This window comes from Levilactobacillus zymae DSM 19395 (genome assembly GCF_001434115.1).
Lineage (GTDB): Bacteria > Bacillota > Bacilli > Lactobacillales > Lactobacillaceae > Levilactobacillus > Levilactobacillus zymae.
In genome coordinates, this window is sequence record NZ_AZDW01000027.1 from 1 (window position 1) to 57671 (window position 57671).

General features: G+C 54.3%; 56 protein-coding genes, 1 other RNA gene and 1 other annotated feature (1 of these 58 running past the window's edge). Of the genes, 9 read left to right on the top strand and 48 right to left on the bottom strand.

Annotated elements, in window-relative coordinates; genetic code table 11:
• Positions 1-116: 116 nt before the first annotated feature.
• From FD38_RS06010 to FD38_RS06025, 4 genes are all read right to left on the bottom strand, one after another.
• Positions 117-1952, bottom strand: a complete 1836-nt coding sequence (locus tag FD38_RS06010) for an APC family permease (protein WP_057732301.1) — start codon at positions 1950-1952, stop codon at positions 117-119.
• A gap of 433 nt (positions 1953-2385) precedes the next feature.
• Positions 2386-4011: a chaperonin GroEL gene (gene groL, locus FD38_RS06015; protein ID WP_057732303.1), complete on the bottom strand. Its 1626-nt coding sequence runs from the start codon at positions 4009-4011 to the stop codon at positions 2386-2388.
• A 65-nt stretch (positions 4012-4076) separates the two neighbouring features.
• Positions 4077-4361: a co-chaperone GroES gene (groES, locus tag FD38_RS06020; RefSeq protein WP_057732305.1), complete on the bottom strand. Its 285-nt coding sequence runs from the start codon at positions 4359-4361 to the stop codon at positions 4077-4079.
• Between the two features lie 533 nt (positions 4362-4894).
• Positions 4895-5533 carry a redox-sensing transcriptional repressor Rex gene (locus FD38_RS06025; RefSeq protein ID WP_057732308.1) on the bottom strand — a complete coding sequence of 213 codons (639 nt, stop codon included), beginning with the start codon at positions 5531-5533 and terminating at the stop codon, positions 4895-4897.
• 368 nt (positions 5534-5901) lie between these two features.
• Between FD38_RS06025 and FD38_RS06030 the strand changes: the two genes are divergently transcribed.
• Positions 5902-7854: an ABC-F family ATP-binding cassette domain-containing protein gene (locus tag FD38_RS06030; protein ID WP_057732309.1), complete on the top strand. Its 1953-nt coding sequence runs from the start codon at positions 5902-5904 to the stop codon at positions 7852-7854.
• Between the two features lie 77 nt (positions 7855-7931).
• Here FD38_RS06030 and tsaD read toward each other — a convergent pair whose 3' ends face one another.
• From tsaD to uidA, 20 genes are all read right to left on the bottom strand, one after another.
• Positions 7932-8975 carry a tRNA (adenosine(37)-N6)-threonylcarbamoyltransferase complex transferase subunit TsaD gene (tsaD, locus tag FD38_RS06035; RefSeq protein WP_057732312.1) on the bottom strand — a complete coding sequence of 348 codons (1044 nt, stop codon included), beginning with the start codon at positions 8973-8975 and terminating at the stop codon, positions 7932-7934.
• 52 nt (positions 8976-9027) lie between these two features.
• The gene (rimI, locus tag FD38_RS06040; protein ID WP_057732314.1) at positions 9028-9648 is read right to left on the bottom strand and encodes a ribosomal protein S18-alanine N-acetyltransferase; all 621 of its coding nucleotides are present in this window, start codon (positions 9646-9648) and stop codon (positions 9028-9030) included.
• On the bottom strand, positions 9632-10354 hold the full coding sequence (tsaB, locus tag FD38_RS06045) for a tRNA (adenosine(37)-N6)-threonylcarbamoyltransferase complex dimerization subunit type 1 TsaB (RefSeq protein WP_057732316.1): 723 nt from the start codon (positions 10352-10354) through the stop codon (positions 9632-9634). Before tsaB ends, rimI begins: the two co-directional genes overlap by 17 nt.
• A 209-nt stretch (positions 10355-10563) precedes the next feature.
• Complete coding sequence (locus FD38_RS06050) at positions 10564-11304, bottom strand: acyl-[acyl-carrier-protein] thioesterase (protein WP_057732318.1); 741 nt, start codon at positions 11302-11304, stop codon at positions 10564-10566.
• Positions 11294-12196 (bottom strand): 16S rRNA (cytidine(1402)-2'-O)-methyltransferase, encoded by a 903-nt coding sequence (gene rsmI / locus FD38_RS06055; RefSeq protein ID WP_057732320.1) that lies wholly within the window; start codon positions 12194-12196, stop codon positions 11294-11296. Before rsmI ends, FD38_RS06050 begins: the two co-directional genes overlap by 11 nt.
• Before the next feature lie 16 nt (positions 12197-12212).
• Positions 12213-12554 (bottom strand): DNA replication initiation control protein YabA, encoded by a 342-nt coding sequence (locus tag FD38_RS06060; RefSeq protein WP_057732321.1) that lies wholly within the window; start codon positions 12552-12554, stop codon positions 12213-12215.
• Positions 12555-12579: 25 nt separating this feature from the next.
• Positions 12580-13599: a DNA polymerase III subunit delta' gene (gene holB / locus FD38_RS06065; protein WP_057732323.1), complete on the bottom strand. Its 1020-nt coding sequence runs from the start codon at positions 13597-13599 to the stop codon at positions 12580-12582.
• Positions 13600-13608: 9 nt separating this feature from the next.
• Positions 13609-13938, bottom strand: a complete 330-nt coding sequence (locus tag FD38_RS06070) for a cyclic-di-AMP receptor (RefSeq protein ID WP_057732325.1) — start codon at positions 13936-13938, stop codon at positions 13609-13611.
• 13 nt (positions 13939-13951) lie between these two features.
• Positions 13952-14605 (bottom strand): dTMP kinase, encoded by a 654-nt coding sequence (gene tmk / locus FD38_RS06075; RefSeq protein ID WP_057732327.1) that lies wholly within the window; start codon positions 14603-14605, stop codon positions 13952-13954.
• A 190-nt stretch (positions 14606-14795) separates the two neighbouring features.
• Positions 14796-15653, bottom strand: coding sequence for a hypothetical protein (locus FD38_RS06080; protein ID WP_057732329.1), 858 nt, complete (start codon positions 15651-15653; stop codon positions 14796-14798).
• The gene (locus tag FD38_RS06085; protein WP_263862346.1) at positions 15646-17796 is read right to left on the bottom strand and encodes a cellulose biosynthesis cyclic di-GMP-binding regulatory protein BcsB; all 2151 of its coding nucleotides are present in this window, start codon (positions 17794-17796) and stop codon (positions 15646-15648) included. Before FD38_RS06085 ends, FD38_RS06080 begins: the two co-directional genes overlap by 8 nt.
• Positions 17741-18994, bottom strand: coding sequence for a glycosyltransferase family 2 protein (locus FD38_RS06090; RefSeq protein ID WP_057732331.1), 1254 nt, complete (start codon positions 18992-18994; stop codon positions 17741-17743). The genes FD38_RS06085 and FD38_RS06090 overlap by 56 nt, the downstream gene beginning before the upstream one ends.
• 32 nt (positions 18995-19026) lie before the next feature.
• Complete coding sequence (locus FD38_RS06095) at positions 19027-20598, bottom strand: hypothetical protein (RefSeq protein ID WP_057732333.1); 1572 nt, start codon at positions 20596-20598, stop codon at positions 19027-19029.
• Positions 20591-22090 (bottom strand): glycan biosynthesis hexose transferase WsfD, encoded by a 1500-nt coding sequence (gene wsfD, locus FD38_RS06100; protein WP_057732335.1) that lies wholly within the window; start codon positions 22088-22090, stop codon positions 20591-20593. The genes FD38_RS06095 and wsfD overlap by 8 nt, the downstream gene beginning before the upstream one ends.
• 17 nt (positions 22091-22107) lie before the next feature.
• A complete protein-coding gene (locus FD38_RS06105; protein WP_057732337.1) occupies positions 22108-23244 on the bottom strand; it encodes a hypothetical protein in 1137 nt (378 codons plus the stop codon).
• 176 nt (positions 23245-23420) lie between these two features.
• Positions 23421-23684, bottom strand: a complete 264-nt coding sequence (locus tag FD38_RS06110; protein ID WP_057732339.1) for a YaaL family protein — start codon at positions 23682-23684, stop codon at positions 23421-23423.
• 14 nt (positions 23685-23698) lie between these two features.
• Complete coding sequence (gene recR / locus FD38_RS06115; RefSeq protein WP_057732341.1) at positions 23699-24298, bottom strand: recombination mediator RecR; 600 nt, start codon at positions 24296-24298, stop codon at positions 23699-23701.
• A gap of 33 nt (positions 24299-24331) precedes the next feature.
• A complete protein-coding gene (locus FD38_RS06120; protein WP_057732397.1) occupies positions 24332-24649 on the bottom strand; it encodes a YbaB/EbfC family nucleoid-associated protein in 318 nt (105 codons plus the stop codon).
• Positions 24650-24679: 30 nt separating this feature from the next.
• Positions 24680-26491, bottom strand: a complete 1812-nt coding sequence (gene dnaX / locus FD38_RS06125) for a DNA polymerase III subunit gamma/tau (RefSeq protein WP_057732343.1) — start codon at positions 26489-26491, stop codon at positions 24680-24682.
• Positions 26492-26727: 236 nt separating this feature from the next.
• Positions 26728-28527, bottom strand: coding sequence for a beta-glucuronidase (uidA, locus tag FD38_RS06130; protein ID WP_057732345.1), 1800 nt, complete (start codon positions 28525-28527; stop codon positions 26728-26730).
• A 164-nt stretch (positions 28528-28691) separates the two neighbouring features.
• On the opposite strand from uidA, the gene FD38_RS06135 reads away from it, so the two are divergent.
• Entirely contained in the window at positions 28692-29867 is a 1176-nt protein-coding gene (locus tag FD38_RS06135; protein WP_057732346.1) for a helix-turn-helix domain-containing protein, read from the top strand.
• A 345-nt stretch (positions 29868-30212) separates the two neighbouring features.
• On the opposite strand, the gene ffs is transcribed toward FD38_RS06135, so the two are convergent.
• The 3 genes from ffs to FD38_RS06145 all read right to left on the bottom strand — a co-directional run bounded on the left by ffs (position 30213) and on the right by FD38_RS06145 (position 31493).
• An RNA gene (ffs, locus tag FD38_RS12585) (signal recognition particle sRNA small type) lies at positions 30213-30299 on the bottom strand.
• 22 nt (positions 30300-30321) lie between these two features.
• Entirely contained in the window at positions 30322-30861 is a 540-nt protein-coding gene (gene tadA, locus FD38_RS06140) for a tRNA adenosine(34) deaminase TadA (RefSeq protein ID WP_057732348.1), read from the bottom strand.
• Positions 30862-30887: 26 nt separating this feature from the next.
• A complete protein-coding gene (locus FD38_RS06145; RefSeq protein ID WP_057732350.1) occupies positions 30888-31493 on the bottom strand; it encodes a class I SAM-dependent methyltransferase in 606 nt (201 codons plus the stop codon).
• Positions 31494-31692: 199 nt separating this feature from the next.
• Here FD38_RS06145 and FD38_RS06150 point away from each other — a divergent pair, with 199 nt between their 5' ends.
• From FD38_RS06150 to nrdF, 3 genes are all read left to right on the top strand, one after another.
• Entirely contained in the window at positions 31693-31920 is a 228-nt protein-coding gene (locus tag FD38_RS06150; protein WP_057732352.1) for a redoxin NrdH, read from the top strand.
• 94 nt (positions 31921-32014) lie between these two features.
• Positions 32015-34180, top strand: a complete 2166-nt coding sequence (nrdE, locus tag FD38_RS06155) for a class 1b ribonucleoside-diphosphate reductase subunit alpha (protein ID WP_057732354.1) — start codon at positions 32015-32017, stop codon at positions 34178-34180.
• Between the two features lie 30 nt (positions 34181-34210).
• A complete protein-coding gene (gene nrdF, locus FD38_RS06160; protein WP_057732399.1) occupies positions 34211-35209 on the top strand; it encodes a class 1b ribonucleoside-diphosphate reductase subunit beta in 999 nt (332 codons plus the stop codon).
• Between the two features lie 71 nt (positions 35210-35280).
• Here nrdF and metF read toward each other — a convergent pair whose 3' ends face one another.
• Together metF and metE are read right to left on the bottom strand one after the other, a co-directional pair.
• Positions 35281-36144 carry a methylenetetrahydrofolate reductase [NAD(P)H] gene (gene metF, locus FD38_RS06165; RefSeq protein WP_057732356.1) on the bottom strand — a complete coding sequence of 288 codons (864 nt, stop codon included), beginning with the start codon at positions 36142-36144 and terminating at the stop codon, positions 35281-35283.
• A 3-nt stretch (positions 36145-36147) separates the two neighbouring features.
• Positions 36148-38409: a 5-methyltetrahydropteroyltriglutamate--homocysteine S-methyltransferase gene (metE, locus tag FD38_RS06170; protein WP_057732358.1), complete on the bottom strand. Its 2262-nt coding sequence runs from the start codon at positions 38407-38409 to the stop codon at positions 36148-36150.
• A 141-nt stretch (positions 38410-38550) separates the two neighbouring features.
• On the opposite strand from metE, the gene FD38_RS06175 reads away from it, so the two are divergent.
• Both FD38_RS06175 and FD38_RS06180 read left to right on the top strand, forming a co-directional pair.
• Positions 38551-39489: a LysR family transcriptional regulator gene (locus FD38_RS06175; protein WP_057732360.1), complete on the top strand. Its 939-nt coding sequence runs from the start codon at positions 38551-38553 to the stop codon at positions 39487-39489.
• Between the two features lie 62 nt (positions 39490-39551).
• Entirely contained in the window at positions 39552-40130 is a 579-nt protein-coding gene (locus FD38_RS06180) for an LOG family protein (protein ID WP_057732361.1), read from the top strand.
• A gap of 45 nt (positions 40131-40175) precedes the next feature.
• On the opposite strand, the gene FD38_RS06185 is transcribed toward FD38_RS06180, so the two are convergent.
• The 19 genes from FD38_RS06185 to FD38_RS06265 all read right to left on the bottom strand — a co-directional run bounded on the left by FD38_RS06185 (position 40176) and on the right by FD38_RS06265 (position 56900).
• Complete coding sequence (locus FD38_RS06185; RefSeq protein ID WP_057732363.1) at positions 40176-40715, bottom strand: YbhB/YbcL family Raf kinase inhibitor-like protein; 540 nt, start codon at positions 40713-40715, stop codon at positions 40176-40178.
• 136 nt (positions 40716-40851) lie between these two features.
• Positions 40852-43470, bottom strand: coding sequence for a bifunctional lysylphosphatidylglycerol flippase/synthetase MprF (gene mprF, locus FD38_RS06190; RefSeq protein WP_083485293.1), 2619 nt, complete (start codon positions 43468-43470; stop codon positions 40852-40854).
• Positions 43471-43765: 295 nt separating this feature from the next.
• Entirely contained in the window at positions 43766-44131 is a 366-nt protein-coding gene (gene rplL, locus FD38_RS06195) for a 50S ribosomal protein L7/L12 (protein ID WP_024747613.1), read from the bottom strand.
• A 61-nt stretch (positions 44132-44192) separates the two neighbouring features.
• Positions 44193-44699 (bottom strand): 50S ribosomal protein L10, encoded by a 507-nt coding sequence (gene rplJ, locus FD38_RS06200; RefSeq protein ID WP_057732366.1) that lies wholly within the window; start codon positions 44697-44699, stop codon positions 44193-44195.
• A gap of 24 nt (positions 44700-44723) precedes the next feature.
• Positions 44724-44852: a sequence feature (ribosomal protein L10 leader region), on the bottom strand.
• Between the two features lie 69 nt (positions 44853-44921).
• Complete coding sequence (rplA, locus tag FD38_RS06205; protein WP_057732367.1) at positions 44922-45620, bottom strand: 50S ribosomal protein L1; 699 nt, start codon at positions 45618-45620, stop codon at positions 44922-44924.
• A 98-nt stretch (positions 45621-45718) separates the two neighbouring features.
• Positions 45719-46144, bottom strand: a complete 426-nt coding sequence (gene rplK / locus FD38_RS06210) for a 50S ribosomal protein L11 (RefSeq protein WP_057732369.1) — start codon at positions 46142-46144, stop codon at positions 45719-45721.
• A 399-nt stretch (positions 46145-46543) separates the two neighbouring features.
• The gene (gene nusG / locus FD38_RS06215; protein ID WP_057732371.1) at positions 46544-47095 is read right to left on the bottom strand and encodes a transcription termination/antitermination protein NusG; all 552 of its coding nucleotides are present in this window, start codon (positions 47093-47095) and stop codon (positions 46544-46546) included.
• Between the two features lie 113 nt (positions 47096-47208).
• Positions 47209-47385, bottom strand: coding sequence for a preprotein translocase subunit SecE (gene secE / locus FD38_RS06220; RefSeq protein WP_057732373.1), 177 nt, complete (start codon positions 47383-47385; stop codon positions 47209-47211).
• A 31-nt stretch (positions 47386-47416) separates the two neighbouring features.
• Positions 47417-47566, bottom strand: coding sequence for a 50S ribosomal protein L33 (gene rpmG, locus FD38_RS12590; protein ID WP_083485291.1), 150 nt, complete (start codon positions 47564-47566; stop codon positions 47417-47419).
• Between the two features lie 72 nt (positions 47567-47638).
• Positions 47639-48202: an RNA polymerase sigma factor gene (locus tag FD38_RS06225; RefSeq protein ID WP_057732375.1), complete on the bottom strand. Its 564-nt coding sequence runs from the start codon at positions 48200-48202 to the stop codon at positions 47639-47641.
• A 71-nt stretch (positions 48203-48273) separates the two neighbouring features.
• On the bottom strand, positions 48274-48840 hold the full coding sequence (locus FD38_RS06230) for an NYN domain-containing protein (RefSeq protein WP_057732377.1): 567 nt from the start codon (positions 48838-48840) through the stop codon (positions 48274-48276).
• A 24-nt stretch (positions 48841-48864) separates the two neighbouring features.
• On the bottom strand, positions 48865-49617 hold the full coding sequence (rlmB, locus tag FD38_RS06235) for a 23S rRNA (guanosine(2251)-2'-O)-methyltransferase RlmB (protein ID WP_057732378.1): 753 nt from the start codon (positions 49615-49617) through the stop codon (positions 48865-48867).
• On the bottom strand, positions 49617-50021 hold the full coding sequence (locus FD38_RS06240; RefSeq protein ID WP_057732380.1) for a Mini-ribonuclease 3: 405 nt from the start codon (positions 50019-50021) through the stop codon (positions 49617-49619). The genes rlmB and FD38_RS06240 overlap by 1 nt, the downstream gene beginning before the upstream one ends.
• Positions 50018-51433 (bottom strand): cysteine--tRNA ligase, encoded by a 1416-nt coding sequence (cysS, locus tag FD38_RS06245; protein ID WP_057732382.1) that lies wholly within the window; start codon positions 51431-51433, stop codon positions 50018-50020. Before cysS ends, FD38_RS06240 begins: the two co-directional genes overlap by 4 nt.
• A gap of 149 nt (positions 51434-51582) precedes the next feature.
• Positions 51583-51711 (bottom strand): hypothetical protein, encoded by a 129-nt coding sequence (locus tag FD38_RS13080; protein WP_263862347.1) that lies wholly within the window; start codon positions 51709-51711, stop codon positions 51583-51585.
• Positions 51712-51965: 254 nt separating this feature from the next.
• Positions 51966-53456, bottom strand: coding sequence for a glutamate--tRNA ligase (gltX, locus tag FD38_RS06250; RefSeq protein ID WP_057732384.1), 1491 nt, complete (start codon positions 53454-53456; stop codon positions 51966-51968).
• 246 nt (positions 53457-53702) lie between these two features.
• Entirely contained in the window at positions 53703-54872 is a 1170-nt protein-coding gene (locus FD38_RS06255; RefSeq protein ID WP_057732386.1) for a PIN/TRAM domain-containing protein, read from the bottom strand.
• Between the two features lie 31 nt (positions 54873-54903).
• The gene (gene radA, locus FD38_RS06260) at positions 54904-56277 is read right to left on the bottom strand and encodes a DNA repair protein RadA (RefSeq protein WP_057732403.1); all 1374 of its coding nucleotides are present in this window, start codon (positions 56275-56277) and stop codon (positions 54904-54906) included.
• Positions 56278-56360: 83 nt separating this feature from the next.
• Positions 56361-56900 (bottom strand): dCTP deaminase/dUTPase family protein, encoded by a 540-nt coding sequence (locus tag FD38_RS06265; RefSeq protein WP_057732387.1) that lies wholly within the window; start codon positions 56898-56900, stop codon positions 56361-56363.
• A 193-nt stretch (positions 56901-57093) separates the two neighbouring features.
• On the opposite strand from FD38_RS06265, the gene FD38_RS06270 reads away from it, so the two are divergent.
• Positions 57094-57429, top strand: a complete 336-nt coding sequence (locus FD38_RS06270; protein WP_057732389.1) for a hypothetical protein — start codon at positions 57094-57096, stop codon at positions 57427-57429.
• A 7-nt stretch (positions 57430-57436) separates the two neighbouring features.
• A protein-coding gene (gene rpiA / locus FD38_RS06275; protein ID WP_057732391.1) for a ribose-5-phosphate isomerase RpiA crosses the window boundary here: on the top strand, positions 57437-57671 show its 5' portion. It continues 452 nt past the right edge of the window; the window shows 235 of its 687 coding nt (coding positions 1-235); it begins with the start codon at positions 57437-57439; its stop codon lies off the right edge, out of view.

The window sequence follows — 57671 nt, forward strand, 5'->3', positions numbered from 1 at the left end:
TTCTTATCATGAATCGTTGATTTAACAACATTTCCATTGACAAGACGTAGAAAAATTAGCTCCGTAAAATCGGATTGATTTTACAGAGCTAATCTTAGGCTATTTCAGTTTAAAGTTTATTTTTTCAAATGATAGTTATACGTGGACACGATGATATTTTCCCGAGAATTTAGAATCGTCCGTAGGCGTAACGCCGTCTGGTTATGCAGAATATTCTGCCAAGGGTGCCGGGGAACGAACTGGGGAACCAGTACCGTCGTGGTAAAGTTCCGTTCCGTCGCCCGCTTGGCAATCACGTCGCAGAACCGTAGCGTCGGTGTCGCAATGGAGCGGTACGAGGAATGGATATCGACGAACCGAATATCCGGAAATTCTTCCTTAAATTCCAAGGCCGTCTTGTGTTCCTTCTTCGGGTTTTCATCAAACGACACGTGCATGGCGATGACGTAATCCCCAATCGACCGGGCATAGTTGATCGCCCCACTGGTCACCCGGGTGATGTTGCTGACTAACACGATCACGGTCGCCCCATCGTATTGGTGGCTCTCCGTCTTGGCGTTAGCCGCCACCCGTAGCTGCCGAGCCACGTTCAGGTAGTGTTGGTGAATCCGGTAGAACATCATCAATAACAGCGGCATGATGATCAGGTACGGCCAAACGTTACCGAACCGCAGGACCAGCAAGATGGACACTAGCCCAACCGAAATCAAGGCCCCGAGCAGGTTGATGGCCGCCTTACCCAGCCACCAACCTTCCCGCGTCCGGAACCAATGAATAATCATCCCGGATTGCGACAAGGTAAACGGCACAAACACCCCAATCGCATACAGCGGAATCAAGAGCGTGGTTTGCCCGTGGAAAATGAAGATCAAGACAATGGCCCCGACCGCTAACGAGATGATCCCGTTAGAGTAACCCAACCGGTCCCCCCGGTCGAGGTAGGCGTGCGGTAAGAACTTATCCTTGGCCAAATTGTAAGCCAGGATGGGGAAGGCCGAGAACCCAGTATTCGCCGCCACGGCTAAAATCAACGCCGTCGACAGTTGCAACAGGTAGTACAGGACACCGTGGCCAAAGACGCCACCGGCAATCTGAGACAATACCGTTTGACCAGACTGTGGCCGAATGCCCATGTAGTAACTCAAGTAGGTAATCCCGGAGAAGAAGATTGCCAGGATCAGTGCCATGATCGCCAGGGTCGCCGCCGCGTTGTGCCGCTTGGGCTCCTTAAAGTTTGGCACCGCGTTACTGATGGCTTCCACCCCAGTCAGCGATGATGACCCGGAGGAGAAGGCCCGCAGGAACAGTAATAATGTCATTCCCTGGACGGGTGCCCCGACTGCCGCCGAAGCGTGATAGGTCACGTTTCCCGACACGATGTTATAGAATCCTACGCCAATCATGACCAAAATCATCAGGATGAAGAAGTAGACCGGCACGGTGAGAAAAGCGGCCGATTCACGCATCCCCCGTAAATTCAATAACATAATTCCAATCACAATTAAAACCGAGATCAGAACCGAATAAGGATACAACGCCGGAATCGCCGACGTAATCGCTTCGGTCCCGGAAGTCGTCGATACGGCCACGGTCAGCATGTAATCTACCAGTAGTGAGCCCCCGGCGACCAACCCAGCCGATTGCCCCCAGTTGGTGCTGGCGACCGCGTAGGCCCCCCCACCGGACGGGTAAGCATGAATAATTTGCTGGTAAGAAAGCGTGATCGCAAATAACAGGATTAAAACCAAAGCAGCAACCCATAATTGATACATCAGGGCTGCGGCGGATAAGGTAATTAAGACTGTGGTAATTTGCTCAGTACCATAAGCCACGGAGGATAAGGCATCAGAGGATAATAACGCTAAGGCTTTGAACTTAGTGAGCGACTGACCGCCTTCGTCCATGGTCTTGAGGGGTTTTCCAATCAAAACCCGCTTTAAATAATGCCACATGACAATTTACTCCTTATCTCCACGAAAATAATAACTCGAAAATCCGGTCATTGGCCGGTTCAACTCCACTCGCTTTTGCGAATGCAAACGTCATTCTACTACTTCTAGCTCAACATTACCACAATTCTTAGCGTAAGCAACCCGCAATTTTTTTCGCCGTTAAAGTAGGTCGAAAATTAAAGCGTTCTCACAAAAATAATCGCCGCCAACGTCCGGTCCCGTAAGGATAATGATTATCCTTCACCCCAAACTAGGGTCCGTTAAAATACTGTCATTTGCCAGTCTAAATGGCTATTCCCCGGCCGTCACGAGACCGAACTATCTGGGTATATAATCGTTTAAAATATCGGTAATTCCCGAATTTCTCACAACCAAAAAACACCCCCGTCTGTTTGGACGGGGGTGTTCTGATTGTTAACTTAAATTGAACGGCTTACATCATACCGCCCATGCCGGGTTGTGCGGCTGGGGCAGCTGGTGCAGGGTTCTTTTCTGGCTTGTCAGCGACAACGGCTTCCGTGGTCAATAACAAGGCGGAAACGGAAGCGGCGTTTTGCAGAGCAGAACGAGTAACCTTGGTTGGGTCGGTAATCCCGGCAGCAACCATGTCTTCGTACTTGTCATCGGCAGCGTTGTACCCAACGCCTGGCTTTTCACCCTTCAGGTGTTCAACCACAACGGAGCCTTCGACCCCGGCGTTCGTGGCGATTTGACGAACGGGTTCTTCCAGTGCACGAAGCACGATGTTGACCCCGGTCTGTTCGTCACCTTCGGCCTTCACGGCAGCGACATCCTTGATCACGTTGATCAAAGCGGTCCCACCACCAGCAACGAAGCCTTCTTCAACGGCGGCACGGGTCGCGTTCAAAGCATCTTCGATCCGGTACTTACGTTCCTTCAATTCGGTTTCGGTAGCAGCACCGACCCGAACCACAGCAACACCGCCGGCTAACTTAGCCAAACGTTCCTTCAGCTTGTCACGGTCGAAGTCAGAAGTCGTGTCAGCGATTTGACCCTTGATTTCTTCAACCCGGGCAGCGATTTGGTCCTTAGCACCAGAACCTTCCACGATGGTGGTGTTGTCCTTGGTAACGTTGACCTTTTGGGCTTGACCTAATTGATCAATGGTCGTGTCCTTCAAGTTCAGACCTAAGTCATCGGTAATCACAGTCCCACCAGTCAAAACGGCGATGTCTTGAAGTTGAGCCTTCCGCCGGTCACCAAAGCCAGGGGCCTTAACGGCAACCACGTTGAAGGTCCCCCGCATCTTGTTCAGAACCAAGGTTGGTAAGGCTTCACCGGTAATGTCATCAGCGATGATCAACAATGAACGGCTTTGTTCAACCACGGATTGTAACAATGGTAAGATGTCTTGAATGTTGGCAATCTTCTTGTCGGTAATCAAGATGTATGGGTTATCCAGGTTAGCTTCCATCTTGTCATTGTCGGTGACCATGTATTGTGACATGTAGCCACGGTCGAATTGCATACCTTCAACCACGTCCAAGCTGGTGTCCACCCCACGGGATTCTTCAATGGTGATGACCCCGTCGTTACCAACCTTTTCCATGGCATCGGCAATTAACTTTCCAGTTTCCTGACTAGCAGAAGAAATGGAAGCGATTTGGGCGATATCGTCCTTGGTCTTGACGTCATGGGACATCTTGTGCAGACCATCAACCGCAGCGGCCGTTGCCTTTTCGATCCCGCGACGGATACCAACTGGGTTAGCACCGGCCGTGACGTTCTTCATGCCTTCGTTTACGATGGCTTGAGTCAAGACCGTTGCGGTCGTGGTTCCGTCACCGGCGATGTCGTTGGTCTTGGAAGCAACTTCGGAAACCAACTTGGCACCCATGTTTTCGAAGTGGTCCTCTAATTCGATTGACTTAGCAATCGTGACCCCATCGTTAGTGATGGTTGGGTTACCGTAACTTTGTTCCAAAACAACGTTACGTCCTTTAGGTCCTAAGGTGGTCTTTACCGTGTCGGCTAACTTGTCGACACCAGCTAACATTGCGCTACGTGCATCTTCAGAAAACTTTAATTCTTTAGCCATTATTCTAGTTCACCTCATACGAAATTTTTTTAAAAATGAGTTTTGGATCAATCGTGGGAAAGGGGTTAGTCGATAACCGCAACTAAGTCCTTTTCGTGTAAAACAAGGTAAGTCTTGTCTTGGTACTTCACTTCAGTACCGGAATACTTGTCAAACAAAACCTTGTCGCCAACCTTAACGCTTGGCGCAACCTTTTCGCCATTGTCCAACACCCGGCCGTCGCCGACTGCAACAACGTTGGCCGTTTGAGGCTTTTCTTGGGCATTACTTGCTAATACAATGCCGCCAACCGTTTCTTCTTGTTCTTGTGGTTGGTCTAAAATGACGCGGTCTCCTAATGGTTTTAACACTTGAATCCCTCCAATGAACTTACTAATCAACTTTAGTTTTAGCACTATTAGCACTTGACTAACATAAGTGCTAATCACAGTTTCTAATATATGATTTTTCCCTTTAAAAATCAAGGAATTTGGCAAACTTTCTTGGTGAGTGCTAATCTGCCCCCTATTCTACCTAAACTCCGGGAAGGGACGCACTTATTTTGTCTGGCGGGAAGAAAACTTAAGGTTTTGCTTAAAGTTACGGGGGACTTTTTGGGGGAAATGATGGGAGACCTGAGAGTACTTGATTAAAATGAGTGACTGATGGTAGTTTTGCTTAAATTACCAAGATTATCCAGTATTTGGAATTTCGCCCTTACATTGGCGCCATCTGCGGCCACCGAAACGTGCTTACCAGGGGCAACGGGTTCCGCTTAACCCCATTTCGGTAATTAGCCAAGCCCAGGCTAATCACCGAAATGACGTTAATGCTCACCCGCTGACCGCCCCTGGACGCACTCTTATACAAAAAAGCCGTAATCCTTTCAGACTACGACTTTCGTTTAATCTTTGTGATTGTAATGTTCCAAGAAGTAAATCAATGTTTGTAATTCGTTGGTCAGATCCACGTTTTGGACCCGCACGCCCTTAGGCACCGTAATCCGTAGCGGCGTGAAGTTCAAGATTCCCTTGATGCCTCCCGCGACCGCTTCGTTGGTCACCTCTTGCGCCACGTCCGATGGGACCGTCAAGATGGCCACTTGAATCTGTTGTTCCTCCAGTTGCGTCCGTAAATCCGTCATCGGATAAATCGGCACGCCACTTTGAATCGTGTTGGCGATATCTTCATTAATATCAAACGCCGCACTGATCCGGACGTTACTGTCCTGGTGGAAATTAAAGTTTAACAACGCGTGACCCATGTTCCCGACCCCGATCAACGCCACGTTGGTCAACCGGTCCTGGTTTAAGATCTTGCGGAAAAACTTGATCAGGCTTTCAACGTCGTAGCCGTAGCCCCGCTTCCCTAAGGCCCCGAAGTAGGAAAAGTCCCGCCGGATGGTGGCTGAATCCACCTTCACGGCTTCGGAAAGTTCCGTCGAAGAGACCCGCGTTTTATCGGCGTCTAGTAAGATATTTAAGTAGCGATAGTAAATCGGCAGACGTTTAGCCGTCGCGCGTGGAATTTTTTGTTCTGTCAAAGCATGTTACCTCCTAATCAATTATTGCCGGTCATCGCTAAAACCATTTCAGTCCCGACGACTTTATAGACTTAACTAATTCGACAATTGTGAAATCTCATTTCCTATAGATTATAGCATATCAGCCATTCTTGTGAAAGAAATTGCAAATAATTATTGTAATTTTTCACAATCTGCACGAGTGAGCAGCGCTTTAAATTATTTCACAAAGTACGGCAAAACGCAATTTTTTCTTTCATTACTTGTTGAGGGGCGCCATCACGGGAAAACTCAGGCAGTTTACCCCGACAATATTTCGGCTTAACTGCACAATATGCTAAAATGTAGAGTATTAATAACCGCAAACTGCGTAAAAGGAGGTTGGTTTTGTGATTCTCTTACAAGTCCAACAAGTGACCCGACGTTTCGGGGCCACCGTCCTCTTCCACGACGTCAACCTCGACGTTGCCGAACACGGACGGGTCGCCTTAGTCGGGCGCAACGGGGCTGGTAAATCCACCCTGATTAAAATGATTGCCGGGGAGACCACCCCCGACGAAGGCCAAATCACCCGCAAACGGGGACTGACCGTGGGCTATCAAGCCCAGAACGCGGGCCTCAATTCCGATAAATCGGTTTGGGACGAAATGTTGACGGTGTTCGCCAAACAACGCGCCATGGAGCGCAAGATTCACGACCTGGAAGCCCAAATGAGTGACCCAGCCGTGATTGCCGACACCGAACAGTTCGACCAAATTACCAAAACCTACGATCAACTCCAACAGGATTTTAGCGACCAAAACGGTTACGGTTACCAAGCCGAAATTCGTGGCGTGTTGCACGGGTTCGAATTTGGCGAAGAATTCTACGATAAACCCATCAGCGAACTCTCCGGAGGACAACGGACCCAGCTGGCCTTAGCCAAGCGCCTGTTGGAAAAGCCCGACCTACTGATCTTGGACGAACCCACCAACCACCTGGACGTCGAGACGTTGACCTGGCTGGAAGGTTACCTCCAAGGTTACCCCGGCGCTTTGCTCGTGGTCTCCCATGACCGGTACTTCCTCGACCACGTGGCCACCGAAGTCTACGATATGGCCCGCGGCAGTCTCCACCATTACCCGGGAAATTATTCGCACTTCATCGACGAAAAGGCCCAACGTCTCCAACAGGAATGGAAGGAATACGACAAGCAGCAGACCGAAATCTCGAAACTCGAAGACTTTGTCAACCGCAACATTGTCCGCGCCTCCACCACCAAGCGGGCTCAGGCACGCCGGAAACAATTGGAAAAGATGGACCGGTTGGACAAACCTGAAGGCGACGAAAAAGTCGCGCGTTTTACCTTCCGGCCCCACCGCCAAAGCGGTAACGTGGTCCTCGACGTGGTCAACGCCGCGGTCGGATACGACGGTCAGACCTTATGCTCGCCCATCAACCTCGACATCAAGAAACACCAGGCCATCGCCATCGTGGGGCCTAACGGGGTGGGTAAATCCACCCTACTTAAAACGATTCTCGGTAAGATTCCGGCACTCAAGGGTCAGATCATCTTCGGCACCGGCGTGGACACCGGTTACTACGACCAGGACCAGGCCAACCTGCACGACAAGAAGACCGTTCTACACGAACTTTGGGACGACCATCCCACAACACCCGAGGGCGATATCCGCTCAATTCTGGGTAGCTTCCTGTTTACCGGCGCCGACGTCGACAAGACCGTTCACAGCCTAAGTGGGGGCGAAAAAGCTCGGTTGCTTTTGACTAAGCTGGCCCTGCGTCACGACAATTTCTTGATGCTCGACGAACCCACCAACCACTTGGACATCGACAGCCGCGAAGTCTTGGAAACGGCCTTAAACGAATTTGACGGCACTATTCTGTTCGTTTCCCACGACCGGTACTTCATCAACCAGGTGGCCAATCAGGTCATCGAGCTGAGTCCGGACGGGACCACCCGCTACCTCGGCAACTACGACTACTACGTGGATAAGAAGGCCGAACAGGACGCCTACGCGGCCAAGGAAGCCGCCGAGGCCGAAGCGGCGCACCCCACGGTCGCTGCACCCAAGCAAACGCAGGTCGACTACCAACAACAAAAGGAACACCAAAAGGCCAAGCGGAAACTCTCCCGGCAGGTCGACGCCCTCGAGGCGCAGATGGCCAAGCTGGAAGCCCAAAAGGCCGACATCGAAAAGACCATGAGTCAGCCCGACTACTTCAACGACGTCGAGAAACTGGGGGACCTTCAGCAGCAACTGGACGCCACCAACCAGGAACTCAACACCGTCGAAGACGACTGGACGACTAAGAGTTTAGAACTCGAAGAATTTACCGATTAACGTCAAAAAGGTCAGCCACTCCCGAGATAATTCTCGCGGGTGACTGACCTTTTTTAAGGCTTGTTTTTAATTTAAGCTTACTTCGCCGCGTCCGCGACCCAGTCGAATTCCAGACTAGGGTCCGCATTCAACGTGGCATCCGCGAAGACGCCGTGCCGGTACGCCACGTTGGCGAAGGCCCCAATCATCGCGGCGTTATCGCCACACAACTTCAACGGTGCCTTGACCAGGTGCGTCCCGTTGACGGTCGCCAGGTCGTGGTCCAGCCGTTCCCGTAAGCCCAGGTTGGCGGCCACGCCACCGGCTAAGATCAGCTGGTGGACCGGGTAGTCCCGTAAGGCCCGCAAGGTCTTTTCTGCCAATACGTCGACCACGGCCTGCTGGAAGCTGGCCGCCAAGTCGTGCTTGTCGAGCGTTTCGCCAATCTGGTCGGCGTGGTGGGTGGTGTTGATGAAGGCACTCTTCAACCCACTAAAGCTAAAGTCGAAATTATCGTCCTTCTCCATCGCCCGCGGAAAGTGGAACGTATCGTGACCCTGATGGGCCCATTCGTCGACCGTCTTTCCCGCCGGATAGTTGACGCCCATTACCCGACCGACCTTATCGTAGGCTTCGCCAGCGGCATCGTCACGGGTCTCCCCGATGATCTCAAATTGATTTTCGGCGGGCATGTAGACCAGTTCCGTGTGCCCCCCGGAAACCAAGAGCGCCATGGCCGGGAACTCGATGGGTTCCACGTAGCGGGCCGCATAGATGTGGCCGGCCATGTGGTTGACCGGGATCAACGGTAAATCGTGGGCAAAGGCCACCGTCTTTGCGGCGGTGACCCCGATAAGTAACGCCCCCACCAGGCCAGGCCCGTACGTGACGGCCACGGCGTCGAGGTCGTCGTAGGACACAGCCGCTTCCTGCAGGGCGTCCTTGATGCACAGCGTGACCTCTTCAATGTGGTGACGACTCGCGACTTCGGGTACCACGCCGCCAAACCGTTGGTGACTCTTGATCTGCGTTGCCACGATGTTGGACAAGATCTTGTGCCCGTCTTCGATAACGGCCACACTGGTTTCATCACAACTCGATTCGAACGCTAGAATTAAATTTCGCTTATCCGTTGGACTCACTCCTTCTAATTTTCCCCGGAAAAAACGCGCGGACGCTGCCGCGCGTTGCTAGTTAATTATGGGCTTGTGCTTCTTGCGTTTCTTGGGTCTCCGCTGACGCTGAGGCGGTCTGCAGGTTTAAGACCATATCGGCCGCATCTTCGTGGTCCCCAAAGTAGTACCCGCGCTTGACGCCCGTTTGTTGAAAATCAAGGTCCTTGTACAGGTGCTGGGCCTGTTGATTAGAGACCCGCACTTCCAGACTAACCGTCTTGTAATTCAACTGTTGGGCTTTCTTGATCATGATATTGAGCAGAAAACGCCCTAAACCCCGGTCTTGATAATCCGGTAACACGGCGATGTTGGTGATATGAGCATCGCGGGTCCGTTCGTCAAAGGTACTGCCAATGAAGGCCAGCAGCCGGTCGTTCTTGCGAATAACCAGGTACAGCCGGTCCTTCTCACGGCGCAATTCGTTCGCAAAGGCCGTTGAATCCCACGGAGCCTTGCCCGCGTAAACGGCCCGTTCAATTTCGATCATTTCCGGAATGTCGGTAAACAAAGCCTTGGCCACAAAGTACGAGACGTCGTTAATCTTGACCTGGTGATTCTTGACCCCCAGGGCCTCTTCGCGGACCAATTCCCGCCGGCTACCAAAAACGTTTTTATACCAAATTTTAAATTTTTTCAACATATGATTGGTTATCCTCTTTTGGGTTCTTCGCGCGCCATTCGGCTTCCGCTTGGGTCAAACGTAAATAATTCGGGACGAACCGATCAACATCGGCGACCGGCGTGAGGTGTTGTCCCAGCAAGCCGATGGTCGCCACCTGGGGCAGGTTCAGCCACGCGCTGATGGCGGGCGTGGCGGCCGAAATCGTCGTATGGATCAGTTCGCTAAAGTGACTGGCATCGCCCAGGAACCAGACCGGCTCCGCGTACTCCTTCACGGCCGTTAAAAAGGCCGTGACGTCGGTGTGGGCATCCGGAATCACGGGTACCGGAACGCCGGCTTGAATCCGGTACAGCCCGGCGAAGACGTTGTGGTTCCGAGCATCAAACATGGGGGCCACCAACGCCCCTTCGACCGGCACGTTGGCCGCTAAGGTCGCCAGACTAGAGACGGCGACCAGGTCGAGATTTAACGTCGAGGCCAACGTCTTAGCGGTGGTCACGGCAATCCGAATGCCCGTGTAGGACCCCGGTCCCGCTGCCACCACGATGCGATCGAGGTCGGTGGGCTTCAAATCCGCCATCCCCAAGAGACGTTCGATCTCGGGTAAGAGGTATTCCGCGTGCTTTTGGTGGACCGTTACCGTAATCGTCGCCAGGACCGTTTCATCCTCTAAAACGGCGACACTTAACGGTCGATTAGACGTATCAATTGCTAAAACTTTCATCTTTTTTCTTGGTCCCCCTCAACGAATTGACGCAAGCAGATGCTAAGAGCGGCGCGCCAGATTCGCGACACCGCTCCGTCAACTGCTCCGCGCTAATGGTCCCGCACCGGTAGCCCGGGACCAGTTCTTACTATTTATTCAGTTTACTATACTACCACAAAGTCTAATCGACTACACCCGTGACGGGCACTTAAGCAAAGCTTAGACGTTTAGATGCTTTGCCAGCCCACCGTCGCAATGGCCGCAATGGTGTCGCCAATCATAATCCGGTGTTGCGTGGTCGCAGCGTCGGCGTGGACCACTTGACTCGCCACCTGATGGCCGTACTGGACTTCGTTTTCAAACCGAATCTGAACGTCGACCGGTCGGTGCGTCCGTAAGAAGTCGGCCGGTAAGCTGTCGAGCAACCAGTCGAAGTAGTGCGCGTTATTGACGTGACCGTTATTGTCAATGTCAAAGTAGCGCACCCGGTAGGGCTTGGTGGTCAGCGTGGCCGTTTCGTCTAACCGCTTGGGCCGCGGTAACCGTGGTAGACGGCTGGTCTCTTCACTTTGATAAGGCGCCATGATGGCGGCCGGAATCGTGGTGATCTTCCGGTTGGCGTAGCTCATGGTGACCCAGATGCCCTCCCCGTACGCCAACGTTTCGCCATTGGCGTCTAACAACCAGTATTCCCGGTAGGCAAAGTAACGGTTATAGGCCGTAGCCCGGGTCTTCAGCGTGACCGTCTCCCCGGTCCGGGGGAGGCGCGTGATCTGCACGTGATACTGGGTGACCACCCAGCCGACCCCGAAGCTTTGGATAAAGTCGGTCGGTAAGCCGAGATCATTACTTTGATCGTCGGACACCAGGACAAACAAATTAATCAACATCGCCACGGTCAAGTGACCGGTGTCGTCGGCTTCGTAATAGACGACGCGATGGGGTTCTGTATAGGCTTTAGCGCTCATCCGTAGGGGCCTCCTGCTCTTGATCTAGATGGTGATAAATTCGATAAACCTCTTGTTTCTTCAAGTGACGGAGGTTGGCAACTTCCTTGATAGCGGCGTTGGGCTTCTCCCCGGCGGCAATCAGCCGGTCCACCTGTACCGGAATCGGTTCGCTCAAGTCCACGGTATCCTCTGCCGTAGTCGGGTGCGGGTTACCGCCCACCAACACCACAAACTCCCCGCGCACGGTATCAGTGGCGGCCCAGTCAGCTAGCTCGCTCAGGCTACCCCGCAAGAATTCCTCGTAACGCTTGGTCAGTTCCCGGCACAGGACCGCGGGCCGCTCCGCTCCCAGACCGGCCGCTAAGTTTGCCAGCGTTTTCTTCAAGCGGTGAGGCGCTTCGTAGAAAATCAGGGTTTCCGGCCGTTGTGCCAGCTCACCGATTTCGGCTTTTTGGTCCTTGGGTTTCCGGTCTAAAAAACCGTAAAAGTAGAACGGTTGTGGGGCCAAACCGGACGCAATCAGCGCCGTTAAGCCCGCGTTAGCGCCGGGCAACGGAACCACTGGAATCTGGGCTTGCGCACAAGCCACGACCAATTCGTGACCCGGGTCGCTGATCGACGGCATCCCCGCATCGCTGACCTGCGCAATCTGCAAGCCATCCTGGAGTTTGGCCAACAGTTGGGGAATCCGTTCCTGCGTGTTGTGTTCGTGGAAACTGATTTGCTTGGTGGTGATGTCAAAGTGATTTAATAGTTTTTGCGTGTTCCGCGTATCTTCGGCGGCAATCAGGTCAACGTCCTTAAGGGTCTTAACGGCCCGAAACGTCATGTCATCGAGGTTACCAATGGGCGTGGGCACCAGGTATAAGCGCCCGACCGTCTCGGCTTGAAAGCTCCGTTGTCGTTGCATCGTCACAAAATTCCTCCTACTGATCGCGATAAATAACTTCTAAACAAAAGGCACACTCTTCGTCTTGCTTCCGCCGCGTGCCGTAAAATTCCCGGCACACGTGAAACCCCTCTTCGTAGAGTTTCTCCAAGACCTGTCGCGACTTGGATAGCCCCTGTTGCGTGGTTTCCGGGGCTTCTGGCAAGGTCCGTTGGAGCTCACGCAGTAGATCGCGCAGGTGCTGGTTTTCAATTTCGAGTTCGGCGTTTTGTTCAAAGACCTGTGTGAGTTCGGTTTGCAAGTCACTGAACTGAGTCAGCGTGGTTTCCAACTGGCCCTTTAAATCCTTGAGTTGATCGTACACTGCTTGTTTATCCAAATTGCCACCCCTTTTTCTAAACGATTTAGCGCCGTGGAATCTGCGCTAGGATTTGTAACGTTAAGGCTTCTAAGATTGCTTGAAAATTAAGATTACCGGCTAACTGGCCGCGAGTCGCTAACGTCAGCGTCACCACGGCCACCAACCGGTCGACCCCCAGCCGTTGGGCAATCTGTTGACTGGCCTGGGCGACCTGCGGATAGGTCAACGTCTGCGGGTCCACGGCCCCCGTTTGTTGCCGCAGGGCGTCGTGCCAGATCTGAACGATCATGTCGAGTAAGATCCCCTGCCGGTCCCGGTTAATCGCCAACGGCAAGAGGTCGGTCTGCACCCGCACGAAGGCCCGTTCGTCGCCCTGACAGCAGGCCGTGAACCAATGCTCGATACTCTTTTGCGCGTTTTTTAACCAGTCCTCGGCCAGCAAGTCCTGAGCCGCCGCCACGCTTTCGGTCAACGTGGCTAAGAGGTTCTGTTGACTGGGCGCAACCCCCACCTCGGCCAAAGCGGCCGCCAATTCCTTGGGGGCCACCGGTAAGAGGTCGACAATCTGCGTTCGAGACAGGATGGTCGGTAAGATCAGGTTTTTATTGGCCGTTAACAGCAGGGCCACCGTATTGCCCACGGGCTCCTCGATGAACTTCAACAGGCTGTTGGCCGCCCCCGTGGTCATTCGTTCAATCTGGTCGACGATAAAGATCTTCTGGTTCCCCTCGACCGCGCTCTTACTGAACTCGGCCTTCAGGTAACGGACTTGGTCAACCTTGATGCGTTGACCGTCGGGAACCACCCGAATCACGTCGGGGTGGTCGCCGGCGATAATGCGCCGACACTCGGCACACTGACCACAGGGAAAACCAGCCGGCGTCACGTTCTGGCAGAACAGCCGCAACGCAATGGTCAGCGCCAGGTCTTGGCGGCCGGTCCCATCCATCCCGTTAAAGAGATAAGCGTGGGATAACCGTTGCGTGCCAATCAGGTGCATGAAGTGGTCGACCAACTGTGGCTGGAGCCGTTGAGCGGTCGTTATCGGCGTTTCTTCGGTCATGGCCACCCCCTAGAACCGGTGGAACTGTTCGACGGGCAAGACGAAGACGGTCGCGCCCCCGACTTGGACCTCTACCGGATACGACGACGTGTTGTCCAATTGGGCGTCCAGGTTAACCGGTGGCGTCATGAACTGTTGGCGGGTATGGCTGGCCGTTTTGATCAGGTCGAGGACTTCTTCGACCCGGTCGTCTTCCAACCCAATCATGTAGGTGGTGTTGCCGGACTTGAGAAAACCACCAGTCGTGGATAACCGGGTCGCCCGAATATCGTGGTCAATAAACTGATTGCTCAGGCGATTAGCATCCTTGTCCTGAACAATGGCAATAAGCATTTTCATATGGGTTCCTCCCTTAAGCACCAGCGGTAAAGTAACCGCTGGCCGTTTGCTTAATCAAGGTCAACGCGGCCGCCACCACCTGGTCGGGGGTCTGGGTCGCATCGATCAACTTGATTCGTTGTGGATTGGCCGCTTGTAAGCGTAAGTACGCGGCCCGCACTCGGTCGTGAAAGGCCGTTTTTTCAACGTCCAACCGGTCGACCTGCTGGGGATCGCGGTGGGCTTGAATCCGTTGTAAGCCCACCTCAGCGGGAACGTCGAAGTAGATGGTCAACGCGGGTAACAGGCCGTCCGTCGCAAATTGATTCATCTGCGCCACGGCCCGTTCACCGATTTGCCGACCGGCCCCCTGATACGCGACGGAGCTGTCGACATACCGGTCGCATAGGACCAATTGACCGGCGGCTAACGCCGGTAGGATGGTCTCGGCCAGATGCTGCCGCCGCGCCGCCGCGTAAAGCAAGGCTTCGGTCCGGTAATCCATCGCCGTATTGGCCCGGTCCAAGATAATGGCCCGGATGCTTTCGGAAATGGCGTTACCACCGGGTTCTCTGGTCACCGTCAACCGGTCGCCCAACATGGGCTGCAGGGTCGCGGTAATCGCGCGTAAGGCGCTGGTCTTCCCCGCCCCATCCGGACCTTCAAAACTAATAAACGTTCCTGACAAAATTTTTCGACCCCATTTTTGCGTATATTATAGAAACTAGCTGATTCTAGGCATTGATAAATCTATTGTACTTTAATTCAGAAATGATGTCTATTTCCGAACCGTGGCAATTATTGACGGGAGCGCCTTCATTTTTAAATCCGCAAAAAGGCCAGAACACCAGGAACGTTCTGACCTTTTACCCCGACACCTAAACGTCGTATTCCGTTTCTTTAATTCCGGCATTCATCAGGTCATACGGGGACTGCATCTTGCTGGAATCCCAGCTCGCGACCCCGACGACCAACCGCACGTCTAAGCTCGACAAGTCCTCGTCGTTACTTAACGCCTTGGCAAAGTTTCCCTTGATGCGGTTCGCGGCGATGCCCGCCCCGCCGGCGTCCGTGAACAGCAGGACCGCCCAAGTCGGGTTACTGCGGTCTAGCAGGTACGTGATGTCGTTGGTCCGCATGGCCCCCTTGATGGTCTGCGAGACTAACTGTAACAGGGCCCGCAGCTGCGCGTCACTCAGCATGTTGCGCATTTCTTGGAAGTAGCGGATCCGCACGATCATGGTGGTCACCGGCAGGTCAAACCGCCGATTGGTTTCCGTGAACACCGCGGTATCTTCGATATAGGAGACCGTGGTGCGCAGGTTAGTATCCTCGTCGAAGGCCCCCCGTTCCACCAGGTCACTCTGCAGCTTAGCGTTTTGGGCCTGCAGGCGCCGAGAGTGGGCCGTCATCCCGTAAAACGTCAACGACAGTAACAGCGGGATAAACAACCAGTAGACCAACGCCCAGGGCACCAGGTTCGCCCTGATTTGATTTTCGTAGATCACGGTAAGCAACTGCGCAAAAATGAACGCCAGGTTACTCAGCAGGCCGGTAATCAGGCCCCAGAAGTAGGTGATCAGGATCAAACAGATGGTCACTCCCAAGAAGATGGCGTTGAGGAGCAGGTAATGGGGGCGCGTGGCGGCCATCCCAATGGCGAGCACGCTTATCCACCCCAGAAACGCAATCAGGTAGATGTCGGTCAGCCAACTTTCTCGCGTATTTTTATGCATGTGGCTTCCCCCTTCGCGACCGGTGCAAGACGCCGTGCTTGTTCAGTAACATTAAAATGGCGATCAATAAGATGACGATGATGCCTAACGCAATGCCCAAGTACACCAGTAGTTGCCGGTTACGGTGAACCCGTTGGCTCAAATTGACCTGCGTGTCGATCAACTTGTTCTTCTTGAACCGGTAACCCCGGTGCAGGTTGTCGCGATCCACCACCACGGCATCCCCCGTGTACTGGGCGACGTTCTTCTGGTTACTGATTTGGCCGGCCGCCCGGGCCGCGTCGTCCGGGGTGGCTCCCGTGATCACCAGTAACCCCTTTTTGGCATTATACGGTGACCGCAGCAATTGCGCCGTCCCCAACGTGGCCCCGTAACGGGGTTCGATGCTTAATTTTTCGTTGGAAATCAAGCGGGTCCCCGCAGCGTCGAATTGGAAATACAACTTATCGTTCAACGCGCGAATGAACGCATTTTGTTGCGGCGTCCCCAAGGCAATCACGTTGTCGTGGGTCAGGACCTGTTGGCTGGGCCGGTCCTGGTAGAAGGTGATCTGCCCCTGATTACTCCGCGCGTAGTTGCCAATCAGGTTAAACAAGCTACTCAATGTGCGGTAATCCGCCAGTGTCATGGTCTTGGGCCGGACCACGGCTAGGTGATCATAGGTCGAGTTTTGCAGAAATAAATTCGGGTAGTTGCTAAACAGAAGGTCGTTGCCCGGCGCCGATTGAATGTTGGCGCGACTGCTAGGCTCGATGCTGGCCCAGGGCGTCTGGGCGTTGGTACTGTTGGCCGCCGTTTGTACCGGTAGGTCTAACGCGATGCGAACGGTAAAGCTGTTGCCGAGGGCCAGCCCCTTGGGCAACTTCACGGTAAACGAATCGTCGTCCGCTCGCCGCGCCGTCAATTTGTGACTGCCAATGGCGGTGTCGTTGATGTAAACGGTCGCTAATGCCGAGCGGAAGTCGAGGTTTTTCGCGTAGCGCAGAGCCACCTTGATGGTCGAGCCATCCGCGTTATTGCGGTCGACCGGCAGACTAACGAAGTAGCTGCGTTCCTGATGATTGGCCCCCACTAAACGATCGGCCGTGGTGGTCAACTGGTAGTGTCCGTCGTAATTAAGTGACGACGTGAACGTCTGACTGTCGGCCCGCACGGTCTCACTGGGATGGGCGGTCTCTTGCATCAGTTCGGCGTTGGCCACGTAGCGTCCGGCCTTGATCAACAGGTCACCCGTGGGGGCCGTGACGATCAGGTAATGCTTTCCCTGCGCATCGTAACGCTTAATCACCGCCTGTTTGGTCACCGCTTGGGCGGAAACGTGGCGTTTGAAACGAGCTGGCAGGTGGTCGTAGGTCGCCACGATCAGCTGATAATCGGCGCGTTGGGCGGTCCGGTCGGTGAGCGTGGTGACCGGGATTTGCTGGGTCTCGGTGGTGATGACCCGCGCCTCACCGGCTAAAGCCGACATACTAGCCGTCAGTTCCGCGTTGCTGGCCTGCGCGGGGACCTCGATGGCCGACTGCTGATTGACGACAGTATCCGGTCCCGAGAAGTGGTCGTAAAACGAGTTCACGTTGGCGTTGGGTTGCTTTAAAGTGTACTCACAGTTCACGTTCGATCGGGCATCGACGGTCAACCAATTCGCCGGCGTCTGGGCTAACCGGTAATCGTGTTTCCCGTCACGCGTCAGAATCTGACCGCTAATTTTTAGCGAATTACTGCTCCGTAAGAGTCGCAGCGGGATCGTAATTTGCTTGGTCTGCAGGCCACTTTGCGCCACCGGCCGGAACGAATAGAACTTGGTCCCGTTCACGGCCACCGTAATATCGGAAAGTTGCCGATCTGCCAGTTGAGAGACCTGATAGTTCAGGTTCAAGGTCGCGTGCTTCATCCGCCAGTAATCGACCTTAATGAAGTAACTGCTAGTCTCGACCGCTTGCCCCGACAGGCTCATGGTCGTGTTTTGCAACGGCTGCGTATAGGTCTGCGTGGCCGTCTTGGCCTTGGTGTCTTTGGCCGTAGCCGTGCTGAACGACCCCAGTAAGCTGATGACCACCACTAACAGGCCCACCAGAATTCGCCAGCCGCTACTGGTAGCGCTTGGTCTTATACCACTTTGCTTGTTGATGAAAAACTTGTTCACGAATATACCCCACCATTCCGTATGCTGCGACGGCTAACCACATCTGACTGTAGACCACGTACATGAAAATAATGATGAGCAGATTGCTCAACGTCATCTCCCCCTTTTCCGTGGTAATCGTCACAAACGTGCTGATCACGAAGAGGACGATGGCAAACAGCCACAGCGTATTATTGAAACCCCGTAAGTTCGAGTGTGCGACGCCCGCGACCGACAGGACAAAGACCGAATCGGACAATAGTAACGACGTCATTAATAAAAAATAAACCGATAAGAAATAGATCAAATCAAAGCGAATCGGCCGCCCCGTCTTCCGAAAGATCAGCGGCAAATTCTTTAAAATCACGTAAATGTTGCCCTTGACCCACCGGGTGCGCTGGTGAAACCAGACGTCGAGGGTCTGGGGTTCCTGTTCCCAAGTCACGGCCTTGGGCTGAAAGTTGATGCGGTACCCCAGCCGATAAATACGAAAACTGATTTCCGTGTCTTCGGCTAAGGCCTTGGTATCCCAGCCCCCCACGCGTTCCAGTAACGAGCGGCGGATCACGTAGTTGGTCCCGGGAATCGTACACAGTTTGAAGAGCCGTAACCGTCCGGCTTGGGCCATCCACTGAAACGACAACGTTTCGACGTTGATGAAACGGGTCAGTAACGACGCGTTTTTATTCCGCGTCCGAAACTTACCGATGACGGCACCGTAACGGTCGTCCTGCAGTAACTCGGCGACGAGGATGCGTAGCGCCGGGCGTTCGGGCGTGTTGTCCGCATCGTAGACCGAAATCACACTCCCCTTCGCCTGCTTGAGGGCAATGTTCAGGGCGTTCGATTTTCCCTTGCCCCCCGTTTTTTGATCCGTGTTGATCACTTCCAGGTTTCGCTGGGGATAGGTCGCCTGAATCCGCGCCAACAACTCGGCCGAATTATCACTAGAATTGTCGTTGATCACGATGATCTCGTACCGGTCGTGGGGGTAGTCGAAGTTAAGGAGGGCCAGCACCGTCTTGACGATCACGACCCCCTCGTTATGGGCGGGCACCATGATGGTCACGAATGGCGGCACCGCCGGTAATTCCGGGGCGGGCGTGCGCACGTCCTTTAAGTACTGGGTGTAGCCGGCCATGGTCAAAACCAGGTTCACCACCAGGATGCCCCAGATGGCCAGAATTGCAATAAAGACAAAGACATCTAAAACGCTCATAATTCCTCCTCAATAGTTTAACCAGACCGAACCTATTTCTGCCGCATGAACTTACGCCGATAGATGCGCCGTCCCACCACCAAAAACGCGATTAACACCAGGGTCGTCACGGTGAAGAAAATCAACAGGACCCACCCCTGGTACTTGAAGTAGTTCCCCAAGACCACCCGATTCTTGCGGGTGAAGTGGTAGCGCGGCACCCCGGCCGCATCCGTCCCAATCGTGACGGCCTGTCCGTTCAATAGGTAGGTCCCCCGGCGATAGGCAAAGGTTGCCGACGCGCTGGTCAGACTGGTTTGCAACCGTTGCTGCGGGTCATACCAGGTCACGGGTAACGCTTTGACCTGGCGTAGCGTAGCCGTTAACTGCCGGGCCGAGGTCGGCATGGGCGTGGTAATGGCCGTTGGGAGGGCCAGTTGATCCGGTGTGAGTTGCCCGTCACGTTGGGTCTGCAACGACCGCAACGACAAACCAAACCAGGTTCGCTCGTAGGTCGCGCCTAAATTATCGCGTTGGGCGTAAACCGGTCCGGTCGGGTTGGGCAACAATAAAACGTCGCTGGCCCGTTGCAGGCCGTGGCGCCGCAACAATTTATCCTGGTTCCAATACGCCGGCGCGCTGAGTCCCACCGGAATCACCTGGCGCTGGCCTAACTGGTTCAACTGGGCCACCATCAATTGCTCTAAAGTGTTGCCGCTCTTGGTATCCGCGGCGTGCACGGTCGGGGTCTGCAGAAAGATCACCCCGTTATCCCGCTCGATGGCGCGTAACGTCCGGGTAAAGTCGCTAAACCCTTGCAACGCCGTGTTATTTGCAACGGTGGTGGTACTGACGGCAAAGGGAATGTTAGCGGCCGCCAGTTGCTGCCCCAATTGCCGCAGCCGCCGCAGATTGCTATACGGCGTCACGCCGGTAATCGTCAACAACGGGTGCTGCGTCCCGGTCTGGTGGAACAACGTGGCCACCGTCCGCATGGCCAGAATCAGGCTTAGACCATCGTTGGCTAGATACGGCAAGTACCCGTAACGGTCCCGCACCGTTCCGTAAGCGTAGGTCGTCTGGTCGGTGCCCTGGGCCCGTAATTGCCCCAACTGGTGGTCCGCCTGTCCCGGTAGCACCGTTAGATTTTCGCTAAACGGCAAGAGTTGCCAACTATTCCCCGCACGCAACGTGAATTGTTGGTGGTACCGGGTTTTCGGCGTCGCGTGGAGATGCCGGGCTTCCGCGGCACTCAAGTTTTGACCGATGTGCAACTGACGCCCCGTGAAACGGTCCCGGTCCTTAGTAAACGCCGCGTTGTGGCCGTGACCGGACGGCCAATCGACCAGCGTCACGACCCCCTGGTATTTCTGGGTGGTCAGTTGGCCGGCGTGATAGTTGGTCAACGCCTCGGTCTGCGTTGGCACCCCCACGCTAGCCAATAGCCGTTGCAACGTGGCGATTTTAGCCGGTCCGCCCGCCCGTGGATTACGGGCATCGTAGACGATCAGGACCCGTTGCGTTTTGATCTGGGATTGGGCGTGGGCCCCCGCATTATTCAGGAACGTCACCCCTAGCAATAGGCTAACGACCAGTCCCACTAACCCAATAAACCGTCTAGTCATCGTCAATCACCTGCCGATCATCCGCGTGCCAGAGGCGGTGATTCAAGAGGTCCGCCACCAAGATCAATAGGGCTAAATCCAAACTGATGGGGGCCAGTAGGAGGTTCTGCGCCAGGTTGGTGACCCCGGTGGTCAAAATAACCAGTAACGGGACCAATAGCAGGTTTAACAGTAGCCCCACCACCAAAAAGAATCGCACCACGCCGTAGGTTCGCTGTTGGCGAAGGTCGTTATAGGCCCCGACGCCAAAGACCATGATCAAAGCGACGACCAGCAACGCATCGAAGGCAAACCGGCGCGGGAAGAAGGCCCCGGCCGTGGTGCTTGCCAGCGTAAAGAATTTCACCTGGGCCCCCCGAGCGTGCCCACTATGGGGCGGATAATTTCCCACCGATTTGACCTGCGTCGCCATCAGATTGGCCGCCGCTAGGTCGAGTAATTGGCGTAATTGCCGCAAATGATGGACGTAATAGGTCAGCACCCAACCGGCCCCCACGTAACGGGTCAGATGTTGGCGTACGTAGCGGGTATCCGGGCTTAATTCGGTAAAGTTGACCGGATAGTAGTCGTTTTCCCGCATCAGCGCAAACTGCTGACTCACGCCCTGACGGGTCAATGCGCTGCTCGGGTCCTTGGTGTCGTGCAAGACACCGTGCGTAAAGGCTTGGTACCGATTGATACTCCGTTGTTGCGGCGTGAGCGCCAAGGCCATGGTCACCCCGCAGGCCACTAGGACCGTCAGTCCCAGCACCAATCCCAAGCGTTGGGCCGGATGGCGAAAGACGAAGAACCCACCCACGGTCATGATCACGTAACTTACCGTTAGCGTTGCGTTCTGCGGTTGACTGGTGATCAACAACGCCGCGCTCAAAAAGTACAAACTCATCAACCGTCCCCGGTACGTGGTGGTCCGGGGCAAGAGCAGGAGACTCCCCACCATGGTCATGGCCGTGATCAGCAGGATGGGCGTCACGTAGAAGGAATTGAAGGCTAGCGTCAACGACGTGTCGGCAAACACCAACACGATCACCGCCGCTAAAACGTAACTACGGATCCGCCGGTACGGCTGCGTTAAGGCCCGGGTCAGTAGCCCCACGGCCCCTACGAAGGGAAGGTAATAGACCAAGCCCAAGAAGCGTAAGTCAAACCGACTGGTACTAAAGAAGAGTTTATTTAATCCAATGGCCAGTCCCACGAACAGCCGTTGCGATGAGAAACCGCCCCAACCGGTCGCCCGCACCTCATCGTAATAGCGCATCAAGCCGAGTTGCGGGTTGAGATACCCCACTGTCTGGTAGCCGCCCAACGGGTAAAGACCGTTGTTGGCCAGAATTTGGGCAAACCCACCGTTGTCGGCTAGGCCGTGAATGGGCGGAATGAACAACAGACCGCCCACCACGATGGCGGCAAACAACATGGCAAACGTCGCCGGTGATAGCCACCGGGTCACGCGACGACCGGTGCGCTGACTAAATTCTTGAAGTCGTGACATGCTGCTCCCCCTCCTGCTTAATAATCGGCCGCGTTTAAGGCCGTCAAATTGTTAAAGGAATAACTTTGGCCGCTCTGGGCGTTGCCGATTCCCCCCTGAATCGCCACGTGGCTGGTGACCTGGTCCTGCCAGACCAGCGCCATGGCGCGGCGATAATTAGGCCGGTCGTTGACCGTTGCAAAGATCATCGCGGCTAGGGCATAGTTGGCCGCCGACTGGCCCGAATCGCTAACGCTGCCGGCGGTGGTGTAGCCGTTGTACAGTTTCTTATCTTTGACCTGTTGTTGTAGCCAACTCTGGCTGGCCGTTTTTAGTTTGCCGATCTCGGCCAGATGCAGCAGCACTTCCAGGGCTTCGGACGTGTTCAGGGCCCGGTCGCTATAGGTCAGTTGCGACCAGTTGAAGCTGGACGCGTAGAGCGGAAAAACGTTGCCCAGGTAGCCGCCCCGAACCACCTTGAGCTGTTCTTGATAAGCCTTGCGTCCGCTGGCACTGCCCCGTTCGTAAAATCCGAGCGTTTTAAAATCGATATAGGCCAAACTACTGGTCTTGGCCGTCTGGCGACTTTGCGGGTTGTAGTAGTCGTAAACCTTCCCGCCCTTCAGCGCGCCGGCCTTAAGGGTCGCAAAGTGGTTCGCCGCCGCTTGCCGGTAACGCGTCGTGTGGGTCAGCGCGTCGTACAAGTTTAGGGCCTTAATGATCCGCAAGTCGTCCAACGTCGCGTTGACCGCAAAGCGCTTTTGATTCCGTGGATCGTAACGGTAACTAAATTGGCCGTGGTCACCAAAGGTCTTCACCGTGGCCCGATAGAACGTGCGAAACGCCGCAAACTGGTGGTGGCGGGCCAGGTAAATCAGCCACATCCCCGCCGATTCACTCAGCATTTCGTGGCCCGTCGCACTCCCGGTCTGGCGCGTGTCCGTGTCCACGTAATTGGTGTAGAGGCCTTCCTTGGTCACCAACCGATTGGCGATAAAGCCCGCCAGTGAGGTCTGGTGTTGCCGGTCCTGACGCGTATGTAAGATGGCGTTGGTTTTCAGAAATACCCGGGGTGACTGCTGGGGCGGCGTCATGGTCTGGGGCCGACTCCGACAACCACCCAAAAGGAGCAGGAGCAACAGGCTACCTAGTCCCAGCCAAAATTGTTTTCCCATTATTCAATGACCCCTTTATTTTATCTAGTGCGAAATAGTTTAGTTAACGCTTTCACTTTAACACGGTTTTCCCCGCGATGAAAACCGTCTTAGTTAGTTTACCGAAAAAAAGCCGGCTGACCAACCCCTAGGGCTAGTCAACCGACTTTGGACGCAAAAATCGCATCACTTCATTATTAATCCTGAAATACTGTCGCCGCGATGTGCTTACTGCGCACGTTGCGACGCCGGGCCTCCCGGTATAAAAAGAGGTAGACCTGCCGGGCCAACGCCGTGTTCGCCGTCATTTCGTTATCGGCGTCGGCGATGGCTTCCTGGGTCTGCTTGGCGTGATCCCAATTGTCCTTAGCGGCATCAATGGTGGCCAACAGTTGGTCGTCGTACGTGCTGCGCAACGCCTTTAAGTGGCGTTGCTGCTTCCGTTTCTTTTGTCCAAACATGGGCGTCACCCTCCTTACATTTCGGTCCGGCCCTCAACGGCCTTAAACAGGGTCATTTCATCGGCATATTCGATATCGCTCCCCACGGACAGGCCGTGAGCCAAGCGGGTGACCTTGATGCCCGCCGGTTTGATCAACCGCGACAAATACATGGCCGTGGCTTCTCCTTCCGGCGTGGCGTTGGTGGCGATGATGACTTCCTTAATCGCCGGGTTCTTCTGGAGCCGGTTGATCAGACTCGTGATGTTCAGGTCTTCCGGTCCCTTACCTTCAATGGGCGACATGACCCCGTGTAAAACGTGGTACAGGCCGTGGTACTCCTTCATGCGCTCCATCACCATGATGTCCTTGGCCTGTTCGACCACCAAGACGTGCGATTGGTCGCGGGTCTTGTCGGCACAGATGGTACACGGGTCACTTTCGGTGATGTTGCCACAGATCGAACAGAAGTGCAGATCCCGCTTCGCCGAGATCAGCGCCTTAGAGAACGCCGTCACGTCGTCTTGCGCCATATCAATGGTAAAAAACGCCAACCGCGTGGCCGACTTTTGCCCGATACCGGGGAATTTCATGTAGCTATCGATCAGCTGCGCAATAGGTTCTGGATACTGCATAGTCTCGTCCTTTCAACTTAACCCGTGAACGGCTTACATGCCGGGAATGTTCATTCCTTGGGTGTACTTGCCTAAAGTTTGCTTCGTTTGTGCTTCGACTTGGCCCAAGGCGTCGTTCACGGCCGCCACGACCAGATCGGCTAACATGTCGGGATCGTCCGGATCGATGGCTTCGGGCTTGATGGTCAAGTCCGTCATCTTCCGTTCGCCGGTAAAGGTCGCCTTGACCATGTCGTCCGGTGACGTGCCGGTGAAGGTTTGTGCGTTTAACTCGGCTTGGTCCTCCGCCATCTTCTTTTGCATCTGCCGCATCTGTTTCATCATACTACCCATGTTACCCATATTGCCCATGTTCCGCATGGTCATCCATCCCTTCAAATTTTAATCAGTTTTGATATCTACAATGTCCTTACCAAAGAGTTCTTCGGCCTTGGTCACCACCGGATTCGCTTGGGGCGGTTGCGGTCCCGCATCGGTAGGCGCCGCGTCCGGAGTCCCGGTCGCCGGCGTTGCCGCGGCTTGGTCCGCTTGGCTCGTTGCCGGTTGGGCCTCCGCGTGGGCCTTCAATTCACCCTTGTGCGCGGTCAGATAATTCTTGCGAATCTCCGGCCACTGGTCCTTAGGCACGAACACGATTGGCAGGGCCGTCCCCACCATCCGGTCCAGCCCATTCTCCAACGCGTCGGTCAATTCCTGGTCGGTCGTGGCTTTCTGGTACAAGAATGAATAGTCAAACGCCACGATGACCCCGGAATCCGCCGCCGCAACGGGCTGTGACACCTTCATCACAGCTCGCTGGGTCACGGTCAGACTGTTGAGCAGGTCCGGCCAGACCTCTTGGAGCTGGTTGAGTTTCTCTCTGGTCGCCGCCCCCAAGACCGGATTGATCTTTGCGAGGTTGACCTCCTGAGTCCGCGCCGCGTTGACCCGGGGTTTGGCCGCGGGCCGAGCGGCGGGTTTGGCCACCGGGGCCTGTTCCAACTGTTGCACGGCGACTTTGAGTTGATCCACCTGGTGCTGAAGTGCCGTAACCGCATCGGCCGCCGCCGGGGTGCTCGGGGCCTCACCAGTCGGTGCCGCAGTTGGGCTAGCACTCGCGCCCTGAGTCCGCCCAATCTCAGCCAATTTAATGGTCAGAATTTCCAGGTAAACGTCGGGATGCGTGGTAAACCGCATCTGTTGTTGGATCGCGTTAAGTTCGTTGATCATGGCGTACATGGTGGCCGCCGGGGTCTTTTGGGCCAGTGCCTGAAAATCGTCACTGACACTGCCCATCTCGGCTTCTTCCACCAGTTTAGGTGCCTGTTGGTACAGTAACAGGTCCCGCGCGTAGCTAATGATATCTTCGGTAAAACGTTCGGCGTCCTTGCCGGCCTCTAAGACCGACTGGAGGGTCGCTAAAGCGGCCTTGGTATCGCCACTCAGGACCTGTTGCACGTAGGTCGCCAACAGTTCGTGGGTGACGCTCCCGGTAACGAGCAACGCGTTGTCTAACGTGATCTCGTTGTCCCCGAAGGACAGGGCCTGGTCTAAGATACTCAGGGCGTCTCGCATCCCCCCCTCGGCGGCCTTGGCAATCACTTTGATGGCTTGCTCGTCATAGGTCACGTGCTTTTGGTCCAAGATGTAAGTCATTCGGTGGTAGCTATCGCTGGCCGCAATGCGCTTAAAATCGAACCGTTGGACCCGCGAAATGATGGTCGCCGGAATCTTGTGTGGTTCGGTAGTGGCCAGGATAAAGATGACGTTAGCCGGCGGTTCTTCCAGGGTCTTCAGTAACGCGTTGAACGCCCCGGTCGAGAGCATGTGCACTTCATCGATGATGTAGACCTTGTAGTCGGCCACCGTGGGCGCGTACTTGACCTTGTCGCGGATGTCACGAATCTCCTCGACCCCGTTGTTGGACGCCGCATCGATTTCGATCACGTCGTTTAAGGTCCCGGCCGTGATGGCCTTGCAGGTCTCGCATTCGTTGCAGGGCTCCCCGTCTTGTTGATGGTGACAATTAATGGCCTTGGCAAAGATCTTCGCGGCCGAAGTCTTCCCGGTTCCCCGCGGACCGGCGAACAGATAGGCGTGACTGATTTGATTAGTGGTAATCGCGTTTTTGAGAGTACGGGTAATGACTTCCTGACCGATCATATCGTCGAAACGTTGCGGTCGCCAGACCCGATAAAGTGCTTGGTACGCCATATCATCTGTTCCTTTCTACCTTTAATTCGTTAAAAATTCGCTGCTCACTATTATAGCCTTTTTCCGGGGTCGCTGTCACGTCTTCGCCCAGTCAATTTAGGGGAAATTAAGGAGTCGGTGCACCGTTAAGCCGTGGTCACAGTCCAGCGACCGGTCCGCCATTAAGTTAATCGGCACAACAAAGGTGCCCACCAGTCGCCACTGGTGGACACCTTTCGTAGAACGAGTCGTTAACCTTATTTTTGTTTATACCCTAAGTTTGGAATAGCATTCCAGCGGTCTGACAGGTAGCGCACCACCATCTTCGGTTCGCGGTCGCGGGTGAAGATGCCCTTCTTGTTCCCTTGGACCCGCTGAATCCCAAATTTCGTTTGGAAATCGGCAAAGTTCCAGAGTTGTTCGCCCACGAAGTTGTCAAACTCATCGAAGACCTTGCTGGTCATCCGGTAGTAATCCTCCTGGTATTCCTCGGAGAACGGTTCGCCGTAGTTACTGTGCACCCCGGCAATCGTGTCGGTCCCGTATTCCGTGTACATGATAGGTTTATCCGGATAGAGTTGTTGGTAAAGCGCCAATTCGTCGCGCGTGGCGGTCTCGGCCTTGGCAAGATCCCCGGTATCCACGTACCAGCCGTAGTACCGGTTCAACGCAATCACGTCGACCAGCGAAATGCACTTGTCAGTCTTGGCCGTGGTCATCATGATACTGGTGTAGGTGCAGGGCCGGTTCTGTGGATCAAGCTCACGGGCCAGGTCGAACAGCGGCTTGAAGTATTCGTAAGCCCCGTCCGTGAAGTTCGCGGCCTCGTTAGCAATCGACCACATCACCACACAAGCGTGGTTCTTGTCGCGATCGATCATCTCGCGGATGGCCTGTCGGTGCGCCGGTGCGGTCCGCATGACCTGCCAAGTGTTATCCTGTTTACCGCTCAGATCGAACCCAAAGGTCGCAAATAGGCCGACCGCGGGAACTTCATCGATCACCACGATCCCTTCCCGGTCGCACAACCGCATCATTTCATCGGAATACGGGTAGTGTGAGGTCCGAAACGAGTTAGCGCCCATCTTCTTCATCAAGTTGAGGTCCAGCACGTTCGCCGGTAAGTTCAACCCGCGACCGTGGATGGCCGAGTCTTCGTGCTTCCCAAAGCCCTTGAAGTAGAACGGTTCGCCGTTAAACAAGAACTGGCCGTTGGTGACTTCGATCTTACGCACACCGAACGGTTCGTCGTAGCTGTCCACCACTTGGTCGTTCTTCAACGCTTCCACCCGGGCCGTGTACAGGTAGGCGTGGAGGGGTTGCCATAAGTGGACTTGTGGCAGCGTCAATTGGGTGTGTTTCCCGGTGCCCGTGGCTACCGCTTGACCGGTCGCGTCCAGTAACGTGACCCGCACCCGGTCGACGTCTCCCTGGGTCGCCACGCGCGTATCGATGGTGGCCTGGTGCTGGGCCAAGTCAACTTCCGGCACGACGGTCACGTCGGCCACGTAACTCTGCGGCGTGGTGTAAATTTTGACCGGCCGTTGCAGGCCCGCGTAGTTGAAGAAGTCAAAGTTTTCGTCGAGGTGCCGCACTAATTTGCCGTCGGCGTCGTGGGTCTCGTCGTAGTGGGCCACCGGCAAGCTACTAAAGTCCAACATGTTACTCAGCTTGACCGTCAACCGGTTTTCCCCGGCGACCAGGTGATCATTGATGGCGACTTCAAACGGCGTGAACCCGCCCTTGTGATGGGTGATCTCCTGGCCGTTTAGATAGACCCAGGCCTCGTGGGTCGCCGAACCGAACCGCAAGACCAGCCGCTGGTTCCGCAGAAAATCGGCTACGTTAAAGGTCGTTTCGTACCAGACGTAGCCCACGTGTTCGCGGACCTTTTGTTGGGCGCTTTGGTCGTTAAACGATGCGGGAACCGCCATCACGTCCGTGGTCGGCAGTGGCACCGTGGCGTCAATCAGGGCGCCTTCGGTCTCTAACATGAATTTCCAAAGTCCCGAGAGATCCAGGACGGTTCGAGTCGGGGTAGTCGTGGGATAAAGCATAGGTGATAACCTCCAAATAAGTCTAGATTTCGGTGGCTGACTTGTTCCGGCCACCGGTTATGGGTACACTATAGCTAATTTAGTTCGTTGGTGCTTGTCAAAATCTGCGTTATTTTGTTAAATTGTGTCTTTATGTAATCGGTACCAAGATTGGAGTGTTTCCTGTGTCTTCCCTTACCACCACCGCGCGACTCATCCAAACCACCCTTGGCCTCGATGTGCGTTGTTACGATACCCAAGACCAACTGCTTTTGAGCCTCAATGATCCCGCGCGAACCACGCCTCACCGTCCCCATTTTCCCCAACTCACGACCATCACCCACCTGACCCACTACACGGACGGCTGGCGGCTCAGCTACTTGATCGTTCCCCTGACGAATGGCACTTGCGTAGTCGGTCCCTTTACCACCACCGCGTTGACCTCTCAGGTCGTCACCACGGTTTTGGCCCAAAACCACCTGACCGTTAGCGAACAACATCAGCTGACCCAACTCTACGACGCCTTGCCCATGCTGAGTGCCGCCGAGGTCCAGGCGACCGGGACCGTCGTGGCGACCCTATGGCACTACCCACCCCTCACCACGTCCTGTCAAACGTTAACGGTCCCGCTGCCTACCCTGAGTAATCCCCTGCCGGCAATCGATTCGCCCCGGTTAATTGAACAAAATTATCGGACGGAAGCCCAACTCATGGCCACTATTAGCGCTGGGGATACGGCCGGAATCAGTGAGTATTTTCGTCCCATGACCGCCACCTTGACCCTCTTTCAAAATCGACTACCGAACCAACCCCTACGTTCCTGTAAAAACATGTGTCTGGTCAGTAACACCATCAACCGCATCGCGGCACGTCAGGGCGGGGTGCATCCCGCTTACCTCGACCGGCTCTCAGAGAAGTACGCTCGTTTAGTCGAACAGCAGCACACCATCGCCGGGCTTAAAAAACTAACGGTGGCCATGCTGACGGACTACACCCAACTGGTCAAGGATCACGCCACCACGGGATACAGTCCCCTGATCAAACGGGCGGTCGACTACGTTCAGCTGCACCTCGGCCACCCGTTACGGGTCAACGACATCGCCACGACCCTGAATGCCAGCCCTACCTATCTTTCTCGCCGGTTTAAGGCCGAGACCGGTCAGACGCTCACCGCCTTTGTTCACGCGCAACGAATTCACAGCGCCCAGGTTTATTTACTCAACACCACCACGACCGTCACGGAAATCGCCCTTTTAGTCGGCTTTCCCGACCTAGCCAGCTTGACCAAGCAGTTTAAAGCCCTGACCGGCCAGACGCCCAGTGATTACCGCAAACATCCCCAGTTTCAGCCGAGAGACTAGTGTTGATTAGTCCTGCTCGCGTTGGCGGCTATCCCTGGCTTATCCACTACCGTAGCTGAAACGTGCTTCCCAGGGGCAACGGGTTCCGCTTAACCCTGCTCGCATTGGCGGCTATCCCTGGCTTATCCACTACCGTAGCTGAAACGTGCTTGCCAGGGGCAACGGGTTCCGCTTAACCCCACTAGTGAATTCATCCCCAAAGACCGGGGATAAATCCCCTAGTGGTCTTAATGCTCACCCGCTGACCGCCCCTGGACGCACTCTTACCGGCTAAACGCCCTTCGTCACACTCTTGTATACAAAAAACGTCCATTCCCTTTCGAGAACGGACGTGCTTAATTGCTCAATAACTTGAAGCACAAAGTGAAACAGACTTAGTGCTGCTTCCTTCCGGACCTGACACGATTCGTGAGCCCACCCTTGCTTCAAGGCCTTAACGGCAAGTACTAGTGTATCATGATTTAGAAGACGTGTCTAGCGACTTTTCAGCCGCCGCTTTGCGGGCCTGCTTGGCCGCCTTTTGCCGGCGCCGGGCTTCCTTGAAAAAGGTCACCAGTCGTTCACCGGCCGCCTTCGCCATTAAGCCCTCGTAGACCGTGACCGTGTGATTCAACCGCGAATCCGTCAGCGTGTTGTACAGACTGTCCACCGCCCCCGCCTTGGGGTCACGGGCGCCGTAAAACACCGTGGGAATCCGGGAGTTGATAATCGCCCCACTACACATCAAACACGGCTCGATGGTCACGTAGAGTTGGCAATCTTCCAACCGCCAACTCCCTAAGGTCGCACAGGCCTCTTCGATGGCGCGAATCTCGGCGTGTAAAGTCGCATCGTTGGCGTGTTCGCGGAGGTTGTGCCCCCGACCGATGATCCGTCCCTCGTGGACGATCACCGCACCAATTGGCACTTCCCCAATCCAAGCCGCGCGGTCGGCTTCGAATAACGCTTCTCCCATATAGTATTGCTGTGCCGCAGAATAAGCCTTTTGTCGCATTCGCGCCCACCTCCTAATTTCATAGGTTAGTTTTGCGTACTTTCCAAGATATAGTAACCCTTATCCTTCTTTAAGATCTGGCAATTACCAAACGTCTCGGTCATGTGCTTCTTAGCCGACGGCGCGCCCTGCTTCTTCTGCAGGACCACGGTCAGCGTCCCGCCGGGCAAGAGGTGCTGCGCGGCGTCCGTTAACATGCTGGTCACGACTTCCTTCCCGGCCCGAACCGGTGGATTGGTCAAAATGGCCGCGTACTTGGTCTCGCCTAGAGCCGCGTACCGGTCGGATTCGACGATCTGCACGTTGTCGATCTGGTTCGCCGTTGCGTTTTGGTGCGCTAACGCCAGGGCCAATTCGTTGACGTCGGCCATGGTCACTTGCCGGTCCGGGTACTTTTTGGCCAGCGCCAAGCCGATTGGGCCGTAGCCGCAGCCCAGATCCAACCAGTCGCCGGCCGGGGTCTTATCGGCGTTAAACGCGTCGAGTAACACCCGGGACCCATAATCTACGCGCGCCTTCGAGAAGACCCCGTTGTCGGTGGTAAACAACAATTCGTTACCTAATAGGGTGAACGGCCAGTGGCGTTCTTCGTGTACAACATCCGGATTTTGTGTATAATAGTGATTAGTCATTTTCTCGACCACCTTTTAGGTTTATTTTACCGTAGTTTTTGGACTGGTGGGAAATAAAATAAAATTAACGCGCTAAGCACTATATTTAGTAGTTATTGTATCCTTCAACCACTAAATATGGTGCTTTTTTCGATTGAAATTTCGCCAATCTGGTGTACACTAAACACATTAGAAACAAATTTTAGAGGATGTGGCAACTATGAAAGTAACGATTTATTCCAAAAATAACTGTATGCAATGCAAGATGACCAAGCGTTTCCTAACCGAACACAACGTGGCCTTCGAAGAACGTAATATTAACCAAAACCCCGAATATGTCACTTACTTAAAGGCGCAAGGGTTTCAATCGCTGCCGGTCGTAGAAGCCACCGGGCACAAGGCCTTTTTTGGCTTCCGGCCAGACCAACTGCAACAAATTGCGGGTTAATTAACGTTCCGACAACCCCGTCTTGGCGACGTCGTTTCGGCTGACGTCGCTTTTGTTTTGACTAAAATTTGGTGTGAGAAAGGAAGAGCGCTTTATGAGCCTTAAGGATCTCAAAGACGTCACTTATTACGATTTAAATAACGAAATCAACATCCCCGTGGATGGCCAGATTCCGTTGAACAAGGATCAGGAAGCTTTACAGGCCTTCCTCAAAGAAAACGTGGAACCCAACACCAAGACCTTCGCGTCCTTAAAGGACCGGTTCGACTACCTGATCGCCGGGAACTACGTGGAACCGCAAGTCATCAACCAATACCCGTTGAGCTTCATCGAAGACCTCTACGCCTACCTGAAGGCCCAAAACTTCCACTTCAAGTCCTTTATGGCCGCGTACAAATTCTACGCGCAATACGCCTTAAAGACCGACGACAACGCCTACTACCTGGAAAACTTCATCGACCGCGTGGCAATGAACGCCCTTGACTTTGCCGGTGGTGACCAACAATTGGCCCACGACTTGGCCGACGAAATCGTTCATCAGCGCTACCAACCAGCCACCCCCAGCTTCTTAAACGCTGGCCGGGCCCGGCGTGGCGAATTAGTCTCCTGCTTTTTGATCCAATCCACCGACGACATGAACACCATCGGGCGGACCATCAATTCTGCGTTGCAACTGTCCCGTATCGGTGGTGGGGTCGGCATCAGCCTGTCCAACCTACGAGGGGCCGGTGACCCGATCAAGCACATCGAAGGCGCCGCTTCCGGGGTCGTGCCCGTGATGAAGCTCCTCGAAGACAGCTTCTCCTACTCTAACCAACTGGGGCAACGTCAGGGGGCCGGCGTGGTCTACCTGAGCGTTTTCCATCCCGACATCATCGCCTTTTTGGGCGCTAAGAAGGAAAACGCCGACGAAAAGATTCGGCTGAAGACCTTATCGCTCGGGGTCACGGTCCCCGACAAGTTCTACCAACTCTGTGAACAAGACGCCGACATGTACCTGTTCAGCCCGTACGACGTCGAACGGATCTACGGCAAACCGTTCTCTTACGTGGACATCACCGCCGAATACGATAAGATGGTCGCCAATCCGGACATTCACAAGAAACGGCTCAAGGCCCGGGAACTGGAAACGGAAATCGGTAAGCTGCAACAAGAATCCGGTTACCCCTACATCGTCAACATCGACACGGCTAACCGCGAGAACCCCATTCAGGGCCGCATCGTGATGAGTAACCTGTGTTCCGAAATCATGCAGGTCCAAACGCCAACTACCTACGACAATAAGCAAGAATACGAAAAGCTGGGGACGGACATTTCCTGCAACCTGGGGTCGACCAACATCGTTAACCTGATGGCCTCCCCCGACTTCGGGCACTCCGTGGAAACCATGGTTCGGGCGTTGACCTTCGTGACCGACCATTCCGACATCGACGTGGTACCGTCCATCCAACACGGTAACCAGCTGGCCCACACCATTGGCCTGGGTGCCATGGGACTGCACAGCTACTTTGCCAAGAACCACATGATGTACGGTTCCAAAGATAGCATCGCCTTTACCAGCGTCTACTTCATGTTACTGAACTACTGGACGTTAAAGGCCTCCAACCAGATTGCCAAGGAACGGCACGAGACCTTCCACAACTTCGAAGCCAGCAAATACGCCGACGGCTCCTACTTCGACCGCTATACGGAACACGACTGGCGGCCGGATAACGCCAAGGTTCAAGGCCTCTTTAGTGATGTTTGGTTACCGTCGCCTGCAGACTGGGCCCAACTCAAGGCCGACGTCATGCGTGACGGGTTGTATCACCAGAACCGCATGGCCGTCGCTCCCAACGGGTCGATTTCCTACATCAATGACACCACGGCCAGCCTGCACCCAATCATCAACCGGATCGAAGAACGGCAGGAAAAGAAGATTGGGAAGATCTATTACCCGGCACCGTACCTGAGTAACGACACCATGCCGTACTACAAGTCGGCCTACGATACCGACATGCGCCGGGTCATCGACGTCTACGCGGCTGCTCAAAAGCACGTGGACCAAGGGATGAGCCTCACGTTATTCATGCGGTCCACGATTCCCGCCGGCCTGTACGAATGGAAGAACGGCCGGACCGACAAGATGACCACGCGGGACCTCAGTATCCTGCGGAACTACGCTTACCGTAAGGGCATCAAATCGATCTACTACGTGCGGACGTTTACCGACGACAACAACGAAGTCGGCGCCAACCAATGTGAAAGTTGTGTTATCTAGGACGGTAAAGGAGTGCAAACTATGGCAGCAATGAATCAAGACGGTAACTACGAAGCGATTAACTGGAACGCCGTGTCCGACGAGATCGACAAGGCGACCTGGGAAAAACTGACCGAACAATTCTGGCTCGACACCCGGATCCCCGTGTCTAACGACTTGGACGACTGGCGGACCTTAGACACCGACCACCAGTGGGTCGTGGGGCACGTTTTCGGCGGGCTGACTTTACTGGACACCCTGCAGTCCCAAGACGGCATGGCGGCCCTGCGGCGAGACGTGCGGACCCCGCACGAAACGGCGGTCCTCAACAACATTCAATTCATGGAATCCGTCCACGCCAAGAGTTACTCGACCATCTTCTCGACGTTGAACACGCCGGACGAGATCGACGAAATCTTCAACTGGAGCGATACCGAAGAGTTCTTGCAGAATAAGACCAAGCGGATTTACACACTCTACCACGACGACGAACATCCCCTGAAGAAAAAAATCTCCAGCGTCTTTCTGGAAACCTTCCTGTTCTACTCCGGCTTCTTCACGCCGCTGTACTACCTGGGGCACAACAAGCTCGCCAACGTGGCCGAGATCATCAAGTTGATTCTGCGGGACGAATCCGTCCACGGCACCTACATCGGCTACAAGTTCCAGTTAGGCATGAAGGAACTGGGCGACAACGAACAACAGGCCATGAAGGACTGGATGTACGATTTCTTGTACAAGCTCTACGCTAACGAAGAAAAGTACACCCACCTGATGTACGACCAAGTCGGCTGGACCGAAGAAGTCCTGACCTTCATTCGCTACAACGCGAACAAGGCGCTGATGAACCTGGGACAAGATCCCCTCTTCCCAGACACGGCCGAAGACGTGAACCCGATCGTGATGAACGGGATTTCGACCTCCACGGCCAACCACGACTTCTTCTCGCAGGTCGGTAACGGTTACCTGTTAGGGAACGTAGAAGCCATGAACGACAGCGATTACCAGATTGGCGAACCGGACGACCCGGAAGATCCACAACAAAAATAATCACACCATGACTAAATGGCCCCGCCTAAGCACAGTTGCTTAAGCGGGGCCATTTTTTAGACGGGAGTGAGTTAATCTGCCACCGTCACCGGGGCAAATAAAGACGCCGTGTTGTCGTAGATGTGTTGCGCCGTTGCCGCCTGATTCAACGTGTACAGGTGAATCCCCGCCACGTCATGGGTGACCAGATCGACAATCTGATCCACCGCGTAGGCCAAGCCGGCTTCCCGTAACGTCACCGGATTATCCCGGTACTTATCCAGAATTGCTTTGAATTTCGGGGGCAGACTAGCCGCACAATTCTGGACCACGTGGAGGGCCTGTTGGCGGTTGGTAATCGGCATGATACCCGCCAGAATCGGCACGGTGATGCCGGCAATCGCACAGGCTTCTCGAAACCGATAGAACTGGGCATTGTCGTAGAAGAGCTGGGTGATCAGCTGGTCACACCCCGCATCAACCTTAGCCTTCAGGTTTCGGATATCGGCGACCCGGTCCGGGGAATCCGGATGGACCTCGGGGTAGCAGGCCCCGGTCACCCGAAACTGCGGTTTGACCCGTTTGATAAACCGGACCAGGTCGCTGGCGTGGGTGAAGTCCGTTTCCGGCGCCGCGCCGTCCAAGTCGCCGCGTAGCGCTAACACCTGCTGGATGTGGGCGGCCTCGAGCTGGTCGAGGATCTGCCGCACCTGCGCCTTCGTCACGTAGGCCGCCGGCATGTGGACCATGGTCGCACACCGGAGGTCCCGGTGAACGGCTTGGGCCAACGAAATGGTACTTTGTTCGTAGTTCAGTTGGTGATTACTACAGGTCACACTGACGAAGCTGGGGGCGATGCCCTTCAGTTGGGCCAGCGTCTGCGTGAGTTTCGCCGTTCCCGCCGGTGAACTGGGCGGAAAGACCTCAAACGATAATTCTGGTTTGGCTGGGTCCATCGCTTAGTCCCCCTTTGCCGTTAGTTCGGCCCGAACTGCTTGCGCCGCGGCGGTCAAATGTTCCACACTGGCCTTGGCTTCGGTGATGCCCCGGGTCTTTAGCCCACAGTCGGGATTGATCCAGACCTTTTGTTCGGGGACCTTCGCCAAAATCTGGTGAATCGTGGTCGTGATTTCGGCCACCGAAGGAATTCGGGGCGAATGAATGTCGTAGACCCCCGGCCCTACTTGAAGTTGGAAGTGTTCCTTTTGTAACGCGTCGAGAATTTCTAGGTTCGACCGCGACGCCTCAAACGAAATCACGTCGGCATCAAGGTCCTGAATGGCCGGGATGATGTCGGTGAACTCGGAATAGCACATGTGAGTGTGAATCTGGGTTTCCGGTTTAACCTGACTGTGGACCAACCGAAAGGCGGGCACGGCCCAATCGAGGTATTCGCTGTACCAGTCGGATTGCCGCAACGGCAACTTTTCCCGTAACGCGGCCTCGTCAATTTGAATGATTTTGATTCCGTTTCGTTCCAAATCGAGGACTTCGTCTTGAATGGCCAGGGCGATCTGAATCGTCGACTCGCGCTGCGAAATATCCTCGCGGGGAAACGACCAGTTCAGAATCGTCACCGGCCCGGTCAGCATCCCCTTGACCAGCTTAGTCGTTTGCCGCTGGGCGAAGGTCGACCACTTGACCGTGATTGGGTGCTTGCGCGCCACATCCCCCCAGATGATGGGTGGTTTGACCCCACGGGTCCCGTAGGATTGGACCCACCCGTTTTGACTGAACAGGTAGCCGTCTAGGTGTTGGCCGAAGTATTCGACCATGTCGTTCCGTTCGAATTCGCCGTGGACCAACACGTCCAGGCCAATGTCTTCTTGCCACTTGAGCCACTCCTTGATGTGTTCTCCAATGAAGTGGTCGTAGTCGGCCTGCGAAATCTCGTGCTTACGGAACCGCGCCCGGGTCCGTTTGACCTCTCTGGTCTGGGGAAACGAGCCAATCGTGGTGGTCGGTAAGAGTGGCAGGTGAAATTCGGCTTGCTGGATCTGCGCGCGCTGGGCTAAGGCCGGGTGCCGGACGAATGAATCGGCGGTCAACTTAGCGATGCGGTCGTGGACCTGCGGATTGGGTTGCACCCGCGGCTGGGCAAACAACGCTTGGTTGCGCGCTAACGCGGGTGTGGTGGGGTCCGTCAAGCTGGCCTGTAAGTCGGTCAATTCGCCCAACTTTTCCGTGGCAAAGGCAAAATGTTGTTTGACCTGGTCGGGAAAGGCCTCGTTAGCCACCGTAAACGGCACGTGAAGCAGCGAACACGACGTCGAAATCACCAGGTGCTGAACCGGTAACGTCTTCAACAGGGCCAACGTTTGCGCGTAATGGTTGCGCCAGATATTCTTACCGTTGACCACGCCCGCAAACAAGGTCTTATCCGCCGGAAACCCGGATTGCACCAGTTGCGCGGTTTGGCGTCCCTCGTGAAAGTCTAGTCCTAGGCCTTCAATGGGTAAGTGGATCAGGTCGGTATACACGTCGCGCACGTCGCCAAAGTAAGTCTGTACCAGCACCTTCAGGCCGGACTTTGCGGCCAGTAACTGGTCATAAATGGCAGTAAACAATTCGCGCCGTTTTCCGGTCACGTCCTTGACCAGTTCGGGTTCGTCGAGTTGAATCCACTCGGCGCCCTGCGCAGCCAGCTTGGCAAAGACCGCTTGGTAGGCCGCAACCAGGTCGGTCACAAAGTCTGCTGGTTGACAATCGTGAAATTCACTCAGGCTCAAAAACGTGAACGGCCCCACGATGACCGGGCGCGTCTGGATGCCCGCGTCTCGGGCCTCTTGGTACTCGTCAAAAATCTTAGTTCCCACCAACTTGACCCGTGTCGTCGCCGTAAATTGCGGCACCAGGTAATGGTAGTTGGTGTTGTACCACTTCTTCATGGGTAACGCCTTGATGTCCCCGTGGTCGCCCTGATACCCCCGGGCTAACGCGAAGTAGCGGTCCAGCGACGACAGGTCTAGTGTCTTGACCGCCGCGGGCACCACGTTGAATAACGTGGCGGTGTCTAACGTGGTGTCAAAAAACGAGAAGTCGTTGCTGGGAATCCCATCGATGCCCGCTTCCTTGATCAGTTGCCAGTGTTTTACGCGCAGGTCGTGGGCGGCTTGCTGGAGTTGTTCGGCGGTCAGTTGGTGCCGCCAGTATTTTTCGGTGTTAAATTTAAGTTCGCGGTTCTCCCCAATGCGTGGAAAACCGATGATTGATGTTGTCATTTAAAATCCCCCTCAACGGTTATGGCTTAGTTCTAAACTACCACCGGCCCGGCTAATTGGCTAACGCTTAAAATTAAGAACCCGTTATAGTTTCTCGCTATAAGAAGATTTATAATAAAGGAAATACTTAGGAGGCACCCCATGCGGATCCAACAACTCACTTATCTGGAAACCATCGTTAAAACCGGCTCGATCAACGAAGCCGCCAAGCAACTCTATCTGACCCAGCCCAGCCTCTCCAGCGCCATCAAGGACCTGGAGCGAGAAATGGGCATCCAAATCCTGTTTCGTAGTAAACTCGGCGTGACCCTGACCGATGACGGCCGGGAATTCATGGTCTACGCCCGCCAAGTCTTGGACCAGGTCCGCCTGTTGGAGGGGCGTTACGCCAAGCAGCCGCTCCGCAAGCAGGCCTTCTCCGTATCGGCCCAACACTACGCCTTCGTGGTCCACGCCTTCGTCGACCTCTTGAAGACGGTACAGGCCGACGAATACCACTTTACGTTACGGGAAACGGAGACCCGCAACATCTTAAGCGACCTGACCAGTTTCAAGAGCGAACTCGGCATCTTATACCTCAATTCCTTTAATCGCCAGGTCATGCAAAAATTATTCAAGGAACAGGACCTGGTCTTCACCCCGCTCTTCACCGCGAAACCACACGTCTTCGTGGGGCGGCAGAATCCGTTGACCCAAAAGAAAGTGGTCACCTTAGCCGACCTGACCGACTACCCCTACTTGTCTTACGAACAGGGAGACAACCACTCGTTTTATTTCTCCGAGGAAATCCTCAGCACCCTCGACCGGCAGAAGACCATCCAGGTCAGTGACCGGGCGACCATCTTCAACCTGATGGTCGGCCTGAACGGCTACACCATCAGCTCGGGAATCATCAGTAGCCAACTCAACGACGACAAAATCGTGGCCATTCCGCTGGCAGTCGACGACGCGATGACGCTGGGCTGGCTCAAGCACCGCCAAATCGAGCTGAGTCCCCTGGCGCAGGCCTACCTGACCATGCTTAAGGCCCACATTCGCGGGTACGGGTTCGCCATTATCGGAGAAGACGCTCCCCGCTAGCTCACCCGGTCCCCCTAATTGGGGTATAATGAAAATATTCTAGTCAAACGGGGGTTCTTCACATGCCAACGATCAAAAATGTCTGTGTCTTTTGCGGGTCCAACCACGGGCTGGATCCCGCCTTTAAGCAACAAACCGAGGCCTTAGGGCACTACCTGGCCGCCCACCACCACCCAGTGGTCTACGGTGGCGGGAAGGAAGGCCTGATGGGCACCATCGCCGAATCGACCATGGCGGCCGGCGGCGAGGTCATCGGCATCATTCCGACCTTCCTCAAACAAATGGACCTGGCCGAAACGAACGTCACCAAGCTCATTGAGACTGCCACCATGGACGAACGCAAGGACGAAATGTTGCGCCAAGCCGACGCCTTTATCGTCTTACCCGGTGGTTTCGGGACCTTCGAGGAATTCACCACCATGCTGTCTTGGAGTCAGCTCAACGTCCACCAAAAACCCATCGCGTTGTTCAACATCAACCACTACTTCGATAGCCTAGTGGAAATGATGCAGACCTGTTGTGACCAGGGATTCGCGCCGCAAGCCAACATGGATTTATTTATCGATGCCAATACCATCGACGACATCTTTGCGCAATTCGATAGTTTCCACCATCAACTACCTTATAAATACACGAACTAAAGCAAACGAGGTTGCCCCTTAAGTTTTTGGGGCAACCTCGTTTGTTTAAGCTTTGGCATACGTTAAATTCCGGCCCGCCACCGCCAAGAGTCGCTCGTCGAGTAAGGCCATCAGGTCGCCCTGCAAAAAACCATTACTCAGGTTCGTAGGTTGGCTTAACGCGTAGACCGTCAGGCGATACGTGTGGACCCCACTGACCGGCCGGGGACCCGCGTAATGGCTTTCGAGGTTCTTTCGTTCCTTCAATAACGGCCAATCGGGTTGTCGTAGGCGTTGAAACGGCGAATGTAAGCTATTCAAGCCCTGGGCAAACGTGGCCCGGCGACTGGCATCCGTGGCAAACGTCACCGTCTGACCGTGGACCGGCACGTCGGTAAACACCCAGTGTAACCAGGGAAAGCCCACGAACGAAACGGTATCGTAGTCGACCAACGTCCCGGCTAGCACCACCGCGTTAGCCGGAATCTCCGTCACCTTAAAAGGCAACGAAACCTGGTTGAGACCGTGCAATTTTTCGGCGGTCGGAATGTGGTCACCGTACTGGTCGGGAATGACCGACCCCGTAAAGGGAAACTCAAGTTGCATGGAAAATCACTCCTTCTCAAGGATACTGTCCGTAATATGAACGTCATGAGACCAAAAGTCAATCCTGACCACGCCAAAACACGGTGTCCTCACCGAGAACACCGTGTTTTATGGCTAAACATCTTAATTTTAAGGGTTACTCCCGGTTTTCCCAGTCGACCTCGTCAACCAGCCAGTGATCCAACCACCGTGGCAGGAACTTGGCCTTTTCCCCCATGCCCGGTCGGTTGATGACCTGCATGAGCTGTAACATGGTAAAGATCAACGATTCACGGCGACGGTAGGCCAGGTACTTGGGTTGCCAGACTGATACGTATTTTTCCTTATAGGCCCGGAGTCCCTGGAAGCTGTAAAAGTTCGACCCGTATTCATAAATCAAGTGGGCCACCCGTTCTTCAATGAAACTAAACTCGGAGACCCCCACGTTAGCCAGGGGCGCCATGCCCAAATTAAAGCTGGTGTAGCCCTGTTCCCGACAGGTCAGGAACAAATACACGAACAGCCCGTCCATGATGCCAGACGGCGCGTCGTGGCTACTGCGCATCAGGTCGATCGATGTCATCTTACGGTCCCCAGTCGGCATCAGGTTGGCAAAGGCCACCATCTTGCCCTGCGCGTCGGTCATCACCGCAATCGGCGCTTCGTTCAGGTAGTCGCGGTTAAAGAAGCCCATCGAAAAACTCTTCTCGGCCTCGTCACCCAGCCAAGAATCGGAGATGGCTTTAAGTTCCTGGTACTGTGCGTCACTCAACGGTGGTTGAAGGAGCTTAAATTCGTAACCCTCGCGTTTGAATTTATTGACCAGCGCCCGTTCCCCACGGTGCGGTTTACCGGCCAGACTGAAGGTGGTCAGATCCACGTGCCCCTCTTCGCCGACCTTGATGAAGTCAAAACCCATTTCGTGTAGCCGCAGGGTCAACTCTTCGCTGATCTCGTAGAAGACCGGCCGCAATCCGGCCCGGTCGGCGTCGCGCATAAACGTCTGTAACGCCGGCAACAGGGCTTCTTGATTGCCGATCGGTTCCCCCATGACCAGCAGCTTATCGGCCTTTTGGCGGAACAGGATCATCAGCTGGTCTTCACCATTTTCTTGATAAAAGAACGTTCGTTTATCCTGGAGAAACGCCAAATGGCTGACCTCGTTGCCCCCGTACTTGATGATCAGGTTACGGACGCGCTGGGCGTCAAACGGCTGCTTCAGCCAGGCCACCTGGGGCGCCGAAAGATACCGGTTGATGGTCAGCAGAATGACCAGGGCAATCAATAATCCACCCAAGCCGTTCAGCCAAACCTGCGTTGACGGCGGTAACCAGGCCTGTAGGAACTGTGGGCGCCGGTGAGGATTGCGCGCCAGGAACCCCAGGACCGTGTACAGGACGAAGGTCACCACGTAGATGCTACCGTCCGTTAACAAGCCGCCCCACGAGTAATGAAAACTCTGCCGCGACAGTTCCGGTTTGGCAAAAATCAGGCAAATCAGGACCAACCCCAGCAGAGCGGCTAAGCCCCCCGGAAAGTTTTCCCGCCACAGCGTGTTGCCAATTGCCAGCAGCAAGACCACCAGAGTCGGCCAAAACGACCGGGCCACGCGCGACCCCACGCCCCGGGCCAACCCAATCAACAGGAAGGCCATGATCAGGTTGGTGACCTGACTGAGAAAGTAGAACATGAACGGGATCAACCGCATGTATAACCGGTTCGCCAAGACCACATCCGGAATCGTCGCGTATAGCAACATCATGACCCCGGAGAAGTACATAAAGGTAACCACGAAGAGGTGGGCTCCCCGGCGCAGAATCGCCACGGGCAGTCCCGCTAAGAAACGATTTAACCGGTGGCCGGCGTCGTGAACGAACAGCCCGACCCCCACACAGAACGGCAGCAGGTAGTAGAAGAGCCGATAGAGCAGCAACCAGCCCACGGCATCGGCCCGGCCGACTCCCAACAGACCCAGGCCAAAGATCATGAAGACGTCGAAGGACCCTAAGCCCCCGGGAATCATCGAGACCACTCCGGCGACGGAGGCCACCACGAACATCGGGAAGACCGCCGCAAAGTCTAGCGGCAAGCGTAACGCCCAGCCAATCAACAGGAAGAAGAGCGCACAGCTCCCCCATTCCAAACTGGAGCCGATGATCAACCGCAGTTCCCGCGTCCAGGTCAGGTCCTGAAAGAACTCGCCGTCGTTAAAGCGCGTGAAGAGAAACAGGACCGGAAAGTACAGGCCCCCACCCAGTAGCCAGAACCAATAGCCCCGGTATGGTGTGCCGATATCAAAGCCAAACAGCATGACCAACGCCACCCAACAGGATAGCGACAACCCGGCCAACAGGAACAATGCAATCTTAGAAATCGCGTACAGCACCTGCTTCTTAGTCGCCGACGCCGAATAAAAGTTGGCCCGCAGGCTGGCGCCTAACAACCCGCCCATGCCGGCAAGGTTGGTAAACGTATTGGTCACCCACCCGCTACGAATAATGTAGCCAGTGGAGAAATGACCCGGTAAAAATTCCACAATCGTGAAATCATAGACCAGCATTGGTAAGACCGCGATGAAGCCCACCACGGCTAACAAGATACTGGTGTTCACGTCCAAATTTCCCAGGGCCGCCCGTAATTGCGCCCCACTAATTTCATGACCGATCCGCCCTAATTCGCGAATCACTAACAAGAGAACGGACAGCAGAAAAACACCCTTGATTAAGGTCAGTCGTTTTTGAATCCACACTTGGAGTCGTTGCCACACACTTGTCACCCCCAAAACAATTTCCCCCTTTATTATCTAAACTCCGGGCTTAAAAGCCAACGCTTTTCCCCGTTTGTCCCGAAGTTGGTTGTGTCACTTTATGGTGTTAATTGGGTTAAGTATACCAAAAAACCGGCTGATCCACCGCACCGTCTCCCGGTTTAACGGTTTATTTACCAGTGAAGCCACTTTTTAAATTACTGGCCACAATCCCTTAGCGTCGTTTCCAGGATTCAACTCAGTATACAAAAAAACGGTGCTCCCGCAAGGGGAACACCGTTATTTATTAACGAGTTGGTTGTAACTACTTAAGAGTTACGACACCACCAACGGCTTCAAGCTTTTCCTTGATGTCGTTAGCTTCGTCTTCGGAAACGCCTTCCTTGATGACGGATGGTACGTTGTCAACAAGACCCTTAGCGTCCTTCAAACCAAGGCCAGTGATTTCACGAACAGCCTTGATAGCCTTAACCTTAGCGTCACCGGATTCAGTCAATTCAACATCGAATGAGTCCTTGGCAGCAGCGTCGCCGCCAGCGGCACCGGCTGCAGCAACTGGGGCAGCAGCAGAAACGCCAAATTCGTCTTCGATAGCCTTAACAAGGTCGTTAAGGTCAGTAATGGATGCTTCTTTAAGAGAAGCAATGATAGCATCTTTATCAAAAGCCATGTTATTTTCCTCCAATAATTGGGTTTTTATATTTTATGTTACTAGTGATAACGGGAGTCGCTTATGCGGCTTCACCATCATCGCCCTTTTCAGCAACGGCCTTAATTGCGTAAGCCACGTTACGGATAGGAGCTTGAAGTTCGCTAGCCAGCATGGAGAGCAAGTCTTCACGACTAGGCAAGGTAGCGTAAACGTTGATTTCATCAACGGACATGATCTTGTCTTCGATGTAACCACCCTTGATTTCCAAGGCATCAACGCTATCGGAGAACTTCTTCAAAATCTTAGCTGGGGCGATTGGGTCTTCGTTAGAAAACGCAACGGCAGTAGGGCCAGCAAAAACATCGTTTAAGTCGCCGTAACCTGCCTTTTCCGCTGCCCGCGTCAAGATTTTGTTCTTGATGACGCTCATTTGAACGCCTGCATCACGTAATTGCTTCCGTAAGTCAGTGACTTGTTCAACCGTTAACCCACGGTAGTCAACTACGATTGCGCTGGTGGCGGCGTTGAACTTTTCAACGACGTCATCAACCTTCTTTGCTTTAACAGCAATAGCTTGTTCACTCAAATTGTTCACCTCCCAGAGTAGTTTGGTGGGATAAAAAAATCCCCATGCCACCCAGACATAGAGAGTTAAAAGTTCAATAATAAACTTCTTCCTCGGCAGGCTAGTTTGAGACGAATTCGTCACCTGAGTCTTAGGTAGATCTATTTCACAACTTCAATAGCATACAATATGTCAACACACGTGTCAACCATTGATGAGGGATTTTTTTGATTCCAAATGAACTTAGTCTACTAAAGTAGCCAAGTCAACGTCGACACTTGGGCCGAACGTTGAAGCGATGGAGACGTGTTGGACGTAAGTCCCCCGAACAGAAGCTGGACGGGCACGAACAATCGTTTCAGCGATGGACTTCAAGTTACCAACTAACTTGTCAGCGTCAAAGGAAACCTTGCCGACAGGAACAGCCACGTTACCATCCCGGTCAGTCCGGTAAGTAACTTGCCCGTTCTTAGCGTCGGAAACGGCCTTGGTGACGTTCATCGTAACCGTACCCGTCTTAGGGTTTGGCATTAAGCCCTTAGGACCTAAGACCCGACCTAAACGACCAACTTGGGCCATCATGTCTGGCGTTGCAATAGCAACGTCAAAGTCTAACCAGCCGTCTTGGATACGTTCAACCAAGTCTTGTTCACCGACAACGTCAGCACCGGCAGCTTCCGCAGCCTTAGCTTGGTCACCCTTAGCGAAGACGATCACCGTCGTTTCCTTACCCGTACCGTTAGGCAGGACTAAGGCACCACGTAATTGTTGATCGGCTTGCTTAGTGTCTACGTTAAGCTTGAACGCAATTTCAACAGTTGCGTCGAACTTAGCGAAATCAATCTTCTTTACTAAATCAACGGCGTCGTTAGCAGCGTAAACCTTACCGGCTTCAACCTGCTTAGCAGCGTCTTGATACTTTTTACCTCGTTTGTGAGCCATGTTTGTGTATTCCTCCTTGCAAATGTGGTTGTAACGGATAAACCTCCCACTTGACACATTTCATTTTCGTGAAGTGTCCGACTATCCGAAAACTGAGCTTAACCTTCGACCGTGAAGCCCATGCTCCGGGCAGTACCTTCAATCATGCGCATAGCTGCTTCAACGTCAGCTGCGTTTAGATCTTGCATTTTAGTTTCAGCGATTTGCTTAACTTGATCCTTGGTTACCTTAGCAACCTTGTTCGTGTTAGGTTCGCCAGAACCATGTTCAACACCAGCGGCCTTCTTCAACAGCGTTGCTGCTGGAGGAGTCTTAGTGATGAAATCAAAGGAACGATCTTCATAGACGCTGATCACAACAGGAATGATCATACCAGCTTGGTCAGCGGTACGAGCGTTGAATTCCTTAGTGAAGCCCATGATGTTGATCCCTGCTTGACCCAGTGCTGGTCCAACTGGGGGAGCTGGGGTTGCTTTGCCTGCAGGAATCTGCAATTTAACTACGTTAGCTACTTTTTTAGCCACGAGACAATACCTCCTTAAGTCCGTGTGTGGTAACTGGAACCGATCAATTTGGGTTCCTCCCACGTTTAACAAATGCGTAACCAATACGCATACTTGAAGAGTTTACCACACATTATCTACCGTCACAAGTGCTTTTTCAGTTTTGCCAGCTGGTATCCCGCGCCTTACCGGGTGGCCGGGTAGGGACTGGAACGTGATGGGCACGGCTTGAAGCCCAGCCTAACCCGCTGGTTTTCAAGACCGACCTTTCTGTAACCCGGGAAACTCACCCGGCTAACAGAAATTTCATCACTGAGTCCCTCCCCGACCACCCTCTCGGCTTAGCTAAGAACGTTCATCTCAGTCTGGTCTCAGACCTAGACGAAGGGGTTGACTGACTCCCTGGATAACCCTAAAAGGTTAAGCCACAATCGGGTCGACTTGGTCGAAGTTCAATTCGGTACTGGTTTCCCGGCCGAACATGTCAATGTTGACCTTCAACTTCATCTTTTCATTGTCGACTTCGGTAATCTTACCCACTAAGCCGCTGAAGGCGCCGTCCACAATCGTGACCGAATCGCCGACTTCAACGTCCAGGCTGGCGTGGCGCGCCGAGATCCCAATCGTGCGCATGATGCGTTCCACTTCGTCCGGCAACAATGGCGTAGGCTTACTCCCTTGTCCGTGAGACCCCAAGAATCCGGTAACCCCCGGCGTGTTCCGCACGATGTACCAAGCTTGGTCACTCATGACCATTTCGATGAGCACGTAGCCCGGGAAGGTCTTTTCCATGGTGACCTTGTCCTTACCGTTCTTCACTTCGTGTTCCTCTTCTTCTGGGACCACTACGCGGAAGATGTTATCTTGCATCCCCATGGATTCCGACCGGGATTCCAGGTTAGCCTTCACTTTGTTTTCGTAGCCGGCGTAGGTATGCAGCACGTACCATTGTTTTTCTTCTGATTCGACCATTTGATTGGTGCACTCCTTTTTTTAGACAAAATAAAAAAACTTCGCACTACACGAAGTTCCCGTTAGATTCAATATAGCATATTTTTCGGCATTTGGCCACTCGAACCTTCCCCTTAGGAAATGAACTTCAAGCCAAATTGGACGATCCAGTCCACAATCGCAAAGAAGATTGCGAACAGAACTGAGATGCCGACGACCGTTCCCGTGTCGTGCCGGGTTTGCTTAACGCCGGGCCAGGAAACCTGTTTCATTTCTTGACCGACCGCCTTAAAGAATCGGAATAACCGCATGGTGTTGCCTCCCTAAACAATGTGTGTGGGTCTACCGCGTTTCGCGATGCAACGTGTACTTCCCACAATGCTTACAAAACTTTTTAACTTCTAACCGTTGGGTACGGGTCGCGCTTGCTGCGATGGTGTAGTTCCGGGACCCGCAAACTGAACAGGCCAAAGCGATCTTGCGTTGAGCCATCCTGCCACCACCTTCATTTTACTAGTATAACGAATACTGCAATAGCTTACCATCGTTTTTTCTCAGCGTCAATCATTCCGCCAGTAATTGCCGGAGCTTCTGCCGGCACCGATGAAGGGCGGCCACGACCCGTTCGACGGGCCACGCAAATTCCGCACTAATGTCTGCCGGCGTTGCCTTGCGCAACAGGGCCGTAAAGACCGCCCGTTCTACCGGCGATAATCGGGGCAGCAAGCGTTGGAGCGTGTCTTGCAGCTCGATCCCTTCGCGGACCTGAATTCGGGGATCGACCAACGTATCGGCAAAATAGGCCCACTGGGCGTCAAAAGATAACACTTGCGCGTGGCGTTTTTGCGCCTGACTCTGCCGAATAAGGTCGTACACGCGGTGTTTCAGGTTGAGTTTATAGAAGGCCCCGAAGCTAGCGGAGCGCGCTTGGTCGAACTTATGGGTCGCCGCACACAGCACCAACCGGGCTTCTTGTTCCCAGTCGTCCAGATCGTGTTCCGGCAGATAATATTGCTGCCGCAGCCGTAACATGACCGGGCGGTAACGACCAAAGAGTTCCTGAACGGCCGCCGAATCCCCACGCGTCCGAATCAAGTCGATCAATTGCCAATCCTCTAACTGTTCCATCTAAAAAGCCCCCTTTAGTAAACTAGCTTCAGTCTACCGGGAGGCCTTGGTGGCGCTAAGCGAACGCACGTTTATTTTTTCCGTTTCCGTTTGAGCTTTTGCCGGGCCGGTGCTTGGGGGCCCATCAACTGGTCGCGTAACTTTTCTAACTTATACAGCTGTTGGTCGTTCCAGGGTGACTTGCGGACCAGTCCCTTGTCGGCAAACTCCCGGGCGGTCTGCTTGACCTCGTTTTGGGCCCGCTCGATATCGCGTAGGAGTTCCCCCGCCGGGATTCGCAGCGCCCCCTCCGAAAAGATGGTCCACTGTTCGGCCTGGTCGCTGGTGGCCACGGTCACCTGGGTGAACCGGGTCTGGAGCTTCTTGGCCAATTTTTCGATGTAACTATCGGCCGTTTCGTCCCGGTTGGTCCAGGTGATGTTCAAGTCGTACTGCTGATAACTCTTGGAGATGCCCGGCACATACATCGCGTCGAACACCACGTAAATGATGGACTCCCGTAACTTATGGTAATTGGCCAACATGTTCAATAGTTGGTCACGGGCTTCCGGTAACCGTTCTTGCTGCTTTAGCCGGCCGAGTTCGGGCCAGTTGCCGATCATGTTGTACGCGTCGACGATTAAGATATCTTGTTTGATGGCCCGTCCCCTCCTTTCGCTAAATTAGTGTTGAACCGGGTGACGTGAGTTAAAGCCTTGGTACATCAATAAGCCCGCCGCCACGCTGGCGTTGAGACTTTGAACCGTGCCGACCATCGGGATGGTCAGGGTCTGGTCCACGGTTTCCTTCAGCAGGCGCGAAATGCCCTTACCTTCATTGCCGATGATCAACCCGACGGCGCCCTTAGCGTTCCAGTCGCGGTAGTCGGTGCCGGCCATGTCGGTCCCAAAGATCCACATGCCGCGTTGCTTCAGGTCGTTGACCGTGTTGACCAGGTTGGTGACCCGGGCCACGGGCACCGTTTCGATGGCTCCCGTCGAGGTCTTGGCCACCGTCGAGGTCAAGCCCACGGCCCGGCGCTTGGGGATAATGATTCCGTGCACACCACTGGCATCGGCGGTCCGCAAGATGGAGCCCAGGTTATGGGGGTCTTCGATGTTGTCAAGAATCAAGAAGAACGGTTCTTCGCCCTTCTTTTCGGCGTTGGCGTAAAGGTCGTCGATGCTGGCGTATTCAAACGCCGCAACCCCTAACGCCACCCCCTGGTGGTTCTGGTGATCCGTCAGTTGGTCCAACTTCTGCTTGGGCACTTCGGAGATCACCAGGTGCCGGCGTTGAGCCAGTTGGCGAATCTCATCGATGGCCTCGGACTTCAGCCCGCTCTGTAAGAAAACCTTGTTGATGGCTTGTTGGCTGCGCAAGGCGGCCACGGCCGGATGCCGACCAATCACAAAATCAGTTTGTTCTTCTGCCATTATTCTGTCCGCCCCGCTTCTACTTGTTGGATGCACCATTGACTCAGTTCGTCGACTCGGTCCTGCTGGTCACTTAGGGCCAGATACCCCATCAGAGCTTCGAAGCCCGTGGAGATGCGGTAGGTCACCACGTCGGTGTTCTTGGCGTGGGTGTAACTCTTGGCGTTACGGCCGCGCTTGAAGACGGCCCATTCGTCGTCACTCAAAAGCTTGTCCTGCTCCATCAACGCGATCAACGCCGCTTGGGCCTTGGCCGACACGTAATGGGTGGCCGTACGTTGTAAGTGGTTCGGCTTGGCCAAGCCCTCTTCGATGAGGTGCCGGCGAATGATGACTTCGTAAGCGGCATCGCCCATGTAGGCCAACGCCACCCCGTTTAACTGTTGGTAAGCTGTGTTTGTCATGAATTTCCTTTCTTCCACCGGGTGCCTTGCGGGGTATCTTCTAAGATGATCCCCTGGGCCTTCAACTGCTCACGAATTTCATCGCTCCGTTGGAAATCCCGGTTCTTGCGTGCTGCCACGCGTTCGTTGATCAATGCTTCAATCCGGTCGTCGTCGAGTTCGGCGGCTTCCGTTAAATTAACGCCAAAGACGCTTAAGAGTTCGCCTAACGTCCGGCGCATGAATTCCAGCGTGCCCTTAAAGACCACCGGCCGTTCGGCGTAGACGTTCCCCAACCGGGCCAGTTCGTGGACCTCGGCGACCCCGTTTTGCACGTTAAAATCGTCGTCCATGGCGTCGGTGTAGTCGGCCGTAATCTGACGGACTTCCTGTTCCACCTTGGGGTCGTTGCCGGCCTCGGCGTCCTGCAAGCGGTAGCCCATGTTGTCGTAGGCCGTTTGCAGGCGTTCGAGGTTGCGCGTGGCGGTCTCCAAGTTTTGCTGGGTGTACTGAATCGGCCGCCGGTATTGGGTGGTAGCCATGAAGAAGCGTAAGACCCGCGGGTCGACGGTCTTCAGTAAATCGTGGACCGTCACGAAGTTCCCCAACGACTTACTCATCTTCTGGTTCTCATCCCCGACCGTCACAAAGCCGTTGTGTAACCAGTAGTGCACGAAAGGTTTGCCGGTTTCGGCTTCACTCTGCGCAATTTCGTTTTGGTGGTGCGGGAAGATCAGGTCTTCGCCCCCACCGTGGATGTCAAAGGTGTCACCCAGTAGGTGCGTCGACATCACGGAGCACTCGATGTGCCAACCGGGACGACCGGCCCCCCACGGTGATGGCCAGGAGATTTCGCCCGGCTTAGCACCCTTCCACAGGGCAAAATCGACGGGGTCTTCCTTGCGGGCGGTCTCTTCGTCGTTGGTGTGTTGCGAAGCGCCCTCCTCCAACTCGTCGATATTCTGGTGGGCCAGCTGTCCGTAGTCGCTAAACTTCCGGGCCCGGTAGTAAACGTCGCCGGCGGCCGGGTACGCGTAGCCCTTATCAATTAATTTTTGGACAAATTCAATAATCTCTTGGATGTAGTCGGTGGCCCGGGGATTGGCCGTGGCCGGTTCAATGTTCAAGGCCGCGGTATCTTCCTTAAAGGCCTGAATGAACTTATCCCCCAATTCCGGCACCGTAATGCCTTCCTTGTGGGCTTCGTTGATCATCTTATCGTCAACGTCGGTAAAGTTGGACACGTACTTCACCTGATAACCGCGGTATTCGAAGTACCGGCGGATCGTATCAAAGGCAATCACACTCCGGGCATTGCCAATATGAATGTAGTTATAAACGGTCGGCCCGCAGACGTACATGTTGACCACGCCCGGTGTAATCGGCTCGAATGTTTCTTTTTGTCGCGTCATGGTGTTAAAAACTTTGAGCATTCCCGAGGCTCCCTTCACGTCACTAAACAATAGTTAGGTCCATTGTAGCATATTCCCCCCAGAACTAAGAAGCCGAAACCGCGGCGAACGGCCCCGGTTGTCGGCTTCTTTACAAAATCGTTAATTCCGGGTAACGGCCCCACGGTTTCTTACTTAGAAGACCAACGGTGCCCTACCGCCAAAACCACCGTCATAATGACGGCAAACGTCCCTTCCAGCAAATCTGCCAGTAACGTGTTTTCCCAGTAGCCATGAACCCACTTGCCAAATTCTCGCATGCGCTAACCCCTCCTAAAACTAGGATAGCAAGCCGCCAAAAGTTCAGTCAATCATCGGGGACAACAAAAAAGCCTGGGATAAAAGTCCCAAGCTCTTTTCGTCTCCGAATATCTAGTGTCGAAACGTGCGCCAAAAGGCAGCTGGTTCCGCTTAACCCCGTAAGCCAGATAATCCAGATTCAGGATTATCCGCCTTACGACGTTAATGCTCGCCAGCTAACCGCCTTTTGTCCCACTCTTTCCATCAGACTAATTTAGGCACCCAATTGGTCCAACGTTTGTTGGATGTGCTTCAAGGCCGTTTCGCGACCAACCAATTCGATGGATTCTGGTAATTCTGGCCCGTGCATTTCGTGGGTCACGGCAATCCGGATTGGCATCCAGAGTTGCCGACCCTTGATGCCGGTTTGGGCTTGGACCCGCTTGATTACGTGGAAGATTTCCACGGAATCGAACAGGTCAAGCTTCTTGATTTCAGCGGCGAAGGCCTTCAAGACCACCGGCGCCGTTTCGTTGTTGATTTCGTCCCAGGCATCCCCTTCGACCTTTTCGGGTTCTTCGAAGAAGACGGACGCCATGTCGTTGATTTGCGCCATGTAGCTCATTTGACGCTTGTACAAGTTGATCAATTGCCGGGACCATTCAATCGTGGCCGTGTCCGGGTTAGCCGGGATGTTGCCGGCCTTGATCAATTGTTTCATGGCTAAGTCGGCCACGGTGCTTTCGTCGGCGTCCTTGACGTAACGGTTGTTCAACCATTCCAACTTGTCCATGTCAAACGTTGCGGGCGACTTGCTCAACCGCGTTTCGTCGTACATCTTGATGAATTGCTTGCGGGTGAAGATTTCGTCTTCGCCGACCGGTGACCAGCCCAACAACAGAATGAAGTTGAACATGGCTTCTGGTAAGTAACCCAAATCACGATATTGTTCGATGAATTGTAAGACGGATTCGTCCCGCTTGGATAACTTCTTACCGGTATCCTTGCTGATAATCAGACTCATGTGGCCGAACTTCGGCGCGTCCCAGCCAAAGGCCTTGTAGATCATCAATTGCTTAGGCGTGTTGGCCACGTGGTCGTCGCCCCGGAAGACGTGACTGATGGCCATCTTGTGGTCGTCAACCACAACGGCAAAGTTGTAGGTCGGCATACCATCGCGCTTAGCGATGACGAAGTCGCCCCCGATGGTATCGGAGTTGAAGGACACGTGGCCCTTGACCATGTCGTCCCATTCGAAGACTTCATCCTTCGGTACGCGGAAGCGGATGACCGGCTTCAAGCCCTTAGCCTTTGCGGCGTCGATGGCGGCTTGTTTTTCTTCTTCGGTCATGCCAGCGTATTCGTATTCGTAGTGGGGCATTTCGCTCCGGGCCTTTTGGGCTTCCCGGTCGGCCTGAAGTTCTTCTTCCGTCCGGTAAGATTCGTAAGCCTTACCTTCATCCATCAATTGTTGAATGAGAGGCGTGTAAATGTCGCGACGTTCGGATTGCCGGTACGGACCGTAGTCCCCACCAACGTCGGGACCTTCATCCCAGTCCAAACCGAGCCACTTTAAGTTTTCCAACTGGCTCCGTTCACCGTCCGCGATGTTACGCTTAGTATCCGTGTCTTCGATCCGAATAATAAACTTACCTTTGTTGTGGCGGGCAAACAGATAATTAAAGATCGCCGTCCGCGCGTTACCGATGTGCAGATGTCCAGTGGGGCTCGGAGCATAACGAACCCGAATTGCATTTTTAGCCAAATTGGTTGCGCCTCTTTCTCGTTTTTTTAGTTGGCACCGAGTGACCTCGATGCGTCCACAGTGCTTTAAGTGTACAATGACCACCACCAAAAATAAAGGGGTAGCCCCGTTTTGTTCCCGTAATGGGCCAAAAAACCGGCCCACTGTGCGTGTTCCGGCTTTAGGATTCATCAATTTTAGCTAAGCCTGACTCACTGCTCACGTTGGGGCTTACTACTCACCCAACGCCGGTTCAATGGCCTGCCTTTAGTTGGCTTTACCACCATTGTGCCGTTTGCCTTGGGTCTTATGATCTTCGATGCCCCGGTCGGAATGCACCGGCTTGGCAAAGATCATCCGCCCCGCATCCGTCTGGATGGCACTGGTGACCACCACGTCCAATTGCTTGTTAATGAAGTACTTACCGTCTTCGACCACGACCATGGTGCCGTCGTCGAGGTAGGCGACCCCTTGTTGACGTTCGGTTCCGTTCTTGACCACCATCACGTGTAGGTTTTCACCCGGAATGACCCGCGGCTTCAACGCGTTGGCCAACGAATTAATGTTCAGGACTTGCACGTTTTGGAACTGAATCACCTTGTTTAAGTTGTAGTCGTTGGTGACGATTACCCCACCGTTTTTCTTAGCCAGGGCAATCAACTTACTGTCCACTTCCGGAATGTCTTCGAAGTCGCCTTCGTACATTTCGATGGGCATGATTTGTTCGTTTTGCAACTTATTTAAGATGTCCAGTCCCCGCCGACCCCGGACCCGCTTGACCGAGTCGCTTGAATCGGCGATGTATTGGAGTTCGTACAGCACGAAGTTGGGCACCAGTAACGTGCCTTCTAAGAACCCCGTCTTCGCCAGATCGTAGATGCGCCCATCGATCAAGATGTTCGTATCCAAAATCTTATAGTGGTGAAAATTCGGTTCCGCCTGCTTATCGAGGACCTTCTCGCTAGCTTCATCGTTAGCCTTTTTGGTCCGCGACTGGAACAGCTTGCGCCATTCTTCGCCCCGAATCTTACTCAGCCGCGTACCCAACCGAAATCCCAGATACCCCAAGAGCAGCATCAGGATCCACGGAATCACCGTACTAATGAAGAACGAAGGCACTCGGAACAGAAATTGTGAGATCAATAACGCCAGCGCTAAACCGACGATCGTTAATAAACTCCCAAAAATTAAGGTCATGGGGTTCTGCCGGTTTAAATAAGCCTCCAGGCGGTTCACCACCCGGACTAGGCTACTGGCAAAGAACGCTCCCAGAATAAGGAAAATAATAGCACCAAGCAAAATATTGACCAGAATATTATCAACGAACGGACTCGTTACCCCAAAGAGTTGCCAGGTTCGGGGTAAATAGGCCGCACCCAGGACGCCACCAATGATGATGAACAGGGCTAAAATCACTGTTCGCTTACGATTTTTCATAAAAGTTCACCTCCCTTCGCCGCACGCGCCGTTAGACGCCCAGTGCAAGTTTCAATGCCTGCCGCAAGGTCGACACCCCGATAACGTCGATGCCGGCCGGCGGCGTCCAGCCTTGCAGGTTATTCTTAGGCACGAAGATTCGTTGGAACCCCAGTTTCTTGGCTTCAGCTACCCGTTGTTCGATCCGACTCACGCGCCGAATTTCCCCGGTCAGCCCGACTTCCCCCACGAAACAGTCCGTGGGCGCCGTTGCCGTGTCCTTGTAGCTCGACGCGATACTCAACGCAATCGCCAAGTCAATGGCCGGTTCGTCTAGCTTAACGCCCCCGGCGGCCTTCAAGAAAGCGTCCTGATTTTGCAACATCAGGTTGGCCCGCTTCTCCAGCACCGCCATCAATAACGAGACCCGGTTACGGTCTAAGCCGCTCGCGGTTCGTTGGGCGTTGCCGAAGACCGATGGCGTGATCAAGGCTTGGACTTCGACCAAAATCGGTCGGGTCCCCTCCATCGACACCACGATGGCCGAGCCAGTCGCGTCTTTCAGGCGTTCTTCCAGGAAAATCTCCGACGGGTTAGCCACCTCATACAGGCCGCCTTCCTTCATTTCGAAGATTCCCAGTTCGTTGGTCGACCCAAACCGGTTCTTGACCGCCCGCAAAATCCGGTAAGTGTGGTGTAGGTCGCCTTCAAAATACAGGACCGTATCCACCATGTGTTCCAGAATCTTCGGACCGGCGATGGCACCGCCCTTGGTCACGTGACCCACCACAAAGATGGTGATGCCGTTGGTCTTAGCAATCTGCATCAATTCACCGGTGACCGCGCGAATCTGAGAAACCGACCCAATGGCTGATTCGATGCCCGGCGCCTGCATGGTCTGCACGGAATCGATGATCACGTAGTCCGGGTGCATCTCTTCGATGTTGGCCCGAATGCTGACCATGTCGGTCTCCGGGTACAGGTAAAGGTGTTCGGCGTTGACCACCAGCCGGTCGGCCCGCATCTTGATCTGACTGGCGCTTTCTTCACCGGACACGTACAAGACCTTGCCCCCGGTCGCGCTGAGTTGGCCCGACACCTGCAGGAGCAACGTCGATTTTCCGATTCCCGGATCGCCCCCAATCAGGATCAGGGACCCCGGCACGATGCCGCCCCCTAAGACCCGGTTGAGTTCTTCCATTTGCGTTTTGACCCGCGTTTCGGTGGTGTGCTTGATTTCATTCATCAATTGCGGTCGGGTGTGTTCACCGGCCGGCGTGACCCGCGTCGATTGCGGTTTAACTTCCGGCGTGACGGTCTCCTCGACCATGGTGTTCCATTCCCCACAGTTCGGGCAACGGCCCAAATACCGGGGGGAACTGTAATCACAATTTTGACACACAAATTTCGTTTTAACCTTGGCCACGTGCATCCCCCTATTCGTTCTGACTATTAGGTTTATTCTAGCATATCTCGGGGGTCAGCCCCCACTAGTCTGTTAGGCAAATTTTAGGCGTTGTCGGACGACCCAAACCCACCGGTCCGTTGTTGTCGGGGCGCCTGTTCGTCATCGGCCAACCGAAACGGCATGAAAATCCCCTGGGCAATCCGTTGCCCCTTAGGAATCGTGACGTCGTGTAGGCTGACGTTGACCAACTGGACGAAAATTTCGCCCTCGTTCTTTTCATTATTATAGTAATCCGCGTCGATCACCCCGACCCCGTTGGGCAGGATCAGGCCGTGCTTCAGCGGGTTACTCGAGCGGTTCGCTAGTAGCAGCACTTCGTCGGGCTGCATGTAGGCCTTGACCCCCGTGGGCACCAAAAACGGCCGCATATCGTGATTGCCGGCCGTTAATTCCTCGGTCGTCAGCGGCTCGCGGTGCCGTAAGCGTTTGAAGGCGTGCAACAGGTCGTGGCGCCAGATAGATGGTAAAACGAAGTCCTCGGCACACTCAAAATCGTACCCGGCGGATTGCTGGGTGGTCCGGTACGGTACCTGCAACCCCTGATTGGCGTAGCGACTGACAATTTCAAATCCTCTTTGCATAAGCGACTCCCTTATCTTTTTTATGGTAGGCGGCGACTAAACGGACCTGGTCTCGTTAGCGCTTCTGTTACTAGAATAAGCAACTCGGCGCCAGATTACCAGTTAAACAGCTCCGCGAAAAAATGGGAGTTGACAAGCCGTGCCGGATAGACCAGAATCATAGGTAGAAATTGGTCCTGAAGGGAGTAACACCATGGCAATCAGTGAAACACCGGGCGCGTTGACCAGCTCGACGGGCGACCAGCTTAACGCCAGTTTGCACTACCTGGTTTTAAGTCCCCAGCAATGGGTCTTAGAACAAATCTTTGTCCGCCCCGAACAACCCGTCAGCCTTGCCGTTGACCTGATTAAACGTTTTACTAGTTTAGCTCAGGCCGCGCAAGTGACCGTTAAGGTGTTGGATCCGTACGCCAAGCGCTACTTTACCCACCATCCGGCCCCGGACCTGTTGGCAGCCCACCAGTTGCCCGTTACCGGTCCTCACGCCGTTCAGCCAGTTGATTTAAACTACCATACAGAAGAGGAGTAATTCTACCATGGATCAAAACGCATTAAAGGCCCTCGTTGGTCAAGAAGCCGTCAAGTACGTGGAAGATGGCATGATTTTAGGAATCGGTACCGGGTCGACCGTCAAATACATGATCGACGCATTGGGCGAACGGGTCGCTAAGGAAGGCCTGCACATCATCGGGGTCGCCACTTCTGACCGTTCCGCTAAGCAAGCCGAATCTCTGGGAATCACCATCAAGCAACTAGACGAGGTGGACCACC

Bases quoted from the DNA above. Each gene is read 5' to 3' on its own strand.
- FD38_RS06010 (WP_057732301.1), bottom strand. From the start codon at position 1,952: ATGTGGCATTATTTAAAGCGGGTTTTGATTGGAAAACCCCTCAAGACC.
- groL (WP_057732303.1), bottom strand. From the start codon at position 4,011: ATGGCTAAAGAATTAAAGTTTTCTGAAGATGCACGTAGCGCAATGTTA.
- rimI (WP_057732314.1), bottom strand. From the start codon at position 9,648: ATGTTGAAAAAATTTAAAATTTGGTATAAAAACGTTTTTGGTAGCCGG.
- tsaB (WP_057732316.1), bottom strand. From the start codon at position 10,354: ATGAAAGTTTTAGCAATTGATACGTCTAATCGACCGTTAAGTGTCGCC.
- FD38_RS06050 (WP_057732318.1), bottom strand. From the start codon at position 11,304: ATGAGCGCTAAAGCCTATACAGAACCCCATCGCGTCGTCTATTACGAA.
- rsmI (WP_057732320.1), bottom strand. From the start codon at position 12,196: ATGCAACGACAACGGAGCTTTCAAGCCGAGACGGTCGGGCGCTTATAC.
- holB (WP_057732323.1), bottom strand. From the start codon at position 13,599: ATGACCGAAGAAACGCCGATAACGACCGCTCAACGGCTCCAGCCACAG.
- FD38_RS06070 (WP_057732325.1), bottom strand. From the start codon at position 13,938: ATGAAAATGCTTATTGCCATTGTTCAGGACAAGGATGCTAATCGCCTG.
- FD38_RS06080 (WP_057732329.1), bottom strand. From the start codon at position 15,653: ATGCATAAAAATACGCGAGAAAGTTGGCTGACCGACATCTACCTGATT.
- FD38_RS06090 (WP_057732331.1), bottom strand. From the start codon at position 18,994: ATGAGCGTTTTAGATGTCTTTGTCTTTATTGCAATTCTGGCCATCTGG.
- FD38_RS06095 (WP_057732333.1), bottom strand. From the start codon at position 20,598: ATGACTAGACGGTTTATTGGGTTAGTGGGACTGGTCGTTAGCCTATTG.
- wsfD (WP_057732335.1), bottom strand. From the start codon at position 22,090: ATGTCACGACTTCAAGAATTTAGTCAGCGCACCGGTCGTCGCGTGACC.
- FD38_RS06105 (WP_057732337.1), bottom strand. From the start codon at position 23,244: ATGGGAAAACAATTTTGGCTGGGACTAGGTAGCCTGTTGCTCCTGCTC.
- FD38_RS06110 (WP_057732339.1), bottom strand. From the start codon at position 23,684: ATGTTTGGACAAAAGAAACGGAAGCAGCAACGCCACTTAAAGGCGTTG.
- recR (WP_057732341.1), bottom strand. From the start codon at position 24,298: ATGCAGTATCCAGAACCTATTGCGCAGCTGATCGATAGCTACATGAAA.
- FD38_RS06120 (WP_057732397.1), bottom strand. From the start codon at position 24,649: ATGGGCAATATGGGTAACATGGGTAGTATGATGAAACAGATGCGGCAG.
- dnaX (WP_057732343.1), bottom strand. From the start codon at position 26,491: ATGGCGTACCAAGCACTTTATCGGGTCTGGCGACCGCAACGTTTCGAC.
- uidA (WP_057732345.1), bottom strand. From the start codon at position 28,527: ATGCTTTATCCCACGACTACCCCGACTCGAACCGTCCTGGATCTCTCG.
- tadA (WP_057732348.1), bottom strand. From the start codon at position 30,861: ATGCGACAAAAGGCTTATTCTGCGGCACAGCAATACTATATGGGAGAA.
- FD38_RS06145 (WP_057732350.1), bottom strand. From the start codon at position 31,493: ATGACTAATCACTATTATACACAAAATCCGGATGTTGTACACGAAGAA.
- FD38_RS06150 (WP_057732352.1), top strand. From the start codon at position 31,693: ATGAAAGTAACGATTTATTCCAAAAATAACTGTATGCAATGCAAGATG.
- nrdE (WP_057732354.1), top strand. From the start codon at position 32,015: ATGAGCCTTAAGGATCTCAAAGACGTCACTTATTACGATTTAAATAAC.
- nrdF (WP_057732399.1), top strand. From the start codon at position 34,211: ATGAATCAAGACGGTAACTACGAAGCGATTAACTGGAACGCCGTGTCC.
- metF (WP_057732356.1), bottom strand. From the start codon at position 36,144: ATGGACCCAGCCAAACCAGAATTATCGTTTGAGGTCTTTCCGCCCAGT.
- metE (WP_057732358.1), bottom strand. From the start codon at position 38,409: ATGACAACATCAATCATCGGTTTTCCACGCATTGGGGAGAACCGCGAA.
- FD38_RS06175 (WP_057732360.1), top strand. From the start codon at position 38,551: ATGCGGATCCAACAACTCACTTATCTGGAAACCATCGTTAAAACCGGC.
- FD38_RS06180 (WP_057732361.1), top strand. From the start codon at position 39,552: ATGCCAACGATCAAAAATGTCTGTGTCTTTTGCGGGTCCAACCACGGG.
- FD38_RS06185 (WP_057732363.1), bottom strand. From the start codon at position 40,715: ATGCAACTTGAGTTTCCCTTTACGGGGTCGGTCATTCCCGACCAGTAC.
- rplL (WP_024747613.1), bottom strand. From the start codon at position 44,131: ATGGCTTTTGATAAAGATGCTATCATTGCTTCTCTTAAAGAAGCATCC.
- rplA (WP_057732367.1), bottom strand. From the start codon at position 45,620: ATGGCTCACAAACGAGGTAAAAAGTATCAAGACGCTGCTAAGCAGGTT.
- nusG (WP_057732371.1), bottom strand. From the start codon at position 47,095: ATGGTCGAATCAGAAGAAAAACAATGGTACGTGCTGCATACCTACGCC.
- secE (WP_057732373.1), bottom strand. From the start codon at position 47,385: ATGCGGTTATTCCGATTCTTTAAGGCGGTCGGTCAAGAAATGAAACAG.
- rpmG (WP_083485291.1), bottom strand. From the start codon at position 47,566: ATGGCTCAACGCAAGATCGCTTTGGCCTGTTCAGTTTGCGGGTCCCGG.
- FD38_RS06225 (WP_057732375.1), bottom strand. From the start codon at position 48,202: ATGGAACAGTTAGAGGATTGGCAATTGATCGACTTGATTCGGACGCGT.
- rlmB (WP_057732378.1), bottom strand. From the start codon at position 49,617: ATGGCAGAAGAACAAACTGATTTTGTGATTGGTCGGCATCCGGCCGTG.
- FD38_RS06240 (WP_057732380.1), bottom strand. From the start codon at position 50,021: ATGACAAACACAGCTTACCAACAGTTAAACGGGGTGGCGTTGGCCTAC.
- cysS (WP_057732382.1), bottom strand. From the start codon at position 51,433: ATGCTCAAAGTTTTTAACACCATGACGCGACAAAAAGAAACATTCGAG.
- FD38_RS13080 (WP_263862347.1), bottom strand. From the start codon at position 51,711: ATGCGAGAATTTGGCAAGTGGGTTCATGGCTACTGGGAAAACACGTTA.
- FD38_RS06255 (WP_057732386.1), bottom strand. From the start codon at position 54,872: ATGAAAAATCGTAAGCGAACAGTGATTTTAGCCCTGTTCATCATCATT.
- FD38_RS06265 (WP_057732387.1), bottom strand. From the start codon at position 56,900: ATGCAAAGAGGATTTGAAATTGTCAGTCGCTACGCCAATCAGGGGTTG.
- FD38_RS06270 (WP_057732389.1), top strand. From the start codon at position 57,094: ATGGCAATCAGTGAAACACCGGGCGCGTTGACCAGCTCGACGGGCGAC.